The organism is Candidatus Colwellia aromaticivorans (assembly GCF_003333305.1).
In the GTDB taxonomy this organism is placed as follows: Bacteria; Pseudomonadota; Gammaproteobacteria; order Enterobacterales; family Alteromonadaceae; genus Colwellia; species Colwellia aromaticivorans.
This window is the reverse complement of the sequence record NZ_QOLD01000020.1, coordinates 1-57,671: the sequence shown is the minus strand read 5'-3', so window position 1 is coordinate 57,671 and position 57,671 is coordinate 1. Positions and strand designations below refer to the sequence as shown.

Genomic DNA, 57,671 nt, shown 5'->3' with positions numbered 1-57,671 from the left:
GTTCCAAGTGTCATTATCAAAAGTATCAATTAAAACTGGGCTACCGAGAATAAATTTAACTTGTTCTTTAGTCATACCTATTTGTATTTTATCTATACTTTTTTGTTCAAGATAATTTCCTTGTGGGATATCAATACGGTAAACCCAGCTTGAACAAGCAGAAAGCGATAAAGCGATGGAAATAATAACGGTACGAAGCAACATGAAATTTTACTTTCCTTTAATACAAATAAATACAATTTAAAATTAACACTTAAAAATAATAGTACTTTAAGTGTGGCAGGGATAATAACTAAGCATGGCTATAGATACAAAACTATTTTTCATAATTTTGGTATTACTTATTAACTTGCCAATAATTCTTGGGCATTAGCTAAGCTATGTTCTGATATTTTATCACCTGCGAGTAAGCGTGCTATTTCTTGGATGCGATTTTGTTCACTTAGTTCCGTTACTTTTGTTTCAGTGTGCTCACCATCGGTTAATTTACTCACAAATAGCTGTTGATGTCCTTTGCAGGCAACCTGCGGCAGATGGGTAACACAAATTACTTGAGTACTTTGTGCTAATTGCTGTAATTTTTTTCCTACCATGGCAGCAGTTGGGCCACTTATACCCACATCAACTTCATCAAAGATGAGGGTAGGGGTAACAACCTTGTCAGCTAAAATAACTTGCATTGCTAAGCTTATTCGTGATAATTCGCCTCCAGAAGCAACTTTATTCATTGCTTCTAACGACTGTCCTGGATTTAAACTTACTTGAAAATCAATTCTGTCAAAGCCATTTGCTGATATATTAACTAATACATTGTCAGAATTGCTATCAACGTCATTATTTTTTTGTTCTATAACGATATTAAATTGTCCATGAGGCATATTTAGCTCTTGCATACTTAACGTAATTAATTCACTTAAGGCACTGGCTGCTTGAATCCTTGATGATGATAAAGTGAGTGCTGCATCGCGATAGTATTGCTGAGTTTTTGAAATCTCGTCTATTATTGAGTTTATTCTAGAATCATCACTTGAAATAGCGGTTAATTCTTGTTTTAGTTCTTGGTGAAAAGAAACTAGGTTTTCAGGAGGTAAACTGTGTTTTTTGGCAAGTTGCAAAGCAGTAGAGTAGCGCTCTTCAATTAGCGTATAGGCTTGGGGATCTAGCTCAAGCTCTTGATAGTAATGTGTAAGATCTGTACTGGCTTCTTCAAGTTGAATATGAGAATCATTAAGAATATTTGCTACGTTTATAAGCCTATTATCAAGCTTAGCTAATGCGTTGATATTTTCACTACATTGCCTGAGAGAATCGAGTACGTTAAATTGCTCATTTTCAGCTAATATTTGTAGTGATTGCAGTGTTGTATCAAGTATATCTTGGGCATTAGCATGGCGTTTATAATCACTTTCAAGTAGTTGAAATTCACTTTCTTGTAACGAAAATTCATCTAGTTCACTTACTTGGTATTGAAGGAGTTGTCGTTGTGCTTCACGCTGCTGCTTATTTTGTTGTAACAATGTTAGTTCTTTATTCAGTTTATGCCATTGTTGATAATAGTGTTTTACGCCATCAATAAGTGGTTTGTGATCGGCGTATTCGTCAACAAGTTTACACTGCTGACTTGATTTAACGATTAGTTGATGATCATGCTGCCCATGAATATTGATGAGTAATTGACCAATTTCTTTAAGTTGTACTAAAGGAACCTGACTACCATTAATATAAGATTTAGAGCGTCCCTCAGAGGAAATAACCCGTCGTAATATACATTCACTACTCGATTCTAGTAATAAATCATGTTGCGCTAACCATTGTTGCGCGCAAATGTTTTTTTGTGTTTCAAAGGTCGCGGCTAGCTCGGCTTTTTTACTGTTGGGCCGAACTACATTAGTTGTTGCGCGTTCACCTAAACATAGCCCTAATGCATCAATTGCTATTGATTTACCTGCACCTGTTTCGCCGGTGATGGTGGTCATACCCGATTGCCAATCAATATCAAGTGATCGCACAATGGCAAAGTTTTGAATGTTTAGTTGTAATAGCATAACGTGGCACCAGTAACTGTATAAATAACTACCTGTTAATTTATACAGTAAATTAGGTTTTTGCAAGATGTTTATGAGAAATAGTATAAAAAAGAGGCTCTGTTGTAGTTTATTGTTGTCGCCTTGGTTGAAATTAACCTCAGCCTTTATGTGTAGTGCTATAGGAGCAATTTATCCTCAAATACTAATTGTCTCTCTAGCCCTTTAATAATCTGACTTTCGTAGCCTAACAACAGTGTAATGGAACATAGCCAAAAAAGAGTATTGATTGTTTATTTGTTCATTCGTCACATTCAACGATTAACTCGTTCGTAGCGACTAGTAAAGCTTATTACCCCAACTAAGTTTATTACGTAATACGGTAAAATAGTTATGATCAAGGGGGTGCACCAAGCCAATTGTGGATTCACTTTTTCTGATGATGACTTCATCTCCGGGCATAACCGCTAATATTACATGACCATCACAGCTTATTTGTAAACGTTCCTGGTTTTCATTGGCTAGTATCAGTTTAATTTCACTATCACCATCAACAACAATTGGGCGGCTGGTTAACGAATGTGGAAACATGGGTACCAAAGATAACGCATTTAAATTGGGTGTTAAAATAGGACCACCAGCAGACATTGAATAAGCGGTTGAACCCGTAGGAGTAGCAATAATTAAGCCATCTGAACGCTGGCTAAACATAAAGCAGTTATCAATATAAACTTCAAACTCTATCATGCTAGCCACTTTACCGGCATGTAGTACCGCTTCATTAACAGCACTATTTGAGCTTTTTAGTTTACCGTGTCGGTAAACTTCAGCCTCTATAATAAAGCGTTTTTCTGAACCTGATTTTCCCGCTAAAATTTGCGTTAACGGCTCAATAATATCGTCAGGTGAAAGATCGGTTAAAAACCCTAAGTTACCACGGTTTACGCCAATAACCCCTATGTCATACCAAGCTAGAACTCTAGCTGCACCTAACATATAGCCATCGCCACCGATTACAATGGCTAGGTCTGCCTGTTCACCAATTTCAGTTAATGAACAAGTGGTCATATTTTTAATTGTCATTGAGCTGGCGACTGAGTTTTCGACCAACACCTGATATTCATTCTCAATTAAGTATTGGTGTAAGGTGGTAATTGTAGCGTTAGCGCCTTTGTGTTCGGGCTTACCGATAAGACCTATTGTTTTAAATTGTTGAGTCATAACAAATATTTCGTAGTTTTAATCTCTATAGAGCAAGTTTCCCCCTATTTGGATGGCTTGTAAAGTTGACTTTTGATAAAATATTTTTAATTTAGTTTTAAATTCAGCTTGAATCAAACAAGCTAGACCCCATAATTAGCAACAATGTTAAAGTTTACCTAGATTTAATCGGAGTTTTTCATGACAACAGAGTCAACGACCAATAACGCAAACCAAGAGATCTCAGCAGAGCAATTAGCGGATGAGATAGTACAACAAGCTGAAGAGCAAGTAGAAGAGCAACACGATCATGCACAAGAAGTGATTAGTGAAGAGCAAGAACGCATTAATGAATTAGAGTTAGCTCTTGCCACTGCACAATCTACGGTTAGTGATCAAAAAGACTCAGTAATTCGTGCTAAAGCTGAAGTGGATAATATTCGTCGCCGTGCTGCACAAGATGTAGAAAAAGCGCGAAAATTTGCGCTAGAAAAATTTGCTGGTGAAATGTTAACCACGGTTGATAACTTAGAGCGTGCTTTGCAAAGTATCGATAAAGAAGATGAAAGCAAAAAAGGTGTTATCGAGGGGATTGAATTAACCTTACAAGGTTTAATTGCTTCATTAGAAAAATTTGGAGTTAAAGCAGTCGATCCACAAGATCAACCATTTAACCCTGAGTTTCATCAAGCGATGTCAATGCAAGAAGTACCTGATGTAGCACCAAATACCGTGATAGCAGTGATGCAAAAAGGTTATGAATTAAATGGCCGATTGGTTCGTCCAGCGATGGTAATGGTATCTAAAGCGGCACCTTCCGTAGATACATCAGCATAAATTATATGTCAAAAGTAATGATTTATTTTCGTAAAATCTGTGATTTTTTCGTTAAATTTAGCCATACAGCTTAAAGTTGAGTACTTGGTTTTGTCTCGGTTTAAGCCCAGTTTAAGCTAAGTCAGCTAAAGCGAAAACTTAAACATAGAATCCGTTAATGAAAATTAGTGGATTTTTTTTGCTTTTAATACTTTGAATTTAGAATAAAAACACTTTTATTTACATTTTTCTATTGAAAAGTAATTTGCTGACCCCACTTACTATTTCAACAACAAATTAGATTTAACTCTTTACTTCTGTCGGAATAAACGGCGAAGTAATCAAACAATGAATAGGAGCTCCCACCATGGGCAAAATAATCGGTATTGACCTAGGAACAACTAACTCATGTGTAGCTGTTTTAGACGGCGACAGTGTACGTGTAATTGAAAATGCAGAAGGCGATAGAACAACGCCATCAATCATTGCCTATACTGAAGAAGGCGAAACTTTAGTAGGTCAACCTGCTAAACGTCAATCAGTAACAAACCCAACAAATACCTTATATGCTATCAAGCGTTTAATTGGTCGTCGTTTTGAAGATGAAGAAGTTCAACGTGACATAAAAATAATGCCATTTGGCATTGTTAAAGCTGACAATGGCGATGCTTGGGTAACTGCTCGCGATAAAAATGTAGCTCCACCGCAAGTGTCTGCTGAAGTATTAGCAAAAATGAAAAAAACTGCTGAAGATTACTTAGGTGAAACAGTTTCTGAAGCGGTAATTACGGTTCCTGCATATTTCAATGATTCACAACGTCAAGCAACTAAAGATGCTGGTCGTATTGCTGGCTTAGATGTTAAGCGTATTATCAACGAACCAACTGCTGCTGCTCTTGCTTACGGCATGGACAAGCAAGAAGGTGACAAAGTTGTTGCTGTTTACGATTTAGGTGGCGGTACATTCGATATTTCAATCATTGAAATTGATGAAATGGATGGCGAACACACATTTGAAGTATTAGCGACTAATGGTGATACTCACTTAGGTGGTGAAGATTTCGATAACCGTTTAATTAACTATCTTGTCGCTGAATTCAAAAAAGACCAAGGCATGGACTTAACGTCTGATCCTTTAGCAATGCAGCGTTTAAAAGAAGCAGCAGAAAAAGCTAAATGTGAGCTTTCTTCAGCACAGCAAACCGATGTTAACTTACCTTACATCACTGCTGATGGTTCTGGTCCTAAGCACATGAACATCAAAGTGACGCGTGCTAAATTAGAGTCGTTAGTTGAAGATATGGTTAAAGCAACATTAGAGCCGCTTAAAAAAGCGCTTAAAGATGCCGATTTATCCGTAAGTAAAATTGATGATGTTATCTTGGTTGGTGGTCAATCTCGTATGCCAATGGTACAAAAAGCGGTTACTGATTTCTTCGGTAAAGAGCCACGTAAAGACGTTAACCCTGATGAAGCAGTAGCTTCTGGTGCGGCGATTCAAGCGGGTGTTCTTTCTGGTGATGTAACTGACGTTCTTTTATTAGACGTTACGCCATTATCATTAGGTATTGAAACGATGGGTGGCGTAATGACGAAAGTTATCGATAAAAACACCACTATCCCAACGAAGCAATCACAAACATTCTCAACAGCTGACGATAACCAAGCGGCAGTAACGGTTCATGTTTGTCAAGGTGAGCGTAAGCAAGCTTCTGCTAATAAATCTTTAGGTCAATTCAACCTTGAAGGTATCCCTGCAGCACCACGTGGTCAACCGCAAATTGAAGTAACTTTCGATATTGATGCGGATGGTATATTGCACGTAACAGCAAAAGATAAAAATACGGGTAAAGAACAAAAAATCACCATTAAAGCGTCTTCAGGTTTATCTGATGAAGAAGTAGAACAAATGGTACGTGATGCTGAAGCAAATGCTGATGAAGATGCGAAATTTGAAGAGTTAGTTACTGCGCGTAACCAAGCTGATGGCATGATTCACGCTACTCGCAAGCAAGTTGAAGAAGCCGGCGATGATTTACCAGCGGAAGACAAAGAAAAAATTGAAACCGCATTAACTGAGCTTGAAGAAGCGGTTAAAGGTGATGATAAAGAAGTGATTGATGCAAAAACTCAAGCGTTAATGGAAGCATCAGCTAAGTTAATGGAAATTGCTCAAGCTAAACAAGAAGCTCAAAGCGCGCCTGAAGGTTCAGCTTCTGAAGATGGTGGCGCAGCGCCAGCAGATGACGTTGTAGACGCAGAGTTTGAAGAGGTTAAGGACGACAAGTAAGTCAGTTAAAAAGCTTGTTGCTAGTCAGCTCCATTACGACGTTGTCAGTACTCACTTGGTAAACCAAGCTCCGTGCTTCCGCCTTGTACTGAAACTAACTAGCTTAAAGCTTATTTAACTTTGCTTTATAACGTCTTTTTAAAGCGTCGATATTTCTCGGCGCTTTTTGTGTATAAGAAATCAGTAATTAATTTTTAAATTGGTGCTGATTTTCTTGATTTTTTTCGGACTACTTCTAAAAAATGAAGAAAATTAGTCTCAATCAACTTGAAGTAAAGAAGATTTATGTCAAAACGTGATTATTATGAAACGCTTGGTGTTTCAAAAAGTGCTGAAGATAAAGAAATTAAAAAAGCCTATAAAAAGTTAGCGATGAAGTTTCATCCTGATCGTACTCAAGGTGACAAGAAAAAAGAAGAAACCTTTAAAGAAATCCAAGAAGCGTATGAGATATTAAAAGACGATCAAAAACGCGCTGCTTATGATCAATACGGTCATGCTGCTTTTGAACAAGGTGGTCATGGCGGCGGTGGTGGTCATGGTCATGGCGATTTTGGTGATGCATTTGGTGATATTTTTGGTGATATTTTTGGTGGCGGTCGCGGTCGTGGTGGTCGTCAATCACGTGCGCAACGTGGCTCAGATTTACGCTATAACGTAGAATTAAACCTAGAAGATGCCGTTAAAGGTAAAAGCTTAGAAATTAAAGTGCCTACTTTTGTTAGCTGTGAGCCGTGTGATGGCTCAGGTGCTAAAAAAGGCACTAGCGCTAAAGCGTGTAGCACTTGTCATGGTCACGGCCAAGTGCAAATGCGTCAAGGGCTATTTGCTGTTCAGCAAACCTGTCCAACTTGTAGTGGTAAAGGCAAAGTTATTTCTAGCCCTTGTACTTCATGTCGTGGTCAAGGTCGTGTTGAAAAAACTAAGACTTTGTCAGTTAAAATTCCACCTGGTGTAGATACTGGTGACAGAATTCGCTTATCTGGTGAAGGTGAAGCGGGTGAACATGGTGCTCCAGCGGGTGATCTATATGTACAAGTCAATGTACGTGATCACGAAATTTTTGTTCGTGACGAAAACCACTTATATTGTGAAGTGCCTATTAGTTTTGTTACCGCAGCGTTGGGTGGTGAAATAGAAGTGCCGACATTAGGCGGTAAAGTTAAACTTAAAGTACCAAAAGAAACGCAAACGGGAAAAATGTTCCGCTTACGTGGTAAAGGCGTTAAATCAGTACGTAGTTCTATTACCGGTGATTTAATGTGTAAAGTGGTACTTGAAACGCCAATTAATTTATCTGGCGATCAAGCTGATTTATTACGTCAATTAGAAGAAAAAATGGGTAAAAGCAGTAAAAAGCATAGCCCGAAAGAAACCGGTTTCTTTGATGGCGTAAAAAAGTTTTTTGATGACTTAAAAAGTTAATCAATTAATTTTTAGTTAATAACCAAAACAAAAGCCACAAAAAGTAAGACTTCTTGTGGCTTTCCCTTATCTAAAGTTATACCAATTTGATTAAATTTCTTCCCAACTCAGAGCTATGCTCGATGTTCAATAACAAGGCAAATTTATTTAGATCTAGTCACTCTAAATCAAATTAATTTAACGATGTTAGTGGGCATCGAGCAAGTTCCCAAAGGGCGAGTTTAAAAAGCTTACATGCTGCGTTATTGATTTTGATAAGGGAATAACCATTCTCTTCAATCAATGCCTTGCCTCTAAGCTTTTTAATTCTCGCTGAGTGGGAAAGAACTTAATCAACTTGGTATTATTAAAAATTAGTATTTTCTATTTACGGTACGAACCGAATATATGAATAGAAAAAGTAATAGTATGACTATTGAAAAACTGCCACCGTGGCTTATTTCAATAACTTCTATATATTCTATATAGGGCTCATCATAATCGGCACTTTCTAGTGGTAAAGCGTATAAAGCATTACTGTCGTCAGCGCTATAACTTGCCACAATATCGCTATAACCTACTTGGTATAAATCAATTAATATATCGTAATGATCAGCAGAATAACCGGATAAAAAAGTAGTTATTACTTCATATTCATCTAAGTCTGAATCGCCTTCTATAAGAAAGTTGTCAGTGGTGTAGTAATGTGTCCAAGGTCCGCCATTTTTACTTATATACAATAAAGCATACACTTCACCCAATTGGCTCGGAGTATAACTATAAATGTCAGCATCAAAACTAACGCTAAAAGTTTGGTAAAAGCCATCTCCGTCATAATCATCTTGCAATAGTGTTGTTGCACCGTAAATAGCAAAGTCAGCATAGTTGTTGTAGCTGTTACTACGCGCGAATGATGTGGTTTTCGATATTTTATTTTCTAGTATTTCTGTTCTGGTTTTACCTGTTGCTTTACCAATGTGTTGGTCAACAATCGATGCCTCACTATTTTCTTTGGTAATGGCAAGCCTAATATCAGTAGTAAGGTTTTGTGATAATTCCCCAAATGAAATACTTGTTTGTTCTTCGGCAATTGTGTAGCTGCTAACAATTAAGTTTGCTAGTAGAAATATGCCTACAACGCTCTTGTTGATAAATTTTTTGAACATCACCTTACTCATAATATTGTCCTATTAATATTTGCTGCTATTGAAGCTATTGAAGCTATTAGAGCGTAATGAAGATGAATACAAGCTGAACATTTTAAGCATTCATAACTTTTTAGTGAGAATTTAGTGTGTATTAAATTACTGTTCAGCGAATGTTCAGTTGCGAAGGGGTATTATTTTAATAATACCAATTGAAATAATGAATCGACCAACTTAGATTTACGTAGCGAGCTTAGAACAAACAAAATGAGTTAAACATAGTTATTCTATATTTCATTCATTTTGTGATGTTATCAGTTTGCTACGAAACTCCCGAAGGGCGAGTACCTAATAAAAGGTAAAGGCTTACAAGCGGCGTTATTGATTTTGACAAGGGCAATAACCATTCACTTCAATCAATGCCTTGCCTTCGTCGGTCCTGAGCTTGTCGAAGGAAGCCTTTTAATTCTCGCTAAGTGGTACATTCATTAATTCAATTGGTATAAGCTATAGCTATTAATGTCAGCACTCGGAAAAATAATGAAATCTGTTTTATCTTTAATTATTATTTTGGTCACTACTTTTATGATTACCTTTTCTGTGCCCGCGGTTGCTCAAGGAAACTTCGCTGCAACAATAAACACAATGAAAACTAATCAGCAAACTAGTAAGCAGCAGGTACGGGTTAAAAGTACTAAACAAGCGGCTCAACTGGCTCAAAGACGTTTTGGTGGTAAAGTACTCAAGGTGCAATCACAAAAATCAGGTTATAGAGTTAAGCTGATTAAAAAAGATGGTCATATTATTTCTGTTTTTGTTGATGCCAAGTCTGGCCGAATAAGTGGGCGATAAGATTATGCGTTTATTGCTTATAGAAGATGACATTGCTCTACAACAAAACTTAAACAAACATTTATTAGCGGCAAATTATTTGGTTGATGTTGCTAGCGATGGTGAAACAGGATTATTTCAGGGGTTAGAATACCCTTATGATGCTGCGGTAATTGATATTGGTTTACCCGTTATTGATGGTATTAGTGTTATTAAATCTTTACGAGAAAAAAATAAAATCTTTCCTATTTTGGTACTAACTGCACGTAACAGCTGGCAAGATAAAGTCGCTGGCTTAGATGCCGGTGCCGATGATTACCTGACTAAACCATTTCACGCAGAAGAATTACTTGCCCGCTTAAATGCACTTATTCGTCGCTCAGCAGGGCAGGCGAGCCCACTAATAAAAAATGGCCCGTTATCTATTAATACTAAAAGCCTGCTTGTTGAAGTGAATAACCAAGTAGTGAAATTAAGTAGTTCGGAATATAAATTACTTGAATACATGATGTTGCACCTTGATGAAGTTACATCGAAAGCGCTATTAACTGAACATATTTATGATCAAGACTTTGATTTAGACTCTAACGTCATTGAAGTATTTATTCGTCGTTTACGCAAGAAACTCGATCCTAACAACGACTATGGTTTTATCGAAACGCTTCGTGGGCACGGTTATAAATTAAAGCGCGTAAGTCAATAATGGAAACAAAAGCGATTACGCCTCCCTTTTGGAAAATAAATTCATTAAAAATTCGGGTGCTATTAAGTACTTTAGTGATGACTATTGTCATGTTGCCTGTTATTGGTTTTACGTTAACTCAGGCTTTTGAACGTCAGTTAAGTATTGCAATGAAAAATGAACTTACCGCCTATAGTTACTCCATTCTAACCGTTGCAGAAGTTGATGAACGTCAGTTATTGATGCCTGAATACCTGTTGGAAAATCAATTTAATATCAGTCAATCTGGCTTATATGCCTTGATTTATTCGCTACCTAAGCAAAACTTTCGAGCAGAAAAATTATGGCAATCACAATCATTATTAACTCTGCCAATACAGGCGTTATCTGCTGAATTTATCCCGTCACCAAAAGTCGGAGAAAGTGCCTTCTCTTCTATTATGCTTGAAGGAAGAAAACATTTACTTTATAGCTTTAGTGTAAGTTTTTCTGATAATGCACAGCCATTTCCTATCACCTTACATTTAATTAAAGATCAAAAAGAATTATTGCTTGCGCTAAATGATTTTAAACAACAACTATGGAGCTGGCTTATTGCCTTAATGTTAGTGTTTATAGTGATTCAAGTGGCTTGGTTGCTGTGGACATTGAAGCCGTTAAAAGTGTTAGCCCATGAGCTGGCGAATATAGAGCAAGGTAAGAAGAATGCATTAAACGCACATTACCCACTCGAATTACAGCAAGTTACCTCACAGCTAAATACGTTGTTATTAACTGAACAGAATCAACGTAAACGTTATCGCAATGCCTTATCTGATTTAGCGCATAGTTTAAAAAATCCATTGGCTATTATGCAAAGCGAAGCAAACTTATCAAAAGATGCCCGTCAGCAAATTAGTTTGATTAATAATATCATCGAACATCAATTAAAAAGAGCACAAAGTGCTGGTGAGTCTTCATGGCATTTAGGGGTCTCGGTGAAACCAGTATTAGACAAACTTATCGCTAGCTTGATGAAAATTTATCAAGAGAAGCAATTACGCTTTACTGTTAATATTGATAAAAGCGCTTTATTTAAGGGCGATGAAGCTGATTTGATGGAAATGCTAGGTAATGTTGTAGACAACGCTTGTAAGGCTGCAAAATTTGCAGTTACGGTTACTGTAAAGGGCAACGATAAACAATTGACCATAACCGTTGAAGATGATGGTGTTGGCATTGAAGCATCGAAACAACAAGCTATTCTAGCGCGAGGAACAAGAGCTGACACTTATCATGCAGGCCACGGCATTGGCCTAGCCATTGTGCGAGATTTGGTTAGTAGTTATCAAGGGCAATTAGCTATTAGCACTTCCACATTACTAGGTGGCGCTGCTTTTATTCTCACATTCTAATTCTTACCTTCTAATTCTCACTAAAACTCTGCACGTGAATGATAACAGCTATGATTGTTCAGCTTGCGTTCAGTTTACTATTGATATTCTTATAACGAGTAATTGGTTATAAGGATCATCATAATGAAAAACATCATATTTTATCTAAGCCTAGTTGTCAGTATGTTGGTAAGTTTTACCACAATAGCTGAGCAAGAAGAGCAAACATTTAGCGATGCAGAGCTGGCTCAAATGCTGGCGCCTATTGCTTTGTACCCCGACAGTTTATTAACACATATTTTAATTGCTTCAACTTACCCCATTGAAATTATCGAAGCCCACCGTTGGTTGAAAAAAAATGACAATCTAAGTACTGGGCAAAAGAAGGAGTTAATAGACAATTTTAATTGGGACGCCAGTGTCAAAGCGTTAATTCCATTTGAGCGTGTTTTGAGCCGATTAAGTGAAGATTTAAGTTGGACACAAGTGCTTGGTGATGCTTTTTTGCAAGATGAATCACGATTGTTGCTAAGTATTCAAACGTTAAGAAAACAGGCTAAGTTAGCAGGCAGCCTTAAAAAAATGAACAATATGGATATTGACTATCAAGATAATAATATTAGTATTTTGTCGCGAGAAAAAGAGGTTGTGTATGTGCCTTACTATGACTCTCGTATGGTCTATGGTTCATGGTATTGGTCAGCCTATCCACCGGTTTATTGGCGTCCGTATCGCAATGTATATGTAAGTCATTACCGTCCTTTTTATTGGCATACCGGCGTTCATATTACTTTTAATTATTTTTTTAGCGCTGTTCATTGGCACAATCGTCATGTGGTGGTCGTTAACCCCAATCGTGGTCATTATCGTTATTATCATCAGCGCCCGCGTCGTTTAGTTGCTAATGGTGGTTACGCAAAACGTTGGTCGCATAAACCTTCTCATCGAAAAGGCGTTGCTTATCGAACTAAACGAACCAGTGAAAAATATTACAGTAAGCGTGTAGGTGCTCACCGTGTTAACAAGCAATTAAAAAGCAGTCATCATAAAATTAAACAAAGGTTACACGCTGCCAATAAGTCACAGTACAAAGCAAAATATAACCCTAAGAATAAAGTTAATCATAAGGCTAGTCATAAGGCTAGTCATAAGGCTAGTCATAAGGCTAGTCATAAGGTAAAGCACAATAAAGTGAAGTCTCGTCAAGTTTCTAAACATTCAGCGTTGCACCAGAAACCGCGAAGTACAAGTTCTCATCAACATAAGCAGAGTCGCCAAATAAGTCAGCAAAAAAGAAAACAAAAGCCAAAACCAAATAAGCGTGTTGCATCATCGGTAAGAAAAGAGCAGCACCGAGCAACTAAAGCTTCAAGCCATAAAGCCTCAAACCGTAAAGGAGCATCAACAAAAAGAAATCATTCGAGAATAGCGAAAAATCGAAATTAAATAACGAGGGTTATTCTTATTGAAAATCAGGCAATACACCACTGCGGCTATGTTCAAATACTAATGAAGTTTCCACCGTGGTAACTTCATCACGCGATGTGATTTTTTTAAAAACAAACTGACGTAAATGTTCGCTGTCTTGTACTGACATGTGAATATAATAATCGTAACTGCCACCCATATGATAAAGGTTTAATATCTCTGGGTATCTTAATAAGTCATCGCGAAATTTATTTACAATTTCTTCAGAATAAGGCTGTAAACGAATGGCGGCAATGGCTTCAATATTTCCACCGATGATCTTTAAGTTAACATCAATAAAAGCGCCTTTAATTACCCCATTTTGTTTAAGGCGTTTAACTCGCTCTAAACAAGTTGATGGGGCAATACCTATTTTAGCGGCTAATTCTTTATTAGTGATATCAGCATCATTATACAAGAGAGTTAAAATACGAAGGTCTATATTGTCGAGTTTTTTCATCAGGTACCTGTAATACCAATTCTATTAAATTTATTCCCAGCTCAGAGCTACTATTAGTGAGCTTAGAACAAGTGAAATTGATTAAACATAGTTATTCTATATTTTACCAATTTTGCGATGTTATCAGTTTGCTAATAAGCTCCCGGAGGGCGAGTTTAAAAGGCTTATATGCTGCGTTATTTATTTTGATAAGGGAATAACCATTATCTTTAATTAAAGCCTTGCCTCTTAGCCTTTTAATTCTCGCTGAGCAGGAAATAACTTAATAGACTTGGTATAAGCCTATTAACGCATCATTAGGCTAAATACTACACTTAACACGGGTGCTGACACTAGTATAACTAGTGAAAATAGACAGTTTATTTGAATTTTCGACGTTAATAAGTGAAAAGTCCGAATTTTCATTAGACTTTAGTGCTAATTATTGTGTTACTTCGTGGTAATATCGTTACAAATTTTCAGAGTGATAATGTTTGCCAGTGCTATATGATTTGACATAATATGGCAATATCTCTCGATACCATGACTTCTAATAAGAAAAATAAATAAGGTTTACTCTATGACTTTGCTTTGGATACCCTTGTTATCCTTACTTGGCAGTATTATTTCTTCAATGACGGGTAAGTTAACTCGTAACCAATCGACAAGGTTGACGATGTTAATGCCGATCATCGCCTTATTAATGACGATTAGCTTAGCGCCAGCAGTATTTTCTGGTGAGGTTATCCGTGAAACATTTTCGTGGATCCCTTTATTAGGTGTAGATATTGCTTTTCGTTTAGACGGCTTAGCGCTGTTATTTGTTTTTATGATATTAGGGATTGGTATATTAGTTATCTTTTATGCCCGTTATTACCTAAGTAGTAATGACTCCATGCCTAAGCTTTATGCGTATTTGATGTTATTTATGACAGCAATGCTTGGTATTGTTATGTCAAACAATGTCATTCAGCTCTGGTTTTTTTGGGAACTTACCAGTATTAGCTCGTTTTTGTTAATTAGTTATTGGTGGCATAAACCCGAAGCACGTAAAGGCGCAATCATGGCCTTAACTGTAACTGGTGGTGGCGGTTTAGCATTATTGGCTGGCTTGCTTTTATTGGGTAATATCGTTGGTAGTTACAATTTAGATGTTATTTTAGCCAGCAGAGAAATTATTCAGGCGCATGCTTGGTACGAAGTCACCTTAATTTTAATATTACTTGGCGCGTTCACTAAATCAGCACAATTTCCTTTTCATTTTTGGTTACCACATGCGATGGCGGCGCCAACACCGGTAAGTGCTTATCTGCACTCGGCCACAATGGTAAAAGCGGGGATCTTCTTATTAGCGCGTTTTTACCCAGCCTTAGCCGGTACTGACATATGGTTTATTATTGTTAGTTTAACCGGACTCGCGACATTATTGTTTGGCGCTTATATCGCGTTATTTAAACATGATTTAAAAGGTTTATTAGCCTATTCGACCATCAGCCATTTAGGTTTGATCACCTTATTATTTGGTTTGGATACTAAGCTTGCGGCAGTAGCAGCCATTTTTCATATCATTAATCATGCAACATTTAAAGCCTCTTTGTTTATGGCAACGGGCATTATTGACCATGAAACCGGTACGCGTGACATGAGAAAGCTCAACGGCATGTGGCGATTTATGCCTTACACGGCTACCTTGGCAATGGTTGCAGCAGCAGCGATGGCAGGTGTGCCACTGTTAAATGGCTTCTTGTCTAAAGAAATGTTTTTTGCTGAGACGCTACATCAACAGCTACTTGGCTCTATGTCTTGGCTTATTCCTGTGTTGGCAACTGTTGCTGGCGCTTTAGCCGTGGCTTATTCAGCGCGCTTTATTCATGATGTTTTCTTTAATGGCGATCCCATTGATTTACCCAAACAGCCTAGTGAGCCGCCTCGTTATATGCGAGTGCCAATTGAGATACTTGTAGCTTTATGTTTACTTGTAGGAATATTTCCAAACTTTATTATTGATGATATTTTAAAGGCGGCATCTTTTGCTGTTCTCGGTGGTTACGTACCAGAATTTAAGGTTGCGCTATGGCACGGTTTTAACTTACCTCTATTGATGAGCGCCTTTGCAGTAGGTGGTGGCTTATTTCTGTACGCACAGCGACGACATCTATACAAATTCCAAGAGTCACTGCCTTCTTTAAATGCTAAAAAGGCCTTCGATGGCGCAATGTCTGCCATAACAACCTGGTGTCAGCTTAAAATAAACGCCATAGAAAATGGCTCTTTACAACGTTATTTAATGTTGATATTTCTGGTTGTGTTACTTTTTGCTGGTTGGCCATTATTTGAAATGAATCAGTTAAGTGGGCAAAAACAACTGACGCCAATTGATGTTCATAATGCGATGGGCGCAGCGTTGTTAATGGTTGGTGCAATTTGTACTGTGATTTGGTATCGCAAACGAGTGGTATCATTGTTGATGATTTCAGTTGTGGGTTTAATGGTGTCTGTCGCGTTTACTCGGTTTTCTGCACCGGATCTAGCATTAACGCAATTAACGGTAGAAGTAGTTACTATTATTTTACTTATGTTGGCATTGTTTTTCTTACCACAGCACTCGCCAAGAGAGTCTAGCTCTATGCGTGTGCTTCGTGACGTAGGGATTTCAGCTGGCTTGGGTATTGTTGTTGCGAGTATTTGTTATGCATTAATTACCCGTCCACTTGAATCAATCTCGGACTTTTTCTTAGCCAATGCTAAAACAGGGGGCGGTGGTACTAACGTTGTTAATGTTATTTTGGTGGATTTTCGTGGTTTTGATACCTTAGGTGAAATTTGCGTACTGGGCATTGCTGCTTTAGGTATTTACAAGTTATTAATCAACTTACCATTGTTTATGCCAACCAGTGATAGTGAAGGGCGGCCATGGGCGAAAGAGCGTTACCCGGTATTATTAGCCAGTATTTCTCAGTCATTACTGCCTTTGGCATTAATGGTGTCGTTTTATATTTTCTTACGTGGACACAATCTCCCTGGCGGTGGGTTTATCGCAGGTTTGGTGACCGCAGTGGCGTTTATTTTGCAGTATATAGCGCATGGCTCAAATTGGATTGCTGAGCGGTTAACGATAAATTACCGCAAGATTATTGCGTCAGGAATTGCTATCGCGTTATTTACAGGGGTTGGCAGTTGGTTCTTTGGCAGACCTTTCATGACCACTTGGTTTGATTATTTTGATATTCCTTTGATTGGGGAAATTGAACTCGCTAGTGCATTGGTATTTGATGTAGGTGTTTATATTACGGTTGTTGGTGCGACATTAATGATTTTGGCGAGCCTCGGTCAATTAACGGTTAATGCACCTAAAAAAGAGGTTAATGTTTAATGGAATTACTTTACGCATCCTGCGTTGGGCTTTTAGTGGCTTGTGGCGTATTTTTAATATTACGTGCTAGAACTTTCACTGTTGTATTAGGGCTAACGATGCTTTCTTACGCGGTTAATTTATTCTTGTTTTCCTCTGGACGACTAAGTCTAAACCAAGCTGCAGTACTTGGATATAGTTCAGGATATGCTGATCCATTGCCGCAAGCTTTAGTGTTAACCGCGATTGTTATCGGCTTTGCTATGACTGCCTTTGTAGTTATTTTAGCAATAAGAGGACGAGCAGATTTAGGTAGTGATCATGTAGATGGTTCTGTTAAAGACAAAAATGAAAAGGTTAAAGTATGATCCAGCATTTGACCTTTTTACCTGTTTTATTACCCATGTTGGCAGGTGTTATTTTATTGCTGCCACCTTTTGGCAGCAAAACGGCCAGCAGAAGGATCACTTCTGTATTGCTAGGTACAGTCTCATTTTTAGTTTCATTAGCGCTATTATTGAAAGTTCAAACCGAGGGTACGCAAGTTTATGCCGTTGGTGATTGGAGTGCACCTTTTGGTATCGTTTTAGTTGCTGATCCATTTTCGATCTTGTTAGTTTGTTTAACCACATTACTTGGTGTTGTTTGTGTTTTATATGCGAGCGCGGGTGATGATGAAAAAGGCAGCTTCTTCCACCCATTAGTACACTTTTTGGTGTTAGGGGTAAACGGTGCATTTTTAACGGGTGATGCTTTTAATCTATTTGTATTTTTTGAAGTGTTACTGATTGCCTCGTATGCATTACTAATGCACGGTGGAGATAAAACCAATACTCGGGCGGCTTTACATTATGTGATCCTAAACCTTGTAGGATCGGCTATTTTTTTGATTGCCCTGGGTATTCTATACGGTGTGTTAGGCACACTAAACATGGCTGATATGGCTCAGAAAGTAGCACTTTTACAAGGAGATAATGTTTTTCTCGTTAAAATAGGTGGGCTGTTATTGCTGGTGGTGTTTGCTTTAAAGGGAGCTTTATTACCCTTGCATTTGTGGTTACCCAATACTTACGCGACAGCGATGCCCGTTGTAGCGGCATTATTTGCGATTATGACAAAAGTCGGCGTTTACTCAATGATGCGTGTTTATACGTTAATTTTTGGCGAAGAAGCCGGTGAGTTGAGTCATATGGCGCAAAGTTGGTTATGGTGGTTAGCACTTGCTACTATTGCAATGGGCGCAATGGGCGTTTTAGCCAGTAAAGACTTAAGAAAATTAACCGCTAATTTAGTCATTGTCTCGGTGGGAACGTTAGTTGCGCTGGCTGCGGTACAGAGCGTTGAGGCCAGCTCTGCGGCTATTTATTACTTAGTTCATTCAACGTTGGTCACTGCTGCACTGTTCCTTTTAGCTGATTTGATTGGTCGCCAACGAGGTGTAGCTTCAGATCGTATAGCTGCAGGACCACCGCTTTATCAGCCAAAATTGCTCGGTGTTTGTTTTTTGATTGCAGCTATTGCGGTAATAGGCATGCCTCCCTTGTCAGGCTTTATCGGTAAAGTGTGGCTGCTTAAAGCCACATTGAATGCTGAATATACCTTTGTCTTTTGGCCGCTCTATTTACTTGCAAGTCTAGCGATATTAATGGGTATGTCTAAAGCAGGTAGTACTGTGTTTTGGCATCATCACGATAAGATAACAGAAGGTGCTAAGCAAGAATGCGTTCATCCTGCGCAGTTAGTAGCATTGGTTATTCTTATTTCTGGTGCACCCTTGATGAGTATTTTTGCTGGACCATTAAGTGAATATGCCACTGGTGCCGCTGCCCAGTTACATGACTTTAATAATAACATTAACGTTATTCTTTCAGGAGGGCAGTAATGCAGTTAGAAACACGATTTAAATGGCTACCCGCGCCAGTATTGAGCCTTTTATTATTTATTGTATGGTTATTATTAAATAATAGTGTCTCAGCAGGGCATATTGTCTTGGCGACAATTTTAGCCATTGTTATTCCAATGGCGACTAATCCATTTAGAGAAAAACAGCCATTAATTATAAAGCCAGGTTTGGCATTACGTCATTTAATGCTGGTTTTATTTGACATAGTTACAGCCAATGTACAGGTTGCTATTTTGATATTAGGCCCGAATAAAAAATTAACCCCAGGGTTTGTTAAAGTGCCGTTAGACTTAACACACAGTACGCCCATTACCATTTTGGCCAGTACTGTGTCATTAACACCGGGAACAGTCAGTGCTGAAGTGTATCCTTGTAGTGAGACTTTCATTGAAGGGAAAACATCGGAGCAACGATTTTTATTGATACACGTTTTAGATCTTAAAGATGAGCAAGCCTTAATAAACACCATTAAGCAACGTTACGAAGCCCCTCTTAAGGAGATATTTCAATGCTAGAAACTGTGATTTTAATTGTCTTTGCCATGATAGGTTTGTCATTATTGTTAAACGTATGGCGCTTATTAATAGGCCCATCAGTACCGGATAGAATACTTGCACTCGATACTATGTACATTAATAGCATTGCATTGATCATCTTGTACGGTATGAGTATGGGAACAGCATTGTATTTCGAAGCAGCACTGTTAATAGCTATGCTAGGATTTGTAAGTACTGTCGCAGTATGTAAATACTTGCTACGCGGCGACATCATTGAATAAGGGCTAGGTTATGACTGAATGGATTATTTCAATATTATTATTAATTGGCGGTTCTTTTGTACTCGTTGGCTCTATTGGTTTAGTGAAAATGCCTGACTTTTTTATGCGGCTTCATGGCCCAACTAAAGCGACAACACTGGGAATGGCATCGTTGTTAACTGGGGCAATGATTTTTTTTAGCACGACAGAAGCCGGCTTGAGTGTAAAAGAAATACTCATCTCTTTATTTTTATTACTAACGGCACCGATCAGCGCCTATATGATGATTAAATCGGCTATTCATCATAAGCTTGATTCTATAGAGCGTACTAAAGGTAAAGGTAATATCGAAGATGATGTTTAATGTCTTTACAGATTTCTGTTTATAAATAAAAGCATGCTTAAAGGCATAATGCTTTTATTTTTCACACAACTTGACAATAATAGATTTTTTAAGGATAAATAATCTGAAATATCTTAACTATTATCCATCGGCTTAGCCTTAATTCTCTTGATTTAGAACTAAAAAAATATTCACTTATTTAAGGTATAAATGACGATGTATAAATCACATTTTTTCGTTACAATAGTGTCATAAAATTTTATATGTTGTTATCTCTTCATGCCAGATCACATTAAGTCTCATCAGTATCAAGATCTTATCACCTTATTCAATGATTGCTTCAGTCAAAGTCATAATACCCGTTTAGTTAAAGGTGGTGATGAGCCTTTATATAGTCCAGCTAATGATGATTGCGAGTATCATCAAGTTATTTTCGCTAGAGGCTATTATGCTAGTGCATTTCACGAAATATCTCATTGGTGTCAAGCCGGTGAAGCAAGACGGTTATTAGAAGACTTTGGCTACTGGTATAAACCTGATGGAAGAAATGAGCAAGAACAGAAAGAGTTTGAGCAAGTTGAAGTTATTCCACAAGCAATAGAGTGGGCGTTTAATGTTGCCGCACAACGAAAGTTTCACGTCTCTTCTGATAACCTAAGTGGCTTTCAAGCAGATACAAATAGTTTTAAAAAGAAAGTATTTCAACAAGTTCAGGTGTTTTTAGAAAAAGGCTTTCCTGAAAGAGCTAATCAGTTTATTGAAGTATTAGCGCAATTTTATAATACGCCATACCCATTAACGATTGAACATTTTTCTAAAATTAAAGAAGAAAGCGTATGTTTAAATTAGGTTTAATTATTAACCCTGTTGCTGGTATTGGTGGTAGCGTTGCTTTAAAAGGTAGCGATGGCATGACTATGCATGCGCTTGCTTTAGGTGCAGAGCCAAAAGCTAATGACCGCGCACAAACCGCATTAAAAGTATTACAGCCCTATCAAGACGAAATTACCGTTTATACGGTGAATGACTTGATGGGTGAAAAAGCGGCCAAAGCGTTAGGCTTTCCAGTTAAATTGGTTTATAAAACCGACAGTGCCAATACACAGGCAGATGATACTGAACAATCCGTTGCGGCCTTACTTGCTGAACAAGTTGATATTATTCTTTTTGCTGGCGGCGATGGTACCGCGCGTAATATTGCCAAGATAGTCACTGAACATGCTAACCAACAAAACCAAACGCAAATACCGGTTTTAGGTATCCCTGCAGGATGTAAAATACATTCGGGCGTGTATGCTATCACGCCAATAGCAGCAGGTCGTGTGGTGGAGTTAATGGTAACTAAACAGTTAGTCACCTTAACGACCGGTGATATTATGGATATTGATGAATCTTTATTTCGCGAAGGTGTTGTTAAAGCAAAGCGCTTTGGGGAAATGCAGATCCCGAGCGAGTTACGTTATGTACAAGCGGTGAAGTCAGGTGGCAAAGAGTCAGATGAACTGGTATTGCATGACCTGAGCGAAGATGTCATTGATCAAATGAGTGATGGCGAGGATAGCTTATTTATTATTGGCTCTGGCTCAACAACGGCTTTTTTAATGACCGAGCTTAACCTAGACAATACCTTACTTGGTGTAGATTTGGTGCAAAATAATGATTTGATCGCTAGTGATGTTACCGAGGAAAAATTGTGGGAACAGTTAATGCGAGCCGAGCAGAATAAGCAAAGCGTGCATTTGATTATTACCTTAATCGGTGGTCAAGGTCACTTGTTTGGGCGAGGTAACCAACAATTAAGCCCGCGTATTATTAATCACATCATTGAGCAAAAAGGTGGGAAAGAAAATATTACCATTATTGCCAGTAAAACTAAATTAACCGCACTTGAAAATAGGCCACTAATCAGTGATACCGGTGATGTTAAATTAGATCAAAAATTATCAGGATTTATGCCTGTTACTACCGGGTATAAAGATCAGGTTTTATATCCGGTTGCTAGCCCAGAATAAGTCAGTTACCTAGTTTTGGTATTAGCCTTTTTTAAGTAAACTCCCCTTAGTCATAATAAATAAACATTACAAAGAGATTCCATGTTAAAAAAATTGCACACAGTCGCTGATCTTTATCAGCATTTTGATAGCTTGTTTGATCAAGATATCGATAATGATACTTTATTCGCAAGTAGCTATTTACGCGGTTTATTCTCATCTGCCGTGTCACCAACATTAGGTGAGCAACAAGAAATATCAGCTGAACTAATTGACTCAGTCACTGATAAATTAGCCAAAGTAAAAACTGAACTTAGTCCACAAGATAATGCCATAGTGCAAAATTATTGGTCGGTATTACAGCAAGCGATGTAAAATTAAAATAGCTAAAGAAGTGGTAACTATTCACCTATCGTCACTCCCGAGGTCTTTAAATCGGGAGTCTAGAATTTTAAACACTGAGATTCTAGCTTAAGACACAACTGGAATGACGGGAATACTAGGTATGGTGAATAGATACAAGAAGTGAAAGATATTTCATGGTACGCGGTCTTTGTTTGTACAGAGAATTAAGACAAGGGTTAAGGCATGTTAACTAGCCAGTTAGAAATAATAAAACAGGGGCAGGATTATCTTAATCTGCTACCCAATAACAATAATAATGCTAATTACCGTGAGGTGTTTTCACCGTTATTTATGAGTTCAGCAGGGGCGCATATGCGCCATATTATTGATCATTACTTAGCGCTTATTACTGGCTTACCATTAGGCAAGGTTGATTACGATATTAGGCATCGACATTCGAAGGTAGAGCAAGATCCTGCGTTAGCCTTGGATAAATTGTCACAAATTTCATACTGGCTTAATTCATTAGTAAATACAGATTTAACGCGCGCTTTAACTTTATCGACAGAAGTTTCAGTACATGAACAGAAAGTGCAATCAGTGCCTACCTCGTTAGCGCGAGAGTTAGTCTTTACTGGTAGCCACGCGGTACATCATTATGCAATGATTGCGCAAATTGCTCAGCACCAAGGCATGGAATTACCAAGTAGTTTTGGTATTGCGCCAGCTACCGCAACTTATTTGAGAAAAGCGTAACCTGGGTATAATTGCTATTCTTTGTAGGCTAAATAATCAGCCTTGTTATTACCCAAATAGAGTTTTAGTAATTTTTTTGGCGCGCTAGGAAAATGAACACTTAACAATAAACCGGGCGTTTGGTTGAAGTTAGTATCAATAGCCATACAATGAAAGTTAGCGCCAAGTTTATGATATTGCTTTAGCAGTACGGGTATATCTTTACCATCTTCCTCTATTGCGCTAATGATTGTTGATAGTCCTTCTAGACCAAGAGTATTTTGCTCCATAAACTGAGTTACTTCAGGATGTAGTTGTCCACTAAAGGCTGTTTTTGCTGTTACACCTGCTGATGCATTCACCATAATTTTTTCCATAATGGCAACTGAGCGAGGATCATATAGTTTACTTAATGAAACGGTTCCGTAAAAAGTACGGTATCTTGGATTTTGAGAAACATAGGCACCAATGCCTTTCCAAAGTAATAATAGGCTGTGATAGCTTTTTTGTTCGCTGGCAATAATAAAAGAGCGTCCCATTTCCAAACAAGGTTGTTGCTGGTTAATAAAGTCGTCGTTAAAGTTAAACATTTGTGACAGATACAATTGTGCTAAACCGCCTTGCTTTTGTAGTCTATCTGTTTGGCCAATACGATAAGCCCCTGTGATTTGATTATTATTATGATCATAGATAAATAGATGCATATAGGTAGCATCAAACTTATCGGTGTCGTATGGCTCTCCACTGCCTTCGTCTAAATCACGGAAAGTTAACTCACGTAAACGGGCTATTTCTTTTACACAGTTTGGTATTTGTGTTTGATAACCGTAGTAAACAGCATAATGTTTAAAGGCTAATAAATGTTGTTTTGCTGGTAGTTTCTCTAGTTCAGACTTTATCAAAGCACTATCGGTTTTTTCAGCGACAGGACTTATCAATGTTTTAGCTTCATCTTGTAGCCAAGGTTGAAAATACTGTTGATCATTTAAGTAACACTGTAATCGTAAGAGATTGTTTTTCATTTCACTGTTGCTAAAGGGGGCTAATTGCTTTGGCGTAATTAGGTTGTTGGCACTCAGTGTAATTTGATGGTTTTGTAATTTAAACATTTCTCGGGCTAGCATCAATAAACGAAAACGATAATAAACTCGCCCTAAACGGTGAAAAAGTGCTGAGTTGGTTCCAGAAATAAATATGGGTAAAATAGGCGATTGTGTTTTGTCAGCTATATTTACGGCTAAGCGATTCCAATGACCATCAGTAATTACTTTTTGTTCACTTTGATAAAAAGATACTCGACCGGCTGGAAATATCACTAATAACCCATCATTTTCTACATGCCGATAACATTGCTTTATGGCGGTACTATTAATCACTGCTTTAGGTTTTAATGGATTGGCAAAAATAAAATAATCGTTTATTTCTTTAAACACTTTAAGGCCAATATTTGCCATTACTTTGGTGTCTTTTCGGTAGTTCGTTAATAGATGCGCAATAATGACGCCTTCAACCATGCCATAGGGATGATTACAAACAACAATGCACTTGCCTGTTTTGGGAATTTTATTAAGTACTTTATCCACCGATAAAATACTGACACCTAGCGCATCTAATAGCTTTTCTGAAAAATCTTGTTTGTCTAGGCCTGAAAACTGTTGTTCTATATAAAGGTTGTTGAGTTTTTTTATGCCGAGTAGTCTATCTAAAATAGGCGCGAAAAAGTTGAACACTTTACCAGAGATGGTTTTTTGTGAAAAAGCAGCAAGGCTGATGTGTGATAAAGGTTTAGGGTTAGAGTTCGGTTCTATTGAGCTTAGTGTGTTTTCAACTTTGCTACTACTCATGTTATCTTCCTGATCAAACCAAGTTTGTATTGCTGTTTAATACAACTCTATACACTTAGGTGATACTAAGTAAGTGAAGGTTAAAATTATTATGCCTATGCCTATGCCTATGCCTATGCCTATGCACATAGCTCAGGAGCGTCATTCCCGTGGTTTCTTAATCGGGAATCTTAGTCTAAAGTGAAAATAAGATCATCGACAATTGATGGAGTGGCGCATGGCTGTATTTATTTTATTTTGTATTTGGTAACTTTCTGTCATCACTTTTTAACACAGTGTAATGTTCATCGTATTGCTCATCGTTAGCCACAGACTCTTTATTTTTAGGGTTCATTAATTTTTGAACACTTGCATGTACTAGGTTGTGGCCAACAACATAACAATTAAGTCCAATGGTACAAAAAACGCAGGGGAGTAATTTGTGTTCGAGCTTTTTCATTAAATTATCTTCTTTTACTCATTTATATGTTAATAAAAGACCGTCGATAAGATTTTATATTTCATTCATTTCATTCGTTAAACTTTTCGTCTAACTATATCGCGAATAACAAAGCGATTTGGACTTAAGTTAAATAACATATCGTTACTTACAGGGTAAGGTGTACCGCATAAATCTGCTGTTAAAATATCTGCGGCTAAAGGTGCTGAACATAAACCACGAGCACCAAAGCCCATCATTACATAAAGGTTATTAACCACAGGCGCCGCTTGGTTGTATTTCCAATTTTTATCTTTGGCCAGATGAGGGTATGTCTCGATATGTTTTTGAATATCAGGCATTGCGCCAACCATAGGCATATGGTCTGGTGTCATACAGCGTAGCCTTGCTTTACTGGTTGATATATCTTGCTCAGTCCAATTTATTTCCTTAGCTAACTCAGGTAAGCAGCTATAAAGCATGTTTAAATTGAACTTGTCATCTTCTTTTGTCGCGATAGTGCTCGTGTTATTTTTCTTAAAAGTGGCACCGATACAATGAATGCCTTGGTGTTGAGAAGCGTTGCTGGTAGGGGTTAAATAACCTTTATGACAAATAACCGTAGATAATGCGTTAATGCGACTGTTAGTTGTCATCGAGGTTACTTGCCCTTGAACTGAGCTAAAGGGCAATTGTTTGATAAACTCAGCGTCAATAATTTCTGCACCACCACATACCACTAAAACACTGGCATCAAAATCACCTTTGTCAGTGCGTAATCGCCAGTGTGTTTTCTCTTTTTCAGCTTTCACTTTTTGAGTATGATCTTCAATGGGTTGTACTTGTTCTATTTTATTCACCAAAACATTAGTATTAACATTTAACCTACCTGTGGCTTTGGCTACATTAATCATTTGTTTAACAAGTTCTTGAGGAGCTATCCAACCAGCATTTGGCATAAATAGGCCGCCATTACTTAATGTTATATTGGCAATTTCACTCGCCTGTTCAGCGCTAATTTTATGAATAAGCTCGGTTGGCCAAGTGGCAAGTTCAGTGAATTTTTCTTGGCGTTTTACTATTGACTCTTTATAGCCTATTTCTAGTAAACCACACCAACTATGAGGAAAATCGAATCCTTGTTCAGCCACTTCAGTATAAAGCGCTTTCGCTCGCCAAAAAGCTTGCTGGTAAAATAAACTAATGTCATCTTTTTGCTGGTGTAATAACGGATACAATGCACCGATAGCATTGCTTGAAGCGCCTTGGGCGAGAGTATTGTCTTTGCAGTATAAAGTAACTTTTATGCCTTGCTTAGTTAAAGTATAAGCAGCGCAAGCAGAAGCGATACCACCACCGATAATGCTGACGTGTTGTGGTTTTGTTATTTGTGGCCTTAATTTGTAGCCAGATCTACACTCAACATTAATATCACTAAATTGTTCAGAGTAGGTCGTACTATCGGATTGAAAACTTGATTTTATTTTGTTATTCATATGTTTAGTTGGTTTTACTTAGCTTGCATCGGCATATTTTACGATAATTATTGATTGAGATCAGTGATATTCATTTCTTTTTTAGCTAAAGGGCGTAGATATATTTTTATTAAAAATATAGTATAGCGTACATGTGTACGCTGGTTTACTAGGTTAGCTAACTAGTAATACCAGTTTGGGGGCTAAGTTAAGTATAATGATATGTCCGATTTTTGAAATTTTCTTATTATAATAATGGTTATTTAAATGAAACGTGTAGTGATCACCGGTCTCGGTATAGTCTCAAGCATTGGTAATAATGCAGAAGAAGTTTTAGCGTCATTAAAATCTGGTAAGTCAGGTATAACTCACTCGGAAAGTTTTGCTGAGCAAGGCTTAAAAAGTAATGTGTGGGGCAGACCTGATATTGATATTAAAGATCACATTGATCGTAAAGCATTACGCTTTATGGGTGATGCAGCAGGTTATTCTTATATTGCTATGGAACAAGCCATTAGTGATGCAAAATTAACAGATGAACAAGTATCTAATTTTCGTACCGGCATTGTTGCTGGCTCTGGTGGCGCATCTTCAGCCAACATTGTTGCGTCAACTGATACCCTTCGTAGCCGCGGTATTCGCCGTGTAGGTCCTTATGCGGTTCCTAAAACGATGAGTAGTACCGTATCGGCCTGTTTAGCAACACCTTTTAAAATTAAAGGTGTTAACTATTCTATCAGTTCAGCGTGTGCAACTAGTGCTCATTGTATTGGTAATGCCATGGAGCTTATTCAACTAGGCAAGCAAGATATTGTTTTTGCTGGTGGTGGTGAAGAAGTTGATTGGTCCTTAGCTATGATGTTTGATGGTATGGGCGCATTATCTGCGGGTCGTAATGATACCCCTGAACTAGCTTCACGTACTTATGATGCTGATAGAGATGGTTTTGTTATTTCTGGCGGCGGCGGTATGGTTGTTGTTGAAGAGCTAGAACACGCACTTTCTCGTGGCGCACACATTTATGCCGAACTAGTTGGCTACGGAGCTACATCTGATGGTTACGACATGGTAGCACCAAGTGGTGAAGGCGCAGTACGTTGTATGCAACAAGCCATGCAAGGTGTGACTGGCGAAGTAGATTATTTAAATACTCACGGCACATCGACTCCGGTAGGTGATGTTAAAGAACTTGGCGCGATTCAAGCCCTATTCGGTGAAAAATCACCTGCGATTAGCGCAACTAAAGCAATGACTGGTCACGCATTAGGTGCAGCTGGTGTTCATGAAGCAATTTACTCAATCTTAATGATGGAAAACAACTTTGTTGCGCCATCAATTAATATTGAAAACTTAGATGAACAAGCACAAGGTTTAGATATTGTTACTGAAAAACGTGACGTTGAACTTAATTTAGTAATGTCTAACAGTTTTGGTTTTGGTGGCACTAACGCGACGTTAGTGATGCAGAAGTATAAAGGCTAGTGATGCTTTGTCAGTGTTGAATTTCGAATGTTAAGTTTAAGCACACAAAAGTTCAAGTTAAGAGTTTAAATTAAGAGTTCAAATGAAGCCATGTGAGATAAATTGATCCACATGGCTTTTTTATGGCAAATAAACTGAGTATAATACGCGAAACCTCCCAATCATCTAATAGCTTTAAGCATCAATGAAAATACTTTTCGATGAAAATATGCCTTACGCTAAAGAGTTTTTTAATGATTTAGTTGTCAATGATACTAAGTTAATACCTTTTTCAGGTCGAGATTTATCCCCTGAGCAAGTCCTTGATGCTGACGTGTTATTAGTGCGCTCAATTACTCAGGTTGATGAAGCGCTATTACATAAAAATCAAAATATAACCTTCGTTGGTACTGCCACTATAGGTACAGATCACATAGATCAAGCTTATCTTGCTGATCGTGATGTTACTTTTCATTCAGCTCCTGGTTGTAATGCAGTTTCGGTTGCCGAATATGTTATTAGTGCCTTAGTTGTTTTAGCTGAACGGTATTTATTTGATTTAACAAAGCTCAGTGTAGGGATTGTTGGTGGCGGAAACACGGGTACTCGTTTAAGTGAAAAGTTATCAGCATTAGGTATTCAATACAAAATTTGTGATCCGCTACTTGCCTCTGCCCCAAAGGATATAAGAAAGTTTGTATCATTAGAGGAGGTGCTTGAGTGTGATGTTATTTCATTGCATGTACCTAAAGTTATGGGTGGTGAATATCCTACCTATCATCTAATAGATGAGACTCGGTTAAGTAATTTAAAAGATGAACAAATATTGATCAGTGCTTGTCGTGGTGAGGTCATAGATAATCACGCCTTACTTGCGCTAAAAAAATCAGGCCATGGAGTTAAATTAGTATTAGATGTATGGGAAGGTGAGCCAGAGGTATTAACACCACTTATAGACTATACCGAAATAGCTACAGCCCATATAGCAGGTTATAGCTTAGAAGGAAAAGCGCGTGGTACAGAAATGCTATATCAGGCATTATGCCAACATATTAATATTGAGCCTGTATGTCAGTTAACAACACTTCTACCTATAGCTAGTATTTCATCTGTAGAATTAAATAAAGAATTTAATGAAATAGTACTAAACCAGTTAGTAAAAATGGTTTACGATGTTAGACGGGACGATGCTATTTTTCGTCACCAATTATCAAGTCAAGGTTTCGATGCTCTTAGAAAAAACTACCCAATTCGCAGGGAGTTTTCAGCAGTGCAAGTAACTTCGTCATTTAACGCCTATAGCGGTGTGCCACATCGCTTAGGTTTCAGTAGCGCTTAGATTTTAAGTGAAAACTACTTAATTTAAACAAAAGTAAAGAGAGAGGATCATGGCACAAAAATTTGATGTATGCATACTTGGCGCAACCGGGCTAGTTGGCAAAACCATTATGGAAATTTTAGAAGAAAGAGATTTCCCAATTAATAAACTATATCCATTAGCAAGTGCTCGCTCTGCTGGTGAATTTATTGAATTTAATGGCGAAAGCATTGAAGTGCTTGATGCAGATAATTTTGATTGGAGCCAAGCGCAAATTGGTTTCTTCTCTGCTGGTGGCGCTACCTCAGCAAAATATGCACCTATTGCAGGCGAAGCTGGCTGTATCGTTATTGATAATACCTCAGAGTTTCGTTATGACGACGATATTCCATTAGTTGTACCAGAAGTAAATCCACAAGCATTAGGTGAATACCGCAATCGCAATATTATTGCTAACCCTAATTGTTCTACCATTCAAATGCTGGTGGCATTAAAGCCTATTTATGATGCGGTAGGAATTAGCCGTGTTAACGTGTGTACTTATCAGTCAGTTTCTGGCGGTGGTAAAGCTGCAATGGATGAGTTAGCTAAGCAAACTGCTGATTTATTAAGTGGTAAGCCTGTTGAAACAAAAAACTTTTCACGCCAAATAGCGTTTAACGTTATTCCACAAATTGATGTTTTTCTTGAAAATGGTTACACCAAAGAAGAAATGAAAATGGTATGGGAAACGAAGAAAATATTATGTGATGATAATGTTTTGGTAAACCCTACCGCTGTTCGTGTGCCAGTATTTTTTGGTCATGGTGAGGCTTTACATATTGAAACTAATTCTCCTATTTCTGCTGAAGAAGTTAAAGAGTTATTAGCACAAGCTCCGGGGTTAGTAGTTTGTCATAAAGACGAAGACTTCCCTACACAAATTAGTGATGCAAGTGGTAAAGATGACACTTTTGTTGGTCGTATTCGTGAAGATATTAGCCATAATTGTGGCATAAATATGTGGATAGTTGCCGATAACGTGCGTAAAGGTGCGGCAACAAATAGTGTTCAAATTGCGGAATTATTGATTAAAGATCACTTAAGCTAACTAAGCCGTTTAGTTAAAGAAAGCTCAAGAAACTTTAAAACTCGTCGTTAACATTAGTAATAATGATAACGACGAGTTTTTTTTGTTTTATTTCTCAAAAATGGAGTAATACCAATTGAAATAATGAATCGACCAACTTAGAGTTACGTAGCGAGCTTATACCCATGATACTTCAAGATGTGCGTTTCAGGGCAGCTGAACGATTCATGGTCAAGGCGCATCTTTTTATTAAGGGTCGTTCCCTTAAAAAGAGATGCAACGAAGAACATGATTTGATCAGGGGCCCCTGTAAGGCTGGTTTAGAAACGCTTTATGCTTCGTTATTGATTTCGACAATGGCGCTACATGGATGTAGCTTATTAGATAATGCAGGAGCACATTATCCTGAACAACCATTATCTTCAATCAAAGCCTTGCCTAAAGGCGTTTCTAACTCCAGCTGAATCCGACATATTGAAGTAACATGGGTATAGAACAAACGAAATGAGTTAAACATAGTTATTCTATATTTCATTCATTTTGTGATGTTATCAGTTTGCTACGAAACTCCCGAAGGGCGAGTACCTAATAAAAGGTAAAGGCTTACAGGCGGCGTTATTGATTTTGACAAGGACGCTACATGGATGTAGCTTTTGTGGAGAATGCAGGAGCACATTCTCCTGAATAACCATTCTCTTCAATCAATGCCTTGCCTTCGTCGGTCCTGAGCTTGTCGAAGGAAGCCTTTTAATTCTCGCTAAGTGGTGCATTCATTAATTCAATTGGTATAATCTCTTTTGAATTTGGTATTATTATTTATTCACTAATTTCAGACTTATACCAAATGAAAAAATGAATGATCTATTCATTTATTCAATTGGTATTATATAAGATGGAATGAATTTTGCTTAAATTTGTATGTTTATCTATCACCTTAATGATGTCAAATAACTGACAAATAGCTAATTTTATGGAAAATATTAACTAGGAAAATTGCAATGCAAAAATTATTACGCCTGTGCCTATGGCAGGTTGTTCTTGGTATATTCACTGTTAGTGTATTCTCTATTAGTACTCTCTCCTTAAGCGAATCTGCATTTGCACAAGAAGTGCAAACACAAGAACGCGGCATTCGTATGCGTGGCCCAAAAAGTACAGATGTTTTCCCTTATGATAGATATGGGCCAATTACACAAAGGGATACGTTATGGAAAATAGCATTAACGGTTCGCCCTGATAGCCGCTTAAGTGTTTATCAAGTAATGCAAGCCTTGTATCAAGCTAACCCTAATTCATTTGTTAATGGTAATTTTAACCATTTGGTCCAAGGACAATATTTAAAAATTCCATCATTTGATCGCATGATGTCTGTGAATAAAAATGCTGCAAGACAAAAGTCTAATCAAGATGATAAAGATTGGCAGAAAAAACAGCCTAAAAAGGTAGCTAAGAAAGCTATAACACCACAAGTACCTAGCGTTAACAAAAAAGATTTAGATACTGTAAAAGTTGAAATAAATGATCAACTTCAAAAAATAGATGATGAACAGCAAAAGCGTTTAACAAATATTCAAAATGATGTTTTAGATTCTATTGATGGTTTACAAGCCATTTTAAAAGAAAATGAAGACTTACGTCAGAGGTTAACTTCATTCAACAGTCAATTAGGTACTATGCAAAAAGAGGTTGCTAAAGGAAAAGAAATTAAGCTGCAAATGGATGATATGATCAAGTTGCAGCAAGCACTATTAGAAAAAGCACAAGCGAGAGAACAAGAGCTATTATTAGAAAAACAGCAAGCAGCATTAGAAAAAAATAATATTTTTTCAAGTCTATGGTTTGTTGTTTTAATGTCAACGTTACCTGCTATTTTAATTTTGTTCGTTGTTGCGCTTATTTTTAAACGACGTAAAACAGAGACGATTACAGCGGAAAGTAAGCCTAATAAAAAATCTAAAGTTAAATCTGAAAATATATCAAAAGAACCAAAAGCTAATATAGACGAAATAGATGAATTATCTTTAGAGGATGAGCTGTCTCTTGATGATGAATTATCTTTAGAAGGTGAGATTTCTCTTGATGATGAATTATCTTTAGAAGGTGAGATTTCTCTTGATGATGACTTATCAATTGACTTACTTGAGGAAGAAGACAATAGTGAAAATGATGTCGTTCACCTAGATGAAGACGATGACGATCTTTTAGATGGTCTTGATGATTTAGAAGATATTTTATTAGATGACGATGATGAACTTGAAGGAGGGGAGTTAGGACAAGATGCGCTTGATTCTTTATTGATGGAAGATGATGCTCTTGAAGAGCCCTTAGCAATTGAAGAGCAAGAAGCTAAAGAAAGTGAAGCACTAGTCGATGATCAACTTGATCAAAGTGATCTTGATGATTTACTTGGTGACCTTGGTGATGATGAGTTAGTCGTTGAAGATGCAGAGCTCTCAAGCATAGAGGAAGTAGATCTTGATGACTTGCTTGATTCAATAGCGTTAGATGAAGTTCCTTTAGTTAAAGAAGAACCATCAGAGGGTGATAATGCTCAAACCGAAATAACCGATCCCGATGATATTGATGCCTTGCTTGATTCAATGGCGATAGATGAAGCGCCTTTAGTTAAAGAAGAACCATCAGAAGGTGATAATGCTCAAACCGAAATAACCGATCCCGATGATATTGATGCCTTGCTTGATTCAATGGCGATAGATGAAGCGCCTTTAGTTAAAGAAGAACCATCAGAAGGTGATAATGCTCAAACCGAAATAACCGATCCCGATGATATTGATGCCTTGCTTGATTCAATGGCGTTAGATGAAGCGCCTTTAGTTAAAGAAGAACCATCAGAAGGTGATAATGCTCAAACCGAAATAACCGATCCCGATGATATTGATGCCTTGCTTGATTCAATGGCGATAGATGAAGCGCCTTTAGTTAAAGAAGAACCATCAGAAGGTGATAATGCTCAAACCGAAATTACCGATCCCGATGATATTGATGCCTTGCTTGATTCAATGGCGATAGATGAAGCGCCTTTAGTTAAAGAAGAACCATCAGAAGGTGATAATGCTCAAACCGAAATTACCGATCCCGATGATATTGATGCTTTGCTAGCCTCGATGGATGTTGTAGGTTTAGAAAGTGATAATAATTCTGAAAAAAAAGCTGTTGATGAAGAAAACGTAAAACCAGAGGAAAACCAAAATAAGGCTAAGATTGACAGCTTGACTGAGGAATATCTAGCACCTCTGTTAGCCACTGACTTTAGTGATATATTAGTAAAAACAGAGACAGATCTTATAGAAGCAGATGCTTCACAAGAAGATTTCGCTAATGATGATTTTGATATTGGCGATGACTTAGCAGAAGGGGCGTTTGATGAAGATACACTTGCTGAGTTATTAAACGATCAATCGACAGAGCCAGCTGTTGAATTAACACCTGACTTTTCTGATCAGAATGTTCTTGCAGGTTTACTTAATGATGAAAATAACGATATTAGCCAAGTATCTGAAGCTACTGAAATAAATGATATTCAAGAATTAGACAGTTTAGATTTTGATGAACTATTAGCAAATATTGAAGAAGAATCTAGTGTTGCTAGCCAGTCTGTTGATTTCAATGAAAACTTAGGTGTTGTCGATGATGTTTCTCTTGCAGATTTCGACAATCTCACCTCAAATAATCCTCTAAATGACAATAATCAAACGACTGAAAATGAACAAGATTTTGTCTCTGTAGATTCATTATTGTCAGAAAGTCAATATGAAGTAAGCCCGAATGAGCCTTATGATAAAGCTAACATTGATGTTGGTTTAAATGAATTTTCAGAATTTACCGATGGCGTTAATCAGGTTGACGTAGATATTGATGAGAATGGTATGGCTGCAAAGCTCGATCTAGCCAAAGTTTATATTGAAATTGGTGATCAAGACAATGCTCTGGTGATTTTAGAAGAGGTTGTTAAGCAAGGAGATACTCAACAACAAGTTGTAGCGCAAGAATTGTTAGATAACTTATAGTTAATTCAATGGGTATATACCCGTGACCATTCAAAGTGCAGGTTTCAGTGGGAGAAAAAAACGATTTAAACAAGGTATTGATTGCGGAGAATGGTTGTTCCCTTGTCAAAATCAATAAGGCAGTGTAAATCGTTTTTAGCCCCATCGGAGAAGCACTTGAGCAATCCCATTTTATTGTTGCGCCAAAGAAATAGGGAATACCATGATTTAATTGACGCGCCTCAAACTGAAATTGCTCAAGTACTCTGAATCGAGCACTTTGAATGATTACGGGTATATGTTTAACAAGCGTTGGCATAGCGAAGTAAAATAATAGATAATGCGCCACTTGTATAAGTTGGATATATACCCGCTCCACTTGAAGATGCATGATTCAGCTGGAATTAGAAACGCCTTTAGGCAAGGTATTGATTGAAGAGAATGGTTATTTCCTTCTCAAAATCAATAACGCAGCATAAAGCGTTTCTAAACCAGCCCTTTGGGGAAGGCTGAGCAAATCATACTCTGCGTTACATTTATTTTTAAGGGAATAACCCTTAATAAAAAATGTGTCTTGATTATGAATCGCTCAGACTTCCTGAAACGAGCATCTTCAAGTGGAGCGGGTATAAGTCCATCAGAGCTGCGTTTGAAGAGGTTTACATGCGTTATGCGTTAGGTGTTGAATACGATGGTAGAAATTACTGTGGTTGGCAGCGTCAAAAGAATGTTATTGGTGTTCAGCAAAAGGTTGAAGAAGCGCTCTCAAAAATAGCTAACGAACCGATAGAAATTATTTGCGCTGGTCGTACAGACACTGGTGTCAATGCTACTAACCAAGTTGTTCACTTTGATACCAGTAAAATTCGTAAAGATACCGCGTGGACTCTAGGCGTAAATACTCATTTACCGAGTGATATTGCTATTACTTGGGTTAAAGCCGTTAATGAAGAGTTTCATGCTCGTTTTAGCGCTACAGCTAGGCGTTATCGTTATATTATTTATAATAACAAATTACGTCCCGCTATTTTAAGTTACGGTATTAGCCACCATCATTTTCCTCTCGATGAGAAATTAATGAACCAAGGGGCACAATACCTTATTGGAAAAAATGATTTTACCTCATTTCGTACGGTTCATTGTCAATCACATTCACCAATACGCACCATTATTCATTGTGACATAACTCGCCAAGGCGATTATATTATTGTTGATATTAAGGCAAATGCATTTTTACACCATATGGTACGAAATATTGTTGGAAGTTTGATGAGAGTAGGGCAAGCGCAAGAAAACCCTGCTTGGATGAGAGAAGTACTTGAGCTTAAAAACCGTTGTTTAGCCGGTGTAACAGCACCTCCTGAGGGCTTGTATTTTGTTGAGGTTGATTATCCGCAAGAATTTAACTTACCTAAAAGACCTTTTGGACCACTTTTTTTAAGTTAATTCAAACTTTCAGATATTTAAATAGCACGCCCGACCAGTTTTTTATATAAAACATAGGCTAAAGTGTGTTCTAATTAACGGTAAATTAGCATTATTTTTTAAATTGACTATCGAAGTGATAATTTTCACTCAAAAGTTGATTTGTATTCGTTGCAATAGGCAAAAAAATTATGAGCTGGATAGAAAAAATTCTCCCCAAAGCAAAATCTACTCAAAAACGCAATATTCCTGAAGGCGTTTGGAGTAAGTGCTCTGCATGTAATGCAGTATTATATAAAGTTGAACTAGAGCGTCAAATATCTGTTTGTCCAAAATGTGATCATCATATGCGCATTAGTGCTCGTAAGCGCATTGATAGCTTCCTTGATCAAGACAATAGAGAGGAGCTCGGTGAAGAGTTTGAAGCACAAGATGTTTTAAAATTTAAAGATTCAAAGCGTTATAAAGATAGATTAAGTGCTGCTCGTAAAAGTACGGGTGAGAAAGATGCCTTAGTCGTAATGAAGGGGGAACTTCATGGCATGCCAGTGGTTGTTGCCGCTTTTGAATTTTCATTTTTAGGCGGTTCAATGGCCTCTGTTGTTGGTGCCCGTTTTGTAAAAGGTGTTGAATATTGCTTAGAACATAATATACCTTTTATTTGCTTCTCGGCCAGTGGTGGTGCGCGTATGCAAGAAGCCCTATTCTCGTTAATGCAAATGGCTAAAACCAGTGCAGCATTAGCTAAAATGAGCGAAAAAGGTTTACCTTATGTTTCTGTGTTGACCGATCCTACTATGGGTGGTGTTTCGGCAAGTTTAGCTATGCTAGGTGATATTAACGTTGCTGAGCCTAAAGCATTAATTGGTTTTGCGGGTCCTCGTGTAATAGAGCAAACAGTACGTGAAAAATTACCTGAAGGCTTTCAGCGTAGTGAATTTTTACTTTCGAAAGGTGCTATTGATATGATTATTGATCGCCGTGAAATGCGTGAAACTTTAGCACGCATGTTAGGTAAGTTTATGGGACAAACTAGCCCATTTTCAGAAAGTTAAGTAATACCAATGCCAATAAATATTTGATCACTAACTTACTGGTATTGGTATAAATAACGTAGCTTTGTCAGATACATTACTACGTTAAATAAAACACAAAAAGCAAGAGCAATAAATGCCACAAAACACTTCAAGCCACTCTAAAGGTTGTAAAGATCTTAATGAGTGGCTTTGTTATTTAGAAACACTTCATAATGCCGAAATTGATTTGGGTTTATCTCGCATTGGTCAAGTTGCCAAACGGTTAAATATTAATTTTGACTTTGCTCGTGTTATTACTGTTGCCGGAACTAATGGCAAGGGAACTACCTGTTCCTTTCTGGAAAATGCTTTACTTGAAGAAATCATTAATGAACAAGCATTAACTGTTGCGGTGTATTCTTCACCACATATTGAACGTTTTAATGAAAGGTTGCGAATAAATAAAACCGATGTTGATGATCAATCTTTTATCACTGCTTTTGAGCAGATAGAGCTGGCAAGAGCTGAAATATCATTAAGTTATTATGAATTTACTACTTTAGCAGCTTTTATTATATTGATGGCGAAGAAGCCAAACATTATTATTCTCGAGGTAGGTCTTGGCGGGCGCCTTGATGCAACCAATATTATTGATGCTGATGTAGCGGTGGTTACAACGATTGATCTGGATCATCAAACCTATTTAGGAAATGACAGAGAAACTATCGGTTTTGAAAAAGCGGGTATTTTTCGTGCTAATCAGCATATTATTATTGGTGATAGCCATGCGCCTAACTCTGTCATTGAATATGCTGAAAAGGTGAATCATTCTATTGCCAACGTACTTACTAAAGAAGTAAGAAACAAAATAAAAGTACGCGAGCAAGACTTCACAATAGTTGAGCAGAATATTGGTAAAAATCAAGGTTTATGGCAATGGCAGTACACAGATGTTAATAGCACAGGTATTAATGATGAAACTATTTATTTTGAAGGTTTAATTAGTACGCATATTCCTCGAGATAATGTTGCCACAGCACTGATGGTATTAACACAACTTGGTGTTACGTTAACAACAGATAAAATTAATGCGTTAATAGCAAAAACTAAAGTTGCGGGTCGAACTGAATTATTAATCAATAATTCAGTAGATGATAGTGATGTTATGCTTGATGTTGGCCATAACCCTCATGCAGGACGTTATTTAGCAAAAAAATTAGTTCAGTTAAAGAAGCAGAATCAATATCAGAAAGTAATCGCTGTTGTTGCCATGTTAGCAGATAAAGATATCAATAATACTTTACAGCCATTTCATGACGTAATTGACGATTGGTATATAGCGCAGTTAACTGTACCAAGAGCTGCATCAGTTGAGATTATGACTGCAGAGCTAGCTAGCTTTACTAATTCAATCAATTGCTTTGACAATATCACTCAAGCATTTAAAATAGCGAATAAAAAAGCACAATCAACTGACTTGATTCTTGTTTTTGGTTCTTTTTATACGGTTGCTGAAATTAGGCGATTATTGGTTTAAGTTAAATTTAGCGCAACCCTTATTTCTTTGGAGTATTACTTGTCTACACCGTTTCAAAATCGCCTTGTTGGTACTGTCATCGTTGCTGCTGCCGTTATCATTTTTTTACCGGACTTACTTGATGGTAAAAAGGAATCGAATCAAACGGACTTTGAGAAAATACCCCAAGTTTCCACTTTTACTGGAAAAATGACTAAAAAACCTTTTCCAGAGCAAAAGCTAGTAATAAAAGATAAAGTAACAGTTTTTAATGAACAAGCGCAAGATGATCTGTTGAAAATAGATAATACCGCGCAGACTAGTAAACAAAGTATCAGTAAAATCAATAATCAAGCAGTAGATACTGATGTACAAAAAACAAAAGTTACTCCGGCTATCAAGGTTAAAAAAATTGTTGCTAACGCACCTTTAAAAATGAATACTAAATCGGCAATCACTAAGCCAGTCTTAGGTCAACAACCACCGAAATCAGTTAATAAAGAAGCCTGGGTTATTCAACTCGGTAGCTTTAAACATAAAAGCAACGTTGCTGAACTCGTGACTAAACTGAAACGTAATGGTTATACCGCTTTTACCAAACCAATTAAAACAAAACAAGGTACTTTGACTAAGGTCTTCGTTGGGCCGGAATTAATTAAAGCGACATTGATGAAAAAAATACCAGCGTTGAAAAAGTTGACCAATGTACAAGGAAAGATTGCACGTTTTTACCCGACAAAATAATTTATTTTTGTTAAAAACTTAAGTATTTTTACTTTTATTCTGATAGAATGCGCGCCTCTAATCAATGAGAAACTCAAAACATGGTTTGGATAGATTATGCCATTTTGGCAGTTGTAGGTATATCAACGTTAATTAGTTTGGCACGCGGCTTTGTAAAAGAAGCAGTCTCACTAGTTATCTGGATAAGTGCCTTCTTTATTGCCAGTACTTTTTATGCCAATCTAGCCAATCTTCTTACCAATATTTCCGATCAAACCTTGCGAAATGCTGCCGCAATCGCGATCTTGTTTATTGTTACCTTAATACTAGGTGCGCTTGTTAATTACCTTATAGGTCAATTAGTCAGTAAAACTGGTTTGTCAGGTACAGATCGTGTGTTAGGGCTAGTCTTTGGAGCTTTACGTGGCGTTTTAATTATTAGCGCTGTGTTATTCTTTATGGATGCTTTCACGGGAGCAGCAACAAGTGGTTGGTGGAAAAGCTCACAACTAATACCCGAATTTAGGTTAGTTGTTGAGTGGTTTTTTGAGTATCTCAAGCAATCATCAAGTTTTCTAACTTAGTCTATTTATTTGATTAAAGTTAACTAAGTTTCAAGCGGAGAAAAATTCATGTGTGGTATTGTTGGTATTGTCGGTAAAACCCCGGTTAATCAGTATTTGTATGACGGATTAACAGTGTTACAGCATCGGGGACAAGATGCTGCCGGTATTGTAACTATTCATAACAATACATTTCGCCTTAGAAAAGGTAATGGTTTAGTAAAAGATGTCTTTCATACTCGCCATATGTTGCGTTTGCAAGGTAATGTTGGTATTGGTCATGTACGCTACCCAACAGCGGGTACGTCAAGCTCATCTGAGGCTCAGCCTTTTTATGCTAACTCACCTTACGGAATATCTTTAGCTCATAATGGTAACTTAACTAATGCAGACGAGTTAAAAGTTTGGTTGAATACTGAAGCTCGCCGTCATGTAAATACTACGTCTGATTCAGAGTTACTATTAAATATTTTGGGTCATGAGTTACAACAAAGCACCCAAGTAACATTAACGCCTGATGATGTTTTTACAGCCGTTGCTAATGTGCATAAACGTGTGCGAGGTGCTTACGCAACAGTAGCCCTAATTGTTGGTTATGGCATGATTGCTTTTCGTGACCCAAATGGTATTCGTCCGTTAGTTTTTGGTAAACGTGAAACTGAAAACGGTGTTGAATACATGATCGCCTCTGAGTCAGTAGCCCTTGATGCTTGTTCATTTGAGTTTGTGCGTGATGTAGCCCCTGGCGAAGCGATATTTTTCACTGAAGATGGTCAGATTTATAGCCGACAGTGCTCCGAAAATCCTGTCTATAGTCCTTGTATTTTTGAATTTGTCTATTTTGCTCGTCCAGATTCAACTATTGATAAAATGTCTGTTTATGCATCTCGTGTTGAAATGGGAACTAAACTTGGTGAAAAAATAGCTGAAGAATGGAGTGATGTGGATATCGATGTCGTTATTCCTATCCCTGAAACATCATGCGATATTGCTTTGCAAATAGCGCATCAATTAAAGTTACCCTATAGACAAGGTTTTGTGAAAAATCGTTATATTGGTCGAACTTTTATTATGCCAGGCCAAGAGCAACGTAAAAAATCTGTACGACAAAAACTTAATGCTATTACAACAGAATTTAAAGGTAAAAATGTACTACTTGTTGATGACTCAGTAGTGCGTGGAACAACGTCCTCACAGATCATTGAAATGGCACGCTCTGCTGGAGCTAAAAAAGTTTATTTTGCTTCTGCTGCCCCTGAAGTACGCTTTCCTAACGTTTATGGTATAGATATGCCGAGCGCTAATGAATTAATTGCTCATGGACGTGATGTTGATGATATATGCAGTTTAATTGGTGCGGATAAACTCATTTTTCAATCTATTGAAGATTTAGTTATTGCTGTCGGTTTAGGGAACCCAGATATAAAATGTTTTGATACCTCTGTATTCAATGGTCATTATATCACCAATGATATTGATAATGCTTATTTAGAAAGACTGGATGCTATGCGTAACAATAACTCTAAAGAAGAGTCAGATAAAAATGCCGATTCTGTAATCGATATGTATAACGAAGGGGCTGAATAGCCAATAGGTACGAGTAAGAAAAGTAGCGAGTTATTTCGTCACTCGCTACTCGTTAACTCGAAACTAGCTTACATATTCAGGACCAAAGCCCGTGGTCCAGAATATTGCACTCAATGCCATGATAGCTACCAGTAGCACTAAGCCACAAGTTACCACTGAGCTTGAATAGATAAAGCCTTTCTCTTCTGGAATATTCATCATAATAGGTACACCAGAGTATAATAGATATACTGAATAACTAACTGCGGCTAGTCCGGCTAGAGCAACAAACCAAAGCACAGGAAACAAAGTAACGATACCAACCATTAACATAGGTGTTGCGGTATAAGCAGCTAACTCTAGTGATTGAATAAAGCTAGGTTTAGAATCGAAGGTTTTTGCCATCCATTGAATTAAATAAGCCAGTGAAAATACGCCTAAAACTAAGGCTATATACATAGCAATAGCCATCATTTGTGCACTTGACTGGCTGATTTTTATTGGGTCACCGACGCCTATAGTCCAACCTATGTGTGCTGCTGAATAATAACTGCATATTGAGGGAATCAACGCTACCACTAAAATATGCATTAGACTGTATATCAAACTTTCATGACGTTTTTCAATTGTTTGCCATTCATCTTTTGGATGAGCGTACAATCCCCAAATATGATTTAATATCATAATAACTTCCTCTTACAGTCCCCAATAAATTATTTAGTTTTGTTATTCTTGTTCGCTAAATAAACGTTCGGTAGTAATAATTATTTTATACCGATACCTTATTTATGGGAGATGGCTGAGCATTCGTCAAGACTTGTTTGAAAAACAAGGGTAAAAACATCAAAATATATTCTTTTTATATTAAAAATAAATAAAAACAATGCTTTTTATAATTAATTGATATAAAAATAATAATCGTTAGTATTTAGTCTTGGTGTTTTTATATCAGAGTTAAGCTACTTTTATTCGTACTATTTTCATTACTTCAATATCTAAACCGGCAACTTTTTCATTATCTGGATAATAAGTAATATTAACTCTTGAATTTTTAAGGTTTTTGTAGAGTTTCTTTCGTTTATATTTAAAGGGGACATCAACGCCATCAAGCATTAATGTATTAAGTTGCCAATCATAAGATTCGCGTTGTACATGAGAAACTACCTTAATGTTTTCTGTATGAATCAATTTTGGGTGGCGCTTGGTAAGCTTGGTAGCTATATTATTTTTTTGAGGTGTTGTCATACTTTTATCTGTATCAATATAGGTTAAAACAGTAATGTACACTATATATAACAACTAGATGAGCGTAAATAAGATAGAGTAGCGAAAGTTTCACTATATGTGGGCTTATAGAATCATATATTCACAATCAATATCGTTTTCATAAGGAAATTTAAACAGTGGTTGAAGAGAAAGTTAAATCGATAATTGACAGTTTATCCCATTCTACATCGGATGATTTTACCGATTCTATTTGCTTATCTCTAGCCAAAAGCTATAAAAGCTGATTTCGTCTTTATTGCAAAATTAAACGCTGAAAAACTCTCGCGACCACTATTTCCTTAGCTGCGCATGGTGTTATCAATGACAACTTCTCTTATGGTTTACAACATACGCCATGCCAGAATGTTAGCGAAGGTGATGTGTGCTTTCATACTTCTCACACGCAACAAGCATACCTGGATGATTAACTATTGATTGATATGGCTATCGTAGGTTATGTAGGCGTACCTTTAAAAAATAGTATGGGTGAAACCGATGCCATTTTAGTCGCTCTGTATCGCCATCCTACTCTTTCAAGATGATACAGATGATGCAAGTACGTTAATTAAAAAAGCTGAACATGCAATGGTTCATGCGAAAGATGATGGGAGAAATTCATTTAATTATTTCACCCAAGATATGCAACAAAATGTACAGCGACAATTATTTTTGAAAAAGGCTTTATCCGCAGCATTAACCAGTAATTTACTTAGTGTGGCCTTTCAGCCAATAGTCTCAATTACAGAACAAAAAATTAATAAATTTGAAGCGTTAGTACGTTGGAAAAATGAAGGACAATGGATTTCGCCTGAAGAGTTTATTCCTATTGCAGAAGAATTCTCATTGATTAGACCGTTAGGTGAGTTTGTTTTAAATGAAGCCTGTCGCCAGTTAAAAATATTAAAGTCTCAAGGTTTTAATGATATTGTTTTTAATATAAATCGTTCTGTATATGAAATTCCTTTAAACAAAAGTGAAAATGGTCAATGGCTGATGGTTATTGAACAACATGGGCTTAAGCCGAGTGATATTTGCTTTGAATTAACAGAAAGTGCACTAGCGCCTGATAAACGAAATAACGAACGCCTTTTTAACCAGTTACGAGTAGCAGGTTGTACTATTGCACTTGATTATTTTGGTACAGGTTATTCATCGTTAAGCTATTTGCGCCGTATTCCTGTTGATTATATAAAAATTGATAAATCATTCATTAGAGGCATGAGTACAAATGAAGGTGACAACGTTTTAGTCTCTACTATTATTGTCATGTCTAAATCATTAGGGAAAAAAGTTGTTACTGAAGGCGTTGAAACCAAAGAACAGTTACAACAACTTACTGAATTAGGTTGTGATTGTATTCAAGGTTATTATTTTTCTAAACCTCTACCTAGCGAACACTTAGTTAACTACTTAACTGATTATAAATATTAATGTTATAATCAAGACAATTCACTTGGCAGTAAACCTGTTATACTCTTTTTATTTATTATTCCTCTTACTATTTAAATTCTAATGAGATTTACAATTGGCTTTAGAAAAGTAAAGCATGAAGATATAGACTTTTTACTAAGACTTCGACAAAAATCAATGTCAGCACATTTAGCTAAAGCTAAATTAAAGTTAACCAATGAACAGCACCTTGAACGAATCAAAGAACACTACTATGACTCGCATATTATCTTACGAGATCGTAAACCCATTGGCGTGTTAAAGATGGGAGTAATTGCACTTAATGGCACAACAAAAAGCCTCCATATTAGACAACTACAAATATTACCAGAATTTCAAGGAAAGGGTGTTGGTAGTAAGATATTAACTGTTGTGAAAAAAAGAGCATTGCAACTTCAATTACCAGTTACCCTTAATGTATTATTGCAAAACCCAGCTAGAGGGCTTTATTTACGTCATGGTTTTCAGATTGAAGGAAAAAATAAACTAGAGTTCCAAATGCGTTGTCCACTTGACGTTATTGTTGCCTGAGTTTTCTGATTACTTAATTAAAATATAAGTCCTTTCCCTTTTACCAATTTTTTATCAATTCGTGAAGGGGTTATATTGCCGTCGACTAAAGGCTGAGTTGCCATAGCAAGCATTTCAATAATTTGATGAAGAGATGTTAAATCTAATGATGATAGATCGTCGCTAGTTTGATGATAGTACTGATCTTTATCAAGCTGAGCACTACTAAAACTATGAGCGGGTACACCTAACCTTGCTAAGGTTGCATTGTCTGAACGATAGAATAAACCTTGCTCTGGGTAAGGGTCTTCGTATATTTTTTTACCTGATTTGGCTAGCACTGTATTTAATTGTTCGCCTAGATTAGAGCGATCCATCCCTGTCATCCACAGTGTGCCAGCGCCAAATTTTGACGGTTTACCAATCATTTCAATATTAATCATTGCGGTGATTGTTTGTGGCTCAAGTTGTTTCGAAAAATAACTCGAGCCAAAACCGCCAATTTCTTCTGCGCTAAAGGCAGCAAACATAAGCGTACGCGCATTATCTCCCTGTTTGGCATAGTAATGTGCCAAGTTGATAATTGCGGTTGTACCTGAAGCATTATCATCAGCGCCATTATAAATAACGTCACTTTGGTCATCTTTAACTCCCAAGTGATCATAATGAGCAGAATAGAGCACAACTTCTTCTGGTTTAGTTTTCCCAGGTAATATAGCCACTACGTTCATTAGTTCGTTTTTACTTATTGTGTTAACACCTGAAACGTTCAATGTCTTAATTTTTTCAGCTTTCATTGTTGAGAGCGCTATAACGATAACTCCACCTGAGTTTTTACCATTATCTTCTTGTGTTAGTTTTGTTGACCCTTGTTGCAAATAGTGTTGATAACGTTCAAAGAGAGCTTTATGATCGGTGTTTAATAAAACTAGATGTTTTCCTCCTTGATTATTTAATGTGTCAACGATGGCTCGCATATCATCGTTTTTACCTATGCTATGTATAGTAAACTCCGTGTTTTTAACATTGTTGTTAATTGCCCATGAAAAATCAGTAATAGTGCTAGCCATTGCTAAACTTTCAGAAGCAATATTTTGTCCATTTATCGTTAAGTTGATTTTTTTTGGGATAGTTTTAGTTATTTGATATTTTTGTAAAAAATCCGCCCCTGATATGTTGTCTGCAGCCACTAAACCACTTTCTTGAAAACGTTTAGCAATATAATCAGCAGCTAAGCGTATTTCTGCTGAATAGTTATTTCGACCTTTTAAGTCGTCACTCGCTAGGTAGGTCACATCTTTAGTGACTTGTGCTAAAGATATATTATTTGTCACTGCACAAGCAAAGCTTGCTGTAGCTAAGCTAGTTATCAGTACACCAACTTTCATTAATAAAGTAGAAAGGCTGTTAGTCTTTTTTTTCTCGTTGAACATTATTAATTCTTTTATGAGGGAGTAAGTTTTTTACGACTTTAAAGTAGTTGTTTCTATCAACAATGTTTCATCACCACAGCTTAGCCATAGTTGATCGTCTTGAATGCTACATTGAAATTCCATATTTCTACTCAGTAATTTCACTAACTCATTCGTTGTAGTGGTATCAAACTGTTCAATACTCAGTTTAGGGAACTTCAGTAAAGTAGCTTGTGACTGCGACCACCAAGTATTCACGCTTGAGCCATAACAATATAGCTTTACTTTTGCAGCCTTATTACACGCTTTTTTGATTCGTTTTTCGTCTATTTGCCCTAACTCAATCCAGAGAGCAATTTCATCACTATAATTTATTTGACGGATAACCGCTTCATCTTCGTCACTAACACCCTTACCAAACTGCAAGTCTGGATGAGCATTTAATATATAACAGATTAAACGTACCATAAGCCGTTGCTCTGTTTCTGAAGGGTGTTGCGCTAGCGTAAGTTGTAATGAATCATAATAATTACGATCCATATTTGCTAGCTCAATGTTTACTTTATAAATTGTTGCTTTTAGTGCCATAAGAAGCTATTCGTCATCAGTAAAGTCAATAAAATCAATGATAACAATAAGTGGAGTACTTGCCACTTCATTTATGAAATGAATAACTAGGATAACAACTATTAATTAAAGAAATAGTTCAATTAATGCTATGGTGTTAGCATCTATAGCCAAATTATATCAACAGGTGAGCTCACTATGCCAATTCAATCTTTTATACCACCACAACGTACGTTAATGGGCCCAGGTCCTTCTGATGTTAGTCCTCGTGTATTGTCAGCTTTAGCAAGACCGACAGTGGGTCATTTAGATCCTACTTTTATTGGTATGATGGATGAAGTTAAGTCATTGTTACAATATGCCTTTCAAACTAAAAACACTTATACAATGGCTATTTCTGCTCCTGGCTCTGCGGGTATGGAAGCATGTTTTGTTAACTTAATTACGCCAAATGATACGGTTGTTGTTTGTCGTAATGGTGTGTTTGGCGCGCGTATGATTGAAAATGTACAGCGTATTGGTGCAAAAGCCGTTGTTGTTGATGGCACATGGGGTAGAGCGGTTGACCCACAAGCATTAGAGGATACTTTAAAGCAGACACCGCAAGCAACTTTTGTTGCTTTTGTACATGCCGAAACCTCTACAGGTGCATTATCTGATGCTAAAACCCTTTGTGAAATAGCACGTAAACACAACTGTTTAACGATTGTTGATGCGGTAACTTCACTGGGTGGCGTTGAATTAAAAGTTGATGACTGGGGCATAGATGCTGTGTATGCCGGTAGTCAAAAATGCTTATCTTGCGTGCCAGGTTTATCACCAGTGAGCTTTAGCGATCGAGCTGCTGAGATCATTAAAAATAGAGAAATTCCCGTACAAAGTTGGTTTTTAGATCAATCACTTGTCATGGGTTATTGGTCAGGTGAAGGTAAGCGTAGTTATCACCATACCGCACCAGTCAATTCTTTATATGCACTACATGAGTCTTTATTAATGCTTCAGAACGAAGGCTTAGAAAACAGCTGGGCACGCCATAAAGCTCAACATGAAAAATTGGCTTCTGGTTTAGAGGCGTTAGGAATAAGTTTTGTTGTGCCTGAAAGTGAAAGGTTACCACAGTTAAATACGGTTCATATTCCTGAAGGTGTTGACGATGCAAAAGTGCGTCAATTTTTATTAAATGAATATAACTTAGAGATTGGCGCTGGCTTAGGACAATTTGCTGGCAATGCTTGGCGTATTGGTTTAATGGGCTATGCGGCTCGTAATGAAAATGTTCTTTTATGTTTAGCTGCGCTTAAAGAGGCGTTGGCTCGATAAGCGATTTTTACTGATAATCTGTTAAATAATTGATGACTACAAAGCACTACCAAGAGCCAATGTTTTTCATACTTGACCACGGCTCTTGTGGTGCTAATGCAGGTCCTTTTTGTAATAATTCAATAGAAACATTGTCAGGTGATTTAACAAAAGCCATTTTTCCACAACGTGGAGGTCGGTTAATAATCACGCCACTTGCTTGCAGTTGTTGACACGTTTGGTAAATATCTTCTACTTCAAAGGCTAAATGCCCAAAATTACGTCCTGTAGTGTATTCTTCTTTTGAGTCCCAATTATGGGTTAATTCAATTTCTGCTTCCCCTTTAGCTGTCGCTAAAAAGATCAAGGTAAACTTTCCTTCTGGTACATCTCTACGTCTGATTTCAACTAACCCTAGTTTATTGATGTAAAAGTCGAGCGATTGGTCAAGATCATGAATTCGAACCATGGTATGTAAAAACTTCATCTTTATTCCTTAACTTAAAGTAAGACGACTTATCATTCTACTTTATCTTTAAACTCACATAAATATTCAATAATACATGAGCCGCCTTTGGATTTATGGGCAACACAAGTGTACCGGCCATGAAGAATTAGCCAATGATGAACATCCACATTAAACGCTTTAAGTACAACCTTTAATAACTTTTGTTCTACTTTATCAAAAGTATCGCCTATGGCTCGTTTCGTACGATTACTAACACTAAAAATGTGAGTATTTTCAGCGATAGTAGGCCAACCATTGATTGTAGTCATATTCTATTACAAAGTGGAGGTTTAGTTTTAAATTCTGATGAAGGCTTAGCGAGCAGAAGTCATAAGGTAATCATTGATGTTAACGGCCGCTCTGAGTCAAAACAGTTGCCCTTTAGTACCTTGAATAGCTCACTGAGTGATGCAAGCGACGCATTGACTCAAAAGAAAAGGTAACCGAACGATGATTTATAAAGCTAACTGCATTTAGCCGCTCTGCCTTCAAGCTTCTAAAAAATCGCTCCATTATTGTATTGACGCTCCTATGTTAATACATGACGAGAATTTGTCAGATCCTGGCAGATAATTGGAAATAATTCTCTGGCTATATATCGCTTTAAACACCGTTGGATTTCTTTAACCGTAAGGCTATCACAAGTTCGTTTTTCCGTGTATTGGATAGTTATTGCATCGGCTCTCATTCTTATTAGCGCTACTGTCCATAAAGCATTATTCGCTTCTCTAGATCCGCCACGGTTTAAACGGTGCCGTTGCTTCTTAGCTGAAGATGCCTCTAATGGGCTAACACCACATAAGGCTGCAAAAGAGGACTCTTTTCTTAAACGTTCTGGATTATCTCCTGCCGTAACCAATAAGGTTGCGGCTACATATGGGCCAACACCATGTTGCGTTATTAAACTACCAGCAGCAGGTTTGTTAATTTCTTAAGCTGTCCATCTATGAGTTTTAGTTCCTCTTTTAAGTTCAACCAACGTGATGATAGAAGCTTCAGCATAGCGGATAAGGTTTCCAGCACAACTGAGTCACCTAAAGAAACTATGCTGTTACACAGCGAAATGTATTTATGTGTTTCGTCGTACTCATTTAAAGCGTGTAGAGCGCATAAGAAAAATTGATGAAAGTTATCATATTCAAATAAAGCCCAAAGATTCTTCTTATCGACGATAGTTTACTCATCCATTTAGTATTATTTATTCTACGTTTGTTCATTTAATTCAAAAGCGCGGCGTTGGCAAAACCATGAAAATGCTGCTGGCACAAATAAGAAGGATAACAACGTTGTTAATACGGTACCGCCTGCTATTGCAATAGCAAAAGGTGGCCAAAAGCCTCCCCCTGCCAAAATTAAAGGTAAGAAGCCCCCTACAGTGGTAATTGTGGTGGACGTTATATGGCGAGTACAGTTTTGTACGCCTCTAATAATAGCACTTGGATTACCTTGTACGGCTTGGGCGTCACTTTTTAATTCAGCAATAATAACTATCGCTGCATTTATCGCTAGGCCCATTAGGCCTAATAAAGCAATTATCACAGTGAAACCAAATGGGTAACCAAATATATATACTGTTAGTAATCCTAATCCTACGGATTGTAGTGCAGAGAAGAAGATAATACCGCCGAGTCTAAAAGAATTAAATGACAGTACTACCACGGTTATTAATAAAGTAAATATAACTCCTACGCTGGCAAGTAATTTACCCACTGCATCATTACGTTTGGATGACTCTCCACCAATTTCTATTTTGTATCCAGCGGGTAATTGGTAATTTTCTGCTGCGATCTTTGCGCTAACGTTTGTCAAAACCACGCTGGGTAAAACCCCTGAGCGGATATAACCTTCAATAACATTTACTCTTGAGCCATTACGATGTGGAATTGCCCCACGACTAGGCTTTAGTGAGAAATCAGCGATTGCTGTCAAAGGGATAGGTTGTGCATTACTCGCAACACTTGGGCTAAGTAAATTGATATTAGCTAAATCATTGATAGTAGATCTGTCTTCATTGGCAAGCCGTACTCGAACAGGAATTGATTCAGTTGCTTCAATAATAGAGCCGCTAACTTGCCCACTTAAGTTGCCTTGCAATTGCTCTGCAATATCAACTAAAGATAACCCGAGTAAGGCTGCCGCTTCTTCATCGGCATTTACCCACACTTTAGGTGTGCCAGGCTGTAGTGAAACTCGAGTATGAATAATATCAGTGGTTTGCGTCATTATTTTTCGAATGTCATCACCAATAACTTTTAGGGTATCTAAGTTAGGGCCATATACACGTAATTCAACTGGCGCATTAAAAGGAGGGCCTTGTTCTAGTTTTCGCACTAATATTTGTGCTTGTGGTATTAATTCATCTAAGGCTGATTGTAATTTAGGAATTAAATTATTTGCGGTTTGAAAATCAGTTGTCGTGATCATCGCCTGACCATAATTTTGAAAACCATCTTTTGTTGGTGTTAAATTATAATAAAAGGAAGGCGCATTTTTCCCTAGGAACCAACGGACTTTTTCTATGCCTTGTTGTTGATAAAGGTAGTCACTTATTTGTTGGCTAGTGACTTGTGTATTAAGAATGCTGCTTTGTGTTGGCATAAATAGTTCAATTTGAAACATATCGCGATCAGAAGGTGGAAAAAACTGCTCGCTTAAGTGTTTGGAGAGAACAAAACCTAATAGGGGTAAACCAAATACGGTGATTATCGTTATTTTTTTATACGTCAGCGCCCAGTGCAGTCCTTTTTCAAATGATTGATTTAGTTTAGGTAAGTGAATACCCACTTGATACCAGTGGCTATCGGTCTTTATAGATCCTCCTGACGCTATCCCTCTAGGAATGAAACGTCCAGCTAAGCCAGCTACTATAGTATGAGAAATTATATAGGAGCCAATAAGGGAAAAAATAACGCTATAAGCGATACCACCAACAAATTCTCCGGCAGAGCCAGGCATTAAAATAAGGGGCATAAAGGCTAAAATAGTAGTGATGGTTGAACCAAGTAAAGGTAACCATAAGTGTTTTACCGCAAAGCTAACACTGTCAAGTCGATTCATACCTTCTTGGCGTTTAGTTTGAATAGTGTCTGTCATCACTATGGCGTTATCAACCATAATACCTAAAGCTACGACTAAACCAGTGACGGACATTTGGTGAATAGGTATACCATAAAAATTCATTACAGAAAGTGTAAATAATACCGTTAATGGTAAAGAAGCTGCCACAATGGCAGCGGATCGCCAGCCTAATGTGACTAACAATACGGTTGAAATTAAAATAAAGCCAAGTGCAATATTATCTACTAAATCACCAAGGCGTTTTTCAGTATAAGTATTCTGATCAAACAAAACTTCAAGCTCAATAGTTTGCGGCAATTGTTTAGCGTATTGTGCTAACGCTTCCTTTATATTTGCACTCCATTGATCTATGCGTAAATTTGGCAGCATACGCGCCGCTACCACCACAGCGGGTTTATCATTAACAATAGCCATTTCTTGGGCAGGCCAAGCTAAATTTTTACTTACTTTTGCTATGTCACCTAATCGTAGAATGGTACCTGAATTTCCTCCTTTAATGGGGATATTTTCAATACGTGTAACGCTATTAAAAGCGCCATTTAACTCAACTTGCATTTGGTTTTTCTGGTTAACCAATTGCCCTGCTGAGACTTTGGCATCCGATTGTTGAATTTTCTGGGCGATAACCTTACTGGAAAGATTTAACTTACTATTAAGCCCTTGTTCTATTTCTACTAAAACTTCTTCTTGACCATGACCAAAAATACTAACCAAATCAGTGCCAGTGACAATACGTAAACGGTTTTGAAGATCATTAGCATATCGACCTAAACTAGCAATATCACTAGGACTATCCCCTTGCCAATTTAAGGCGATAAGTTGGGTAAAGGCGTAACTTCGATCATCTTCTAATGTTGGTGGTAGTGTATTTGGTGGAAATTGTGGCGCCACGTCATTAATTAAATCTCTAACTCTAGACCAAATAGGTAGGGAGTTTGTCACTTCATCGTGTAATTCAAGTTTTACCGATGAAATTCCAGGACGTGATACTGATGTAATATTTTTTATTTCAGAAATTTTACGCAGTTTTTGTTCTATTTTTTCTGTAATGAGTACTTCTATTCTTTCAGCACTAGCGCCGGGTAAACGCGTTAAAACACTTGCATGCCTGTTTTCCATTCGTGGATCTTCCATCCTTGGCATCGTAGATAGTGCACCAAGTCCTGAAACAATTAATAGAATAATGGCAAGCGACATTAACCGGCCATTTTTAACAAATGAACGGATCATTCTTGGCTACCTATAGTATAGTCAGGAATATTGGCTAATGCTTGTGTTGATGCTTTGACTACTTGCCCGCCCACATAACGATGCACCCCTTGAGCAACTATTTTATGTGGCTCTAGTGATAAACCATTTATATAGGCTGAATGTTCGCTAGTATGTAAAACATTTACTGTTGCCGCCTGTAATTGATGACTATTGCTTGAGCCACCGGTAGGGGTGGCAATAAATAGTTGCCATTGACCACGAACACCGTCTGTAATGGCATTAAGTGGTAACCAAAAGCCCGGCTTTTTAATTTCTTGCACAATAGTTACTCTGACAAGTTGGCCGTTATAACTGTTTGCTTTATCTAATTGTTTGAGCATTTTTAACCGCAACTGTACTGTTCTATTTACTGTATTGATTTGCTGACCAATGGCAATTAGCTTGGCTTGCTTGGGTTGATTATCCAGACGAATATTATCTATTTTTATTTCAAATACTTGGCCTAAAACTAATGTACTAGCCACTTTACGGGGAATGCCGACATTAATTTCATTATTAGCATTTTCTATGAAACGAAAGCTTGGCTGGCTGGCGGTGGTCACTTCACCATTTGAAATAAATCGCTCGGTGATCACACCATCAAAGGGGGCAATTAATGCGGACTTTTCTCTTTGATATTGTAAGGTGTTAATTCGAGCATTTAACCCGTTTATTTGCGCTTTAAGGATTTGATTTTCACTATTAAGTTCATCAAGACGTTGTAAAGAACTATAGCCATCGTTGATCAAGGTTTTTATTCGCCTTAAATTAGCTTGATTCAATGTTATTTGTGCTTGTGCTTGGTTCTTTTGTGATTGTAGCTCAGTAGTTTTATAGCTAAGTAATTGTGTATCTTGTTGAGCAAGTAATTGCCCTTTTTTTATCACATCACCACTGTCTACCAATACATTACTTATTCTGCCAGAATATTCAAAACTAAGGTTTGTGTGTTGTTTGGCAGTGATTTGACCTAGATAGTTTCTCGCGATGGTGTAACTTTTTTCTGGAGAGATGGTTATTAATGAAGCACTTTGCTTATAACTATTGCTGGCATCTTTTTTTTCTACCGCTTTTGAACATGCTGTTAGTGCAGAGACGGCGATAAAAATTAAAATGATGGCTTTCATTTTTGCTAACCGACATTGGAAAGGGTGAATTTTACTGTGCTGTATCATTTATCCATACCTAAAAAGAAGAGTGCTTAACAATAAATTGCTGCAAAACAAGACTGGACTGTATAGTCTAATTAGGATTAGTTTAACAAAATAAACTAGACTGTCTAGTTTACTTTGTTAGAATGGTAAAATAAGCAGATGAAAAATAGATGTAGTGAGAGACAATGGTTAATAAGCGAAGTAAAAATGAAATAAAGCGACAACAAATACTAGATGCTGCAGTTACGTTGTTTACCGAACATGGTTATGCAGCAACAAGTATGGATCTGATTGCTAAAAATGCAGATGTTTCTAAGCAAACTGTTTATAGCCACTTTGGTAGTAAAGATGAGTTATTTTCGGCATCTGTTGAATATAAATGTGAATCACTAAATATTTTAGATTTATCACTTCATGACTTATCAGATCCTCAAGCTGTTTTATTAAAATTAGCCCAAAATTTTACTGAGTTTATTACGTCTAAAGAAGCATGTGCCGTACATAAAATATGTGTGTTTGAGTCTACTTCTTATCCGCAAGTATCTGAAATTTTTTATAAAGCAGGGCCACTTAGAATAATTAATGAGGTAACTCTCTTGATGGCTAAGTTGCATCAACAGAAAATACTCGTTATTGAAAATCCCAGACATGCTGCTTCGCAGTTCCTAAATATGATGAAAGGGGAATTGTGGATGCAAACGGAATTTAATATTAAAGAGCGTATCTCTCCTGAGGAAGTTGAAGAGTATTTACGTAATAGTGTCGCTTTTTTTATACGGGGTTATGCTATTAAATAACGAGTAACGAAATAGGTGTACTTGGTAATTTACACGGCATTGATTTTACCTTAATTAAAAACGCGTTGCTATTAGTTAAATATATTGTATCTTTTATAAAACTATGTATAATGCGCGCCTCGATATAGGGATGTTGTTTTTTTCGACAAAAGCAACAATTGCACTAAAATTTATTAAGAAAGTGCATTATTTATTGATTTCATTATTTAGAATGAAGAATAAATAAACAAATCGAAAATGAGTGGGGTTTATACCGCCCAATAGACTTGCCCAGCTGAACATTTCGTTTCCAGCAGAAATATAGTGTGACAATACACTATGCGCTTTAAGTCTTCCTGGTGGTTTCCTCGTATGATGTACGCAGGTTTAAGACTTAGCAATTAAAAATTATTTATCAGTACACTTTTCGCTATCGATCTTTTTTTGATCAATATGTCGTTTGAAGGTGTTCTATTCTTTTGTGATTTTTTTGTGTTCTTCGTTAATGCCTGCCTTGAGAAGATGAAACTTAACAATGACTGAACAAAAAAATACGGATAAAAACAAAACTGAACAAAAAAATGACGCTATCGGTTTTGATACTCTAGGCTTACCTGAAAATTTATTAACGGCCATTACCTCAATTGGTTTTAGTGCTGCTACCGATATTCAAGCACAAACGATACCGCCTTTATTAGCGGGAAAAGATGTTTTAGGCGAAGCGCAAACAGGTACAGGTAAAACTGCTGCGTTTGGTTTACCGGCATTAGCAAAAATTGATACTTCAATTAAAAAACCACAATTAATGGTATTAGCGCCTACACGTGAATTAGCGATGCAAGTAGCTGAAGCGATTGAATCTTTCGGTAAGAACATGAAAGGTTTACGTGTTGCTACTTTATATGGTGGTCAATCTTACGGTCCACAATTTCAACAATTAGAGCGCGGAGCGCAAGTTGTTGTTGGTACACCAGGTCGACTAATGGATCACCTACGTCGTAAGAGTCTAAAATTAGGCGACTTAAAAGTATGTGTTCTCGATGAAGCTGATGAAATGTTAAACATGGGCTTTTTAGAAGATATTCAGTGGATTTTGGATCATTTACCTGAAACTACGCAAATGTGCTTGTTCTCAGCGACTATGCCAGCAGCTATTCGCAAAATTGCTAACCGTTTCTTAAAAAATCCTGAGCACATTAAAATTGCAGCGGTTAAAAAAGCCAAAGCTAATATTACTCAATATGCATGGAAAGTAGGTGGCATTACTAAAATGACCGCTTTAGAGCGTATAGCTGAAATTGTTGATTACGATGCGATGATTATTTTTGTACGTACGCGTAACGATACTGTTGATGTTGCTGAAAAATTAGAGCGTGCTGGTTATCCTGCATTAGCACTTAATGGTGATTTGAACCAAGCACAGCGTGAACGTTGTATTGATCAAATGAAATCTGGTAAATCGTCAATTCTAGTTGCAACAGATGTTGTTGCTCGTGGTTTAGATATTCCTCGTATTTCTTTAGTAATAAACTATGACTTACCAGGTGATCATGAAGCTTATGTTCACCGTATTGGTCGTACAGGCCGTGCTGGTCGTGAAGGTATGTCAATTGCTTTCGTTCGCCCACGTGAAATGTACTCAATACGTCACTATGAGCGTTTAACTTCTGGCACAGTAAATATGTATGAATTACCAAATATACAAGAACTTGGTAAAAAACGTATTGAACGCGCTCGCGATGAAATAGCTGGTATTGTTGAATCGAAAGAAATATCAAGCATGCGTGAAATCGTTGAAGCAATGGCAAGTGAATCTGAAATGTCGATGACTGATTTAGCGGCAGCGTTGTTATATCAAAAACAGTTAAAACAACCATTACAACCAAAAGAAGATCCTAAGCCTCGTCGTGATGCTCGTGAAAAAGATAGCAGAGGTGAACGTAATGGCCGTGATAGAAATGATCGCGGTAGAGATTCTCGTCGTGACTCTCGTGCAGATAGCCGAGGAGATAGAAATAATCAACGTGGTTCACGTGATGAAAGACCACGTAAAGCTAAAGTAAATCGCAACGATGTTGATTGGCAGACGTACCGTTTAGAAGTTGGTAAAGAGCATGGCGCACGTCCTGGTGATATTGTTGGCGCTATCGCCAATGAAATATCACTAGACAGTAGTTACATAGGCGCAATTAACTTACATGACAAACACAGCTTTGTTCAATTGCCTAAAGGTATTCCAGCTGAATTGTTTAAGCAGTTAAAAGGTGTACGTGTTCGTCGTCAACCGCTTGCTATTAGTACCTCAGATGAACAAATAGTTAGACAGGAAGCTCCTCGTCGCACTGAACGTCCACAACGTCATAACTAATATAGAATTATTTTGATGTTTATAAAGGCGCTTTTTAGCGCCTTTTTTGTTTGCCCAGCGAAGCTGGCAAACCCGATAGGCTGAAAGAAGCCTTATCACCCCGACTAAGGGGAAGATAATCTGAATGGCAAGGGCGTCACTGGCTAACGGTGGGGTCTGAAGGAAGCCATAAGAAGTTAGAGGTACACAACTAACCGTAACCTGCTTCGGCGGTATTGGTGGGTAAGCGTCCAAAATAGCGCGAAGCCCAATACTTAGTCAGACCAATGCTGTGTTTGAGGGTGGAATTTCTAACAGGGAACTAGTGCAGTAACTGGGGAAGCCTGGCATTGTATCCAATCAAAATGATTTGATCAAAAATGGTTGGACGTATTATTCAAGAGGTGACTCAAGAGTATTACGAGTGTGAGGTGGCAGATGAACCCGTAGTAGTGAGTAAGGCTAGGCCGATGAAAGCCAGTAATGGTGTGGAGGATAAAACCAAGCCGACTGTCAACACTGTGTTTGACAGAGTCAATTTAAGCCACAAGCTTTC

Annotated in this window: 49 protein-coding genes and 1 pseudogene (1 of these 50 running past the window's edge); 33 read left to right on the top strand and 17 right to left on the bottom strand. The window is 37.4% G+C overall.

The window, feature by feature from the left end; translation table 11 throughout:
* From DWA31_RS03775 to nadK, 3 genes are all read right to left on the bottom strand, one after another.
* Positions 1-204, bottom strand: the 5' portion of a protein-coding gene (locus DWA31_RS03775; RefSeq protein ID WP_114325335.1) for an outer membrane protein assembly factor BamE. The gene continues 177 nt to the left of window position 1, outside the view; the window shows 204 of its 381 coding nt (coding positions 1-204); the start codon lies at positions 202-204; its stop codon lies beyond the left edge, outside the window.
* Between the two features lie 140 nt (positions 205-344).
* On the bottom strand, positions 345-2,045 hold the full coding sequence (gene recN, locus DWA31_RS03770) for a DNA repair protein RecN (protein ID WP_114325334.1): 1,701 nt from the start codon (positions 2,043-2,045) through the stop codon (positions 345-347).
* Between the two features lie 318 nt (positions 2,046-2,363).
* Complete coding sequence (gene nadK, locus DWA31_RS03765) at positions 2,364-3,245, bottom strand: NAD(+) kinase (protein ID WP_114325333.1); 882 nt, start codon at positions 3,243-3,245, stop codon at positions 2,364-2,366.
* Positions 3,246-3,425: 180 nt separating this feature from the next.
* Between nadK and grpE the strand changes: the two genes are divergently transcribed.
* The 3 genes from grpE (at position 3,426) to dnaJ (ending at position 7,755) form a co-directional block, all read left to right on the top strand.
* Complete coding sequence (grpE, locus tag DWA31_RS03760) at positions 3,426-4,061, top strand: nucleotide exchange factor GrpE (RefSeq protein WP_114325332.1); 636 nt, start codon at positions 3,426-3,428, stop codon at positions 4,059-4,061.
* A gap of 346 nt (positions 4,062-4,407) precedes the next feature.
* Entirely contained in the window at positions 4,408-6,330 is a 1,923-nt protein-coding gene (gene dnaK, locus DWA31_RS03755; protein ID WP_114325331.1) for a molecular chaperone DnaK, read from the top strand.
* Positions 6,331-6,615: 285 nt separating this feature from the next.
* Entirely contained in the window at positions 6,616-7,755 is a 1,140-nt protein-coding gene (dnaJ, locus tag DWA31_RS03750) for a molecular chaperone DnaJ (protein WP_114325330.1), read from the top strand.
* A gap of 353 nt (positions 7,756-8,108) precedes the next feature.
* Here the strand turns inward: dnaJ and DWA31_RS03745 are convergent, their stop codons facing one another.
* Positions 8,109-8,900 (bottom strand): choice-of-anchor H family protein, encoded by a 792-nt coding sequence (locus DWA31_RS03745; protein ID WP_168427278.1) that lies wholly within the window; start codon positions 8,898-8,900, stop codon positions 8,109-8,111.
* A gap of 519 nt (positions 8,901-9,419) precedes the next feature.
* Here DWA31_RS03745 and DWA31_RS03740 point away from each other — a divergent pair.
* From DWA31_RS03740 to DWA31_RS03725, 4 genes are all read left to right on the top strand, one after another.
* A complete protein-coding gene (locus DWA31_RS03740) occupies positions 9,420-9,731 on the top strand; it encodes a PepSY domain-containing protein (RefSeq protein WP_168427277.1) in 312 nt (103 codons plus the stop codon).
* A 4-nt stretch (positions 9,732-9,735) separates the two neighbouring features.
* On the top strand, positions 9,736-10,413 hold the full coding sequence (locus tag DWA31_RS03735) for a response regulator transcription factor (RefSeq protein ID WP_114325327.1): 678 nt from the start codon (positions 9,736-9,738) through the stop codon (positions 10,411-10,413).
* A complete protein-coding gene (locus DWA31_RS03730) occupies positions 10,413-11,786 on the top strand; it encodes an ATP-binding protein (protein ID WP_114325326.1) in 1,374 nt (457 codons plus the stop codon). Before DWA31_RS03735 ends, DWA31_RS03730 begins: the two co-directional genes overlap by 1 nt.
* 123 nt (positions 11,787-11,909) lie before the next feature.
* The gene (locus tag DWA31_RS03725; protein ID WP_245942470.1) at positions 11,910-13,211 is read left to right on the top strand and encodes a DUF3300 domain-containing protein; all 1,302 of its coding nucleotides are present in this window, start codon (positions 11,910-11,912) and stop codon (positions 13,209-13,211) included.
* Positions 13,212-13,227: 16 nt separating this feature from the next.
* Here the strand turns inward: DWA31_RS03725 and DWA31_RS03720 are convergent, their stop codons facing one another.
* Entirely contained in the window at positions 13,228-13,692 is a 465-nt protein-coding gene (locus DWA31_RS03720; RefSeq protein ID WP_114325325.1) for an Lrp/AsnC family transcriptional regulator, read from the bottom strand.
* A 559-nt stretch (positions 13,693-14,251) separates the two neighbouring features.
* Between DWA31_RS03720 and DWA31_RS03715 the strand changes: the two genes are divergently transcribed.
* The 10 genes from DWA31_RS03715 to DWA31_RS03670 all read left to right on the top strand — a co-directional run bounded on the left by DWA31_RS03715 (position 14,252) and on the right by DWA31_RS03670 (position 23,118).
* Positions 14,252-17,044 (top strand): monovalent cation/H+ antiporter subunit A, encoded by a 2,793-nt coding sequence (locus DWA31_RS03715; RefSeq protein WP_114325324.1) that lies wholly within the window; start codon positions 14,252-14,254, stop codon positions 17,042-17,044.
* Positions 17,044-17,391: a Na+/H+ antiporter subunit C gene (locus DWA31_RS03710; protein ID WP_114325323.1), complete on the top strand. Its 348-nt coding sequence runs from the start codon at positions 17,044-17,046 to the stop codon at positions 17,389-17,391. The genes DWA31_RS03715 and DWA31_RS03710 overlap by 1 nt, the downstream gene beginning before the upstream one ends.
* Positions 17,388-18,905 carry a monovalent cation/H+ antiporter subunit D gene (locus tag DWA31_RS03705; protein ID WP_114325322.1) on the top strand — a complete coding sequence of 506 codons (1,518 nt, stop codon included), beginning with the start codon at positions 17,388-17,390 and terminating at the stop codon, positions 18,903-18,905. The genes DWA31_RS03710 and DWA31_RS03705 overlap by 4 nt, the downstream gene beginning before the upstream one ends.
* Complete coding sequence (locus DWA31_RS03700) at positions 18,905-19,441, top strand: Na+/H+ antiporter subunit E (protein WP_114325321.1); 537 nt, start codon at positions 18,905-18,907, stop codon at positions 19,439-19,441. The genes DWA31_RS03705 and DWA31_RS03700 overlap by 1 nt, the downstream gene beginning before the upstream one ends.
* On the top strand, positions 19,435-19,704 hold the full coding sequence (locus DWA31_RS03695) for a K+/H+ antiporter subunit F (protein ID WP_114325320.1): 270 nt from the start codon (positions 19,435-19,437) through the stop codon (positions 19,702-19,704). The genes DWA31_RS03700 and DWA31_RS03695 overlap by 7 nt, the downstream gene beginning before the upstream one ends.
* Before the next feature lie 10 nt (positions 19,705-19,714).
* Positions 19,715-20,047, top strand: coding sequence for a Na+/H+ antiporter subunit G (locus DWA31_RS03690; RefSeq protein WP_114325319.1), 333 nt, complete (start codon positions 19,715-19,717; stop codon positions 20,045-20,047).
* A 258-nt stretch (positions 20,048-20,305) separates the two neighbouring features.
* Positions 20,306-20,875, top strand: coding sequence for an elongation factor P hydroxylase (locus tag DWA31_RS03685; protein WP_114325318.1), 570 nt, complete (start codon positions 20,306-20,308; stop codon positions 20,873-20,875).
* A complete protein-coding gene (locus tag DWA31_RS03680; protein WP_114325317.1) occupies positions 20,863-22,038 on the top strand; it encodes an ATP-NAD kinase family protein in 1,176 nt (391 codons plus the stop codon). Before DWA31_RS03685 ends, DWA31_RS03680 begins: the two co-directional genes overlap by 13 nt.
* A gap of 81 nt (positions 22,039-22,119) precedes the next feature.
* Positions 22,120-22,392 (top strand): YfcL family protein, encoded by a 273-nt coding sequence (locus DWA31_RS03675; RefSeq protein ID WP_114325316.1) that lies wholly within the window; start codon positions 22,120-22,122, stop codon positions 22,390-22,392.
* A 213-nt stretch (positions 22,393-22,605) separates the two neighbouring features.
* Entirely contained in the window at positions 22,606-23,118 is a 513-nt protein-coding gene (locus DWA31_RS03670; RefSeq protein WP_114325315.1) for a DinB family protein, read from the top strand.
* A gap of 14 nt (positions 23,119-23,132) precedes the next feature.
* Here the strand turns inward: DWA31_RS03670 and DWA31_RS03665 are convergent, their stop codons facing one another.
* From DWA31_RS03665 to mnmC1, 3 genes are all read right to left on the bottom strand, one after another.
* The gene (locus DWA31_RS03665) at positions 23,133-24,941 is read right to left on the bottom strand and encodes a bifunctional lysophospholipid acyltransferase family protein/GNAT family N-acetyltransferase (RefSeq protein ID WP_114325314.1); all 1,809 of its coding nucleotides are present in this window, start codon (positions 24,939-24,941) and stop codon (positions 23,133-23,135) included.
* Positions 24,942-25,173: 232 nt separating this feature from the next.
* Positions 25,174-25,380 (bottom strand): hypothetical protein, encoded by a 207-nt coding sequence (locus DWA31_RS03660; protein ID WP_114325313.1) that lies wholly within the window; start codon positions 25,378-25,380, stop codon positions 25,174-25,176.
* 77 nt (positions 25,381-25,457) lie between these two features.
* Positions 25,458-26,855: an FAD-dependent 5-carboxymethylaminomethyl-2-thiouridine(34) oxidoreductase MnmC1 gene (gene mnmC1 / locus DWA31_RS03655; protein ID WP_114325312.1), complete on the bottom strand. Its 1,398-nt coding sequence runs from the start codon at positions 26,853-26,855 to the stop codon at positions 25,458-25,460.
* Between the two features lie 246 nt (positions 26,856-27,101).
* Here mnmC1 and fabB point away from each other — a divergent pair, with 246 nt between their 5' ends.
* The 11 genes from fabB to purF all read left to right on the top strand — a co-directional run bounded on the left by fabB (position 27,102) and on the right by purF (position 41,519).
* Entirely contained in the window at positions 27,102-28,316 is a 1,215-nt protein-coding gene (fabB, locus tag DWA31_RS03650; protein ID WP_114325311.1) for a beta-ketoacyl-ACP synthase I, read from the top strand.
* A 184-nt stretch (positions 28,317-28,500) separates the two neighbouring features.
* Positions 28,501-29,634 (top strand): 4-phosphoerythronate dehydrogenase, encoded by a 1,134-nt coding sequence (locus tag DWA31_RS03645; RefSeq protein ID WP_114325310.1) that lies wholly within the window; start codon positions 28,501-28,503, stop codon positions 29,632-29,634.
* A gap of 49 nt (positions 29,635-29,683) precedes the next feature.
* A complete protein-coding gene (locus DWA31_RS03640) occupies positions 29,684-30,703 on the top strand; it encodes an aspartate-semialdehyde dehydrogenase (protein WP_114325309.1) in 1,020 nt (339 codons plus the stop codon).
* Between the two features lie 272 nt (positions 30,704-30,975).
* A complete protein-coding gene (locus DWA31_RS03635; protein ID WP_245942469.1) occupies positions 30,976-31,146 on the top strand; it encodes a hypothetical protein in 171 nt (56 codons plus the stop codon).
* Between the two features lie 534 nt (positions 31,147-31,680).
* The gene (locus DWA31_RS03630; protein WP_114325308.1) at positions 31,681-34,710 is read left to right on the top strand and encodes a FimV/HubP family polar landmark protein; all 3,030 of its coding nucleotides are present in this window, start codon (positions 31,681-31,683) and stop codon (positions 34,708-34,710) included.
* A 642-nt stretch (positions 34,711-35,352) separates the two neighbouring features.
* Positions 35,353-36,135, top strand: coding sequence for a tRNA pseudouridine(38-40) synthase TruA (truA, locus tag DWA31_RS03615; RefSeq protein ID WP_114325306.1), 783 nt, complete (start codon positions 35,353-35,355; stop codon positions 36,133-36,135).
* Positions 36,136-36,305: 170 nt separating this feature from the next.
* On the top strand, positions 36,306-37,169 hold the full coding sequence (accD, locus tag DWA31_RS03610; protein WP_114325305.1) for an acetyl-CoA carboxylase, carboxyltransferase subunit beta: 864 nt from the start codon (positions 36,306-36,308) through the stop codon (positions 37,167-37,169).
* A 115-nt stretch (positions 37,170-37,284) separates the two neighbouring features.
* Complete coding sequence (gene folC / locus DWA31_RS03605) at positions 37,285-38,667, top strand: bifunctional tetrahydrofolate synthase/dihydrofolate synthase (protein WP_114325304.1); 1,383 nt, start codon at positions 37,285-37,287, stop codon at positions 38,665-38,667.
* A 39-nt stretch (positions 38,668-38,706) separates the two neighbouring features.
* On the top strand, positions 38,707-39,390 hold the full coding sequence (locus DWA31_RS03600; protein ID WP_114325303.1) for an SPOR domain-containing protein: 684 nt from the start codon (positions 38,707-38,709) through the stop codon (positions 39,388-39,390).
* A gap of 80 nt (positions 39,391-39,470) precedes the next feature.
* Positions 39,471-39,953, top strand: coding sequence for a CvpA family protein (locus DWA31_RS03595; protein ID WP_114325302.1), 483 nt, complete (start codon positions 39,471-39,473; stop codon positions 39,951-39,953).
* A gap of 48 nt (positions 39,954-40,001) precedes the next feature.
* Positions 40,002-41,519 carry an amidophosphoribosyltransferase gene (gene purF, locus DWA31_RS03590; RefSeq protein ID WP_114325301.1) on the top strand — a complete coding sequence of 506 codons (1,518 nt, stop codon included), beginning with the start codon at positions 40,002-40,004 and terminating at the stop codon, positions 41,517-41,519.
* Between the two features lie 63 nt (positions 41,520-41,582).
* Here the strand turns inward: purF and DWA31_RS03585 are convergent, their stop codons facing one another.
* Together DWA31_RS03585 and DWA31_RS03580 are read right to left on the bottom strand one after the other, a co-directional pair.
* Positions 41,583-42,182: a Yip1 family protein gene (locus DWA31_RS03585; protein WP_114325300.1), complete on the bottom strand. Its 600-nt coding sequence runs from the start codon at positions 42,180-42,182 to the stop codon at positions 41,583-41,585.
* A 270-nt stretch (positions 42,183-42,452) separates the two neighbouring features.
* Positions 42,453-42,743, bottom strand: a complete 291-nt coding sequence (locus tag DWA31_RS03580; RefSeq protein WP_114325299.1) for a hypothetical protein — start codon at positions 42,741-42,743, stop codon at positions 42,453-42,455.
* Between the two features lie 606 nt (positions 42,744-43,349).
* Here DWA31_RS03580 and DWA31_RS03575 point away from each other — a divergent pair.
* Complete coding sequence (locus tag DWA31_RS03575; RefSeq protein ID WP_114325298.1) at positions 43,350-44,195, top strand: putative bifunctional diguanylate cyclase/phosphodiesterase; 846 nt, start codon at positions 43,350-43,352, stop codon at positions 44,193-44,195.
* Positions 44,196-44,276: 81 nt separating this feature from the next.
* A complete protein-coding gene (locus tag DWA31_RS03570) occupies positions 44,277-44,744 on the top strand; it encodes a GNAT family N-acetyltransferase (protein ID WP_114325297.1) in 468 nt (155 codons plus the stop codon).
* Between the two features lie 17 nt (positions 44,745-44,761).
* On the opposite strand, the gene DWA31_RS03565 is transcribed toward DWA31_RS03570, so the two are convergent.
* Together DWA31_RS03565 and DWA31_RS03560 are read right to left on the bottom strand one after the other, a co-directional pair.
* Complete coding sequence (locus DWA31_RS03565; RefSeq protein ID WP_245942467.1) at positions 44,762-46,156, bottom strand: M28 family metallopeptidase; 1,395 nt, start codon at positions 46,154-46,156, stop codon at positions 44,762-44,764.
* Between the two features lie 30 nt (positions 46,157-46,186).
* Positions 46,187-46,723, bottom strand: a complete 537-nt coding sequence (locus DWA31_RS03560; RefSeq protein ID WP_114325296.1) for a YaeQ family protein — start codon at positions 46,721-46,723, stop codon at positions 46,187-46,189.
* Between the two features lie 177 nt (positions 46,724-46,900).
* Here DWA31_RS03560 and DWA31_RS03555 point away from each other — a divergent pair, with 177 nt between their 5' ends.
* Positions 46,901-48,022 (top strand): pyridoxal-phosphate-dependent aminotransferase family protein, encoded by a 1,122-nt coding sequence (locus DWA31_RS03555; RefSeq protein WP_114325295.1) that lies wholly within the window; start codon positions 46,901-46,903, stop codon positions 48,020-48,022.
* Positions 48,023-48,068: 46 nt separating this feature from the next.
* Here DWA31_RS03555 and DWA31_RS03550 read toward each other — a convergent pair whose 3' ends face one another.
* The 5 genes and pseudogenes from DWA31_RS03550 to DWA31_RS03525 all read right to left on the bottom strand — a co-directional run bounded on the left by DWA31_RS03550 (position 48,069) and on the right by DWA31_RS03525 (position 54,013).
* On the bottom strand, positions 48,069-48,488 hold the full coding sequence (locus DWA31_RS03550) for a VOC family protein (protein WP_114325294.1): 420 nt from the start codon (positions 48,486-48,488) through the stop codon (positions 48,069-48,071).
* Between the two features lie 32 nt (positions 48,489-48,520).
* A pseudogene (locus DWA31_RS03545) lies at positions 48,521-48,778 on the bottom strand (endonuclease III); the annotation flags it as partial.
* 260 nt (positions 48,779-49,038) lie between these two features.
* Positions 49,039-49,410: a transposase gene (locus tag DWA31_RS03535; protein ID WP_281268614.1), complete on the bottom strand. Its 372-nt coding sequence runs from the start codon at positions 49,408-49,410 to the stop codon at positions 49,039-49,041.
* A 302-nt stretch (positions 49,411-49,712) separates the two neighbouring features.
* Positions 49,713-52,817 (bottom strand): efflux RND transporter permease subunit, encoded by a 3,105-nt coding sequence (locus DWA31_RS03530; RefSeq protein WP_114325292.1) that lies wholly within the window; start codon positions 52,815-52,817, stop codon positions 49,713-49,715.
* A complete protein-coding gene (locus tag DWA31_RS03525; protein ID WP_114325291.1) occupies positions 52,814-54,013 on the bottom strand; it encodes an efflux RND transporter periplasmic adaptor subunit in 1,200 nt (399 codons plus the stop codon). Before DWA31_RS03525 ends, DWA31_RS03530 begins: the two co-directional genes overlap by 4 nt.
* Before the next feature lie 164 nt (positions 54,014-54,177).
* Here DWA31_RS03525 and DWA31_RS03520 point away from each other — a divergent pair, with 164 nt between their 5' ends.
* Positions 54,178-54,789: a TetR/AcrR family transcriptional regulator gene (locus DWA31_RS03520; protein WP_114325290.1), complete on the top strand. Its 612-nt coding sequence runs from the start codon at positions 54,178-54,180 to the stop codon at positions 54,787-54,789.
* A 514-nt stretch (positions 54,790-55,303) separates the two neighbouring features.
* The gene (locus tag DWA31_RS03515; RefSeq protein ID WP_114325289.1) at positions 55,304-57,136 is read left to right on the top strand and encodes a DEAD/DEAH box helicase; all 1,833 of its coding nucleotides are present in this window, start codon (positions 55,304-55,306) and stop codon (positions 57,134-57,136) included.
* The last annotated feature ends 535 nt before the right edge of the window (positions 57,137-57,671 follow it).

Bases quoted from the DNA above. Each gene is read 5' to 3' on its own strand.
- DWA31_RS03660 (WP_114325313.1), bottom strand. From the start codon at position 25,380: ATGAAAAAGCTCGAACACAAATTACTCCCCTGCGTTTTTTGTACCATT.
- DWA31_RS03670 (WP_114325315.1), top strand. From the start codon at position 22,606: ATGTTAACTAGCCAGTTAGAAATAATAAAACAGGGGCAGGATTATCTT.
- DWA31_RS03630 (WP_114325308.1), top strand. From the start codon at position 31,681: ATGCAAAAATTATTACGCCTGTGCCTATGGCAGGTTGTTCTTGGTATA.
- DWA31_RS03530 (WP_114325292.1), bottom strand. From the start codon at position 52,817: ATGATCCGTTCATTTGTTAAAAATGGCCGGTTAATGTCGCTTGCCATT.
- recN (WP_114325334.1), bottom strand. From the start codon at position 2,045: ATGCTATTACAACTAAACATTCAAAACTTTGCCATTGTGCGATCACTT.
- DWA31_RS03740 (WP_168427277.1), top strand. From the start codon at position 9,420: ATGAAATCTGTTTTATCTTTAATTATTATTTTGGTCACTACTTTTATG.
- mnmC1 (WP_114325312.1), bottom strand. From the start codon at position 26,855: ATGAATAACAAAATAAAATCAAGTTTTCAATCCGATAGTACGACCTAC.
- DWA31_RS03520 (WP_114325290.1), top strand. From the start codon at position 54,178: ATGGTTAATAAGCGAAGTAAAAATGAAATAAAGCGACAACAAATACTA.
- DWA31_RS03640 (WP_114325309.1), top strand. From the start codon at position 29,684: ATGGCACAAAAATTTGATGTATGCATACTTGGCGCAACCGGGCTAGTT.
- purF (WP_114325301.1), top strand. From the start codon at position 40,002: ATGTGTGGTATTGTTGGTATTGTCGGTAAAACCCCGGTTAATCAGTAT.
- DWA31_RS03680 (WP_114325317.1), top strand. From the start codon at position 20,863: ATGTTTAAATTAGGTTTAATTATTAACCCTGTTGCTGGTATTGGTGGT.
- DWA31_RS03565 (WP_245942467.1), bottom strand. From the start codon at position 46,156: ATGTTCAACGAGAAAAAAAAGACTAACAGCCTTTCTACTTTATTAATG.
- DWA31_RS03595 (WP_114325302.1), top strand. From the start codon at position 39,471: ATGGTTTGGATAGATTATGCCATTTTGGCAGTTGTAGGTATATCAACG.
- DWA31_RS03715 (WP_114325324.1), top strand. From the start codon at position 14,252: ATGACTTTGCTTTGGATACCCTTGTTATCCTTACTTGGCAGTATTATT.
- nadK (WP_114325333.1), bottom strand. From the start codon at position 3,245: ATGACTCAACAATTTAAAACAATAGGTCTTATCGGTAAGCCCGAACAC.
- DWA31_RS03690 (WP_114325319.1), top strand. From the start codon at position 19,715: ATGACTGAATGGATTATTTCAATATTATTATTAATTGGCGGTTCTTTT.
- fabB (WP_114325311.1), top strand. From the start codon at position 27,102: ATGAAACGTGTAGTGATCACCGGTCTCGGTATAGTCTCAAGCATTGGT.
- grpE (WP_114325332.1), top strand. From the start codon at position 3,426: ATGACAACAGAGTCAACGACCAATAACGCAAACCAAGAGATCTCAGCA.
- DWA31_RS03730 (WP_114325326.1), top strand. From the start codon at position 10,413: ATGGAAACAAAAGCGATTACGCCTCCCTTTTGGAAAATAAATTCATTA.
- DWA31_RS03710 (WP_114325323.1), top strand. From the start codon at position 17,044: ATGGAATTACTTTACGCATCCTGCGTTGGGCTTTTAGTGGCTTGTGGC.
- DWA31_RS03685 (WP_114325318.1), top strand. From the start codon at position 20,306: ATGCCAGATCACATTAAGTCTCATCAGTATCAAGATCTTATCACCTTA.
- accD (WP_114325305.1), top strand. From the start codon at position 36,306: ATGAGCTGGATAGAAAAAATTCTCCCCAAAGCAAAATCTACTCAAAAA.
- folC (WP_114325304.1), top strand. From the start codon at position 37,285: ATGCCACAAAACACTTCAAGCCACTCTAAAGGTTGTAAAGATCTTAAT.
- DWA31_RS03560 (WP_114325296.1), bottom strand. From the start codon at position 46,723: ATGGCACTAAAAGCAACAATTTATAAAGTAAACATTGAGCTAGCAAAT.
- DWA31_RS03515 (WP_114325289.1), top strand. From the start codon at position 55,304: ATGACTGAACAAAAAAATACGGATAAAAACAAAACTGAACAAAAAAAT.
- DWA31_RS03580 (WP_114325299.1), bottom strand. From the start codon at position 42,743: ATGACAACACCTCAAAAAAATAATATAGCTACCAAGCTTACCAAGCGC.
- DWA31_RS03555 (WP_114325295.1), top strand. From the start codon at position 46,901: ATGCCAATTCAATCTTTTATACCACCACAACGTACGTTAATGGGCCCA.
- DWA31_RS03645 (WP_114325310.1), top strand. From the start codon at position 28,501: ATGAAAATACTTTTCGATGAAAATATGCCTTACGCTAAAGAGTTTTTT.
- DWA31_RS03720 (WP_114325325.1), bottom strand. From the start codon at position 13,692: ATGAAAAAACTCGACAATATAGACCTTCGTATTTTAACTCTCTTGTAT.
- truA (WP_114325306.1), top strand. From the start codon at position 35,353: ATGCGTTATGCGTTAGGTGTTGAATACGATGGTAGAAATTACTGTGGT.
- DWA31_RS03695 (WP_114325320.1), top strand. From the start codon at position 19,435: ATGCTAGAAACTGTGATTTTAATTGTCTTTGCCATGATAGGTTTGTCA.
- DWA31_RS03525 (WP_114325291.1), bottom strand. From the start codon at position 54,013: ATGATACAGCACAGTAAAATTCACCCTTTCCAATGTCGGTTAGCAAAA.
- DWA31_RS03550 (WP_114325294.1), bottom strand. From the start codon at position 48,488: ATGAAGTTTTTACATACCATGGTTCGAATTCATGATCTTGACCAATCG.
- DWA31_RS03575 (WP_114325298.1), top strand. From the start codon at position 43,350: ATGGTTCATGCGAAAGATGATGGGAGAAATTCATTTAATTATTTCACC.
- dnaK (WP_114325331.1), top strand. From the start codon at position 4,408: ATGGGCAAAATAATCGGTATTGACCTAGGAACAACTAACTCATGTGTA.
- DWA31_RS03735 (WP_114325327.1), top strand. From the start codon at position 9,736: ATGCGTTTATTGCTTATAGAAGATGACATTGCTCTACAACAAAACTTA.
- DWA31_RS03725 (WP_245942470.1), top strand. From the start codon at position 11,910: ATGAAAAACATCATATTTTATCTAAGCCTAGTTGTCAGTATGTTGGTA.
- DWA31_RS03700 (WP_114325321.1), top strand. From the start codon at position 18,905: ATGCAGTTAGAAACACGATTTAAATGGCTACCCGCGCCAGTATTGAGC.
- DWA31_RS03570 (WP_114325297.1), top strand. From the start codon at position 44,277: ATGAGATTTACAATTGGCTTTAGAAAAGTAAAGCATGAAGATATAGAC.
- DWA31_RS03745 (WP_168427278.1), bottom strand. From the start codon at position 8,900: ATGTTCAAAAAATTTATCAACAAGAGCGTTGTAGGCATATTTCTACTA.
- DWA31_RS03585 (WP_114325300.1), bottom strand. From the start codon at position 42,182: ATGATATTAAATCATATTTGGGGATTGTACGCTCATCCAAAAGATGAA.
- DWA31_RS03705 (WP_114325322.1), top strand. From the start codon at position 17,388: ATGATCCAGCATTTGACCTTTTTACCTGTTTTATTACCCATGTTGGCA.
- dnaJ (WP_114325330.1), top strand. From the start codon at position 6,616: ATGTCAAAACGTGATTATTATGAAACGCTTGGTGTTTCAAAAAGTGCT.
- DWA31_RS03675 (WP_114325316.1), top strand. From the start codon at position 22,120: ATGTTAAAAAAATTGCACACAGTCGCTGATCTTTATCAGCATTTTGAT.
- DWA31_RS03665 (WP_114325314.1), bottom strand. From the start codon at position 24,941: ATGAGTAGTAGCAAAGTTGAAAACACACTAAGCTCAATAGAACCGAAC.